Genomic DNA, 51,775 nt, shown 5'->3' with positions numbered 1-51,775 from the left:
CGGCACCCGCGCCCGCCGCGCGTCCCGCCCCGAGCGCTCCGCCGGCCCCCGCCCCGGCGCCGCGCGCCGCGACCCTGACGAGCGCGCCCGCGGCCCACGTGCACCTGCCGGTCCTCGCGAAGCCGCCCGTGCGCAAGCTCGCCAAGGACCTCGGCGTCGACCTGGCGAGCGTCGCGGGCACCGGCCCGGGTGGCATCGTCACGCGCGAGGACGTGCAGGCCCACCACGAGCGCGCGCAGGCGCAGCCGCTCGCGACGTACGCCGACGACGACCAGCCCTGGCTCGCGTCCGGCGCCGTCACCCCGGACGGTCGCCAGACGCGCGTGCCCGTGAAGTCGGTGCGCAAGCGCACGGCCGAGGCGATGGTCACGAGCGCGTTCACCGCCCCGCACGTGACGGTGTTCCACACGGTCGACGTCACGAGGACCATGCGGCTCGTGCACACCCTGCGCGACGACCGCGAGTTCGCCGACGTGCGCGTCACGCCCCTGCTCGTCACGGCGAAGGCGCTCCTGCTCGCGGTGCGACGGCACCCGGAGATCAACGCCAGCTGGGACGACGCGGCGCAGGAGATCGTCTACAAGCACTACGTGAACCTCGGCATCGCGGCCGCGACGCCGCGCGGCCTCGTGGTGCCGAACATCAAGGACGCGCACCGCCTCGACCTGCACGGGCTCGCGGGCGAGATCGCGGACCTCACCGCCACGGCGCGCGCGGGCCGGACGTCGCCCGCCGACATGTCCGACGGCACGATCACCATCACGAACGTCGGCGTGTTCGGCATCGACACGGGGACGCCCATCCTCAACCCGGGCGAGGCGGCGATACTCGCCTTCGGCGCGATCCGCGAGCAGCCGTGGGTCCACAAGGGGAAGATCAAGAAGCGCTGGGTCACGCAGCTCGCCCTCAGCTTCGACCACCGCCTCGTCGACGGCGAGCTCGGCGCGCGCGTGCTGGCCGACGTCGCCCGCGTCCTGGAGGACCCGGCGCGCGGCCTCGTCTGGGGCTGAGCGCCCGGGGGCCCTCCCGAGGACGGCCCGGCTTGCGGGCGCAGGCAGACGGGCGAGCATGAGCCTCAGGACCCGGTGGATGTCATCGGTTCCGTCCGAGGAGGTCACGTGCGCAGCGCTGGCAGGGCGGGCCGGTCGAAGACGCCGGGGGTGCGGCCCGCGCGACGTCGCGCGGCCCGGGTCCTCGTGCCCGCCGGTCTCGCGGTCCTGGCGGTCGCGGGGTGCGCCGGGCCCGGCCCGGACGACGCGCGGGACGTCGTCTCCGCGCTCGGCGACGCGGTCGTCGCGGGCGACGGCGCCGCCGCGTGCGCCCTCCTTCTCCCCGATGCCGCGGACGCGCTCGCGGAGGAGTCGGGCGAGCCGTGCGCGCAGGCCGTGACCGCGCCCGACGGGCCGCTCGCCGACCTCGTCGCGACCGGCCGTGTCGTCGTCGAGGACGTCCACGTCGCGGGGCGCCAGGCCCAGGTCGTCACGGCCGACGACACGCTGTTCCTCGCGGTCTCGGGTGACGGCTGGGTCGTCACCGCGGCCGGCTGCACGCCGCGCGAGGACCGGCCCTACGACTGCGAGGTCGAGGCATGAGGCTCCCGCGGCTGCTGTTCTGGGCGACGCTCGTGCTCGTCGCCGCGGGCCTCGCGCTGACCTTCGTGCTCGCGGCGGTGCACCGGTGAGCGCCGGCTCCGGGAAGGGGCCCGGCGGCGTGCTCGGGGGCCTGCGCGCGAGCTCGCTCAGCCTGTTCTTCGCGGTCGTCTTCCTCGCGTCCCTCGTCGCGCAGGCGGTGAGCGGGGTCGCCGTGTTCAACGCGGACCAGCGCTCCGCCGGCCTCGAGCCGCTGACGCTCGGCCAGTACGTGCTCTCCTCGGCGTTCTGGGTGGACGTCACGGAGAACTGGCAGTCCGAGTACCTGCAGTTCCTCCTCTTCATCACCGCGACCGTCTGGTTCGTGCAGCGCGGGTCGCCCGAGTCCAAGAAGCTCGACCAGGCGGGCCGCGAGTCGGACGAGGACCAGAAGGTGGGCGAGCACGCGACCGACGACTCGCCGGCCTGGGCGCGCACCCGGGGCTGGCGGCTCACGCTCTACTCGCGCTCGCTCTCGCTCGTCATGGGCGCGATCTTCGTCGGCTCGTGGGCCGCGCAGTCCGCCGCGGGCGCCGTCGCGTTCAGCGAGGAGCGGCTCCGCGACCTCGAGGACCCCGTGCCGTGGACCGAGTACCTGTCGATGCCCGACTTCTGGAGCCGGACGTTCCAGAACTGGCAGTCGGAGATGCTCGCGGTCCTGAGCATGGTCGTGCTCGCCATCTTCCTGCGCGAGCGCGGGTCGCCCGAGTCCAAGCCCGTCGGGTCGTCGCACGAGGCGACCGGCGTCGAGGGCTGACGACCCTCACGGCCCGGCGGTCCGGCCCGCGTCCCGGCCCCCGGTCGCGGGCCTCAGCGCGTCGCTCACAGCGGCACCGCCGCGCGTGTGCGGAAGACCTCACACGGGCTTAACGACGGTCGCGCGCGGGGGAAACACGGCGTTCCTAGCGTCTCGGTCACCGACCGGGACCTGCTGAAGGAGCCGCCATGTCCGCGCCCACGAGCCCCACCACCCACGAGGGTGAGCAGTCCGCACAGCACGCGACCGTCGTCGTCCCCGCGCCCGGCCCGACCGCACCGCGGCACCGGTCCGGTCGCTGGATCGACCGCTGGGACCCGGAAGACCCGACCTTCTGGCGCGACGGCGGCCGCACGGTCGCACGCCGCAACCTGTGGATCTCGGTCTTCGCCGAGTTCCTCGGCTTCGCCGTGTGGGCCCTGTGGTCGATCGTCGTGCCGCAGCTCCCCGCCGCCGGGTTCGCGCTCACCGTCGACCAGCAGTTCTGGCTCATCGCCGTGCCGAGCCTCGTCGGCGCGACGCTGCGCATCCCCTACACGTTCGCGGTGCCGGTCTTCGGCGGGCGCAACTGGACCGTCGCGTCCGCCCTCCTGCTGCTGCTCCCGACGGCGGCGCTCGCGGTCGTCGTGCAGGACCCGGGCACGCCGTTCGGGGTGATGCTCGCCGTCGCGGCGCTCGCCGGGTTCGGGGGCGGCAACTTCGCGTCGTCGATGGCCAACATCTCGTTCTTCTACCCCGAGCGCGAGAAGGGCAAGGCGCTGGGCCTCAACGCCGCGGGCGGGAACCTGGGGACGGCCGTCGTGCAGCTCGCGGTGCCGCTCGTCATCGTCGCCGGGGCGGGTGTCGCGCTCGAGCGCGCGGGCCTCATGATGATCCCGTTCGTGCTGCTCGCGGCGTTCCTCGCGTGGCGGTTCATGGACAACCTGTCCACCGCGAAGGCCGACCCGAGGTCGTTCGCCGCCGCGACGCGCAACCGGCACACGTGGATCATCTCGTTCCTCTACATCGGCACGTTCGGGTCGTTCATCGGCTACGCCGGCGCGTTCCCCATGCTCCTCAAGGGCCAGTTCCCCGAGGTGACGCTCTCGATCGCGTTCCTCGGCGCGCTCGTCGGCTCGGTCACGCGCCCGCTCGGCGGGCTCGTCGCGGACCGGGTGGGCGGGACGCGCGTGACGATCGCGTCGTACGGGGTCATGGCGCTCGGGGCGTTCGGCGCGATCCAGGCGCTGCAGTCGCACAGCTTCGGCCTGTTCTTCGCGTCGTTCCTCGTGCTGTTCGTCGCGACCGGGATCGGCAACGGCTCGACGTACCGCATGATCCCGGCCGTCTTCCAGGCGAGCGCCGTCCCCGGCGGCGCGCTCGACGGCGCGACGACCGTCGACCCCGAGGCGCTCGACGCCGCCCGGGCGCGCGCCCGCAAGGCCGCGGCGGGGTGCATCGGCATTGCCGGGGCGGTCGGCGCGTTCGGGGGGTTCCTCATCCCGCGCGGGTTCGCGGCCTCGACGAGCCTCGCCGGCTCGCTCGTGCCCGCGCTGTGGACCTTCATCGGGATGTACGCCGTCATGGCCGTCGTGGCGTGGGCCGTCTACCTGCGCAAGGGCTCGGCCCTCGCGTCGGCCGGGATCTGAGCGTGGACACGCACTGCCCCTACTGCGCGCTGCAGTGCGGCATGACCCTGACGCCGACGGCGGGACCGCTGCCCGTGACGGTGGCGCCGCGCGACTTCCCGACCAACCGCGGGGGGCTGTGCCAGAAGGGCTGGACGAGCGCGACCGTGCTGCGCGCGGCCGACCGGCTCACGACGCCGCTGCTGCGTGACGCCGACGGCGAGCTCCGCCCGGCCACGTGGGACGACGCGCTCGACGCCGTCGCGGCGGGGATCGAGCGTGTCCAGGCCGAGCACGGTCGGGACGCGGTCGCGGTGTTCGGCGGCGGCGGGCTGACCAACGAGAAGGCGTACGCGCTCGGGAAGTTCGCGCGCACCGTGCTGCGGACGGCGAACATCGACTACAACGGGCGCTTCTGCATGGCGTCGGCGGCCGCGGGGGCGAACCGCGCGTTCGGCGCGGACCGCGGCCTGCCGTTCCCGCTCGCCGACCTCGCCGGGGCCGACGCCGTGCTCCTGCTCGGCTCGAACCTCGCCGAGACCATGCCGCCGTCGGTCCAGCACCTCGCGGGCGTGCGCTCGCGCGGCGGCCTCGTGGTCGTGGACCCGCGGCGCAGCGCGACCGCCGCGCTCACGGGGGAGCCGGGGGACGCCGTCGGGCAGGGGGTGCCCGACGCCGGCCGGTCGCCCGGGCGCCCCGTCCCCGCCCCGGGAGCGGGCCCGGTGGGCGACCAGGGCGTGCACCTGCAGCCCGTGCCGGGCACGGACCTCGTGGTGCTGCTCGCGCTCCTGCACGTCGTCGTGGCGGAGGGGCTCGCCGACGCGGCGTACCTCGCCGAGCGCACGACCGGCGTCGAGGACGTGCGGCGGTCCGTCGCGGCGTGGTGGCCCGAGCGCGCGGAGACGGTGTGCGGCGTCCCGGCCGAGCGGCTGCGTCACGTGGCGCGGCTGCTCGCCGCCGCGTCGCCCGTCCACGGCGGAGCGGGCGCCTACGTGCTCACGGGGCGCGGCGTCGAGCAGTCGTCGCAGGGCACCGCGACCGTGACCGCGGCGATCAACCTCGCGCTCGCGCTCGGCCTGCCGGGCCGCGCCGGCTCCGGGTACGGCGCGGTCACGGGCCAGGGCAACGGGCAGGGCGGCCGCGAGCACGGGCAGAAGGCCGACCAGCTCCCGGGCTACCGGAAGATCGACGACCCGGCCGCCCGCGCGCACGTCGCCGCGGTGTGGGGCGTGGACCCGGCGACGATCCCGGGCCCGGGCAAGCCCGCCGTCGAGCTCCTGCGCTCGCTCGGCGCCCGGGGCACCGGTACGACGTTCGCCGACGACGGGCGCCCGCGCGCGCTGCTCGTGCACGGGTCGAACGTCGTGGTCAGCGCCCCGGACGCGGACCGGGTCGCGGCCAACCTGCGCGCGCTCGACCTGCTCGTCGTGTGCGACCTCGTGCCCTCGGAGACGGCGCTGCTCGCCGACGTCGTGCTGCCGGTCACGCAGTGGGCCGAGGAGGAGGGCACCATGACGTCGCTCGAGGGCCGGGTGATCCGGCGCCGCCGCGCCGTCGACGCCCCGGGCGAGGTGCGCTCGGAGCTGTGGATCCTCGCGGAGCTCGCTCGCCGCCTCGGGTCGCCGGTGGCGTTCCCGACCGACCCCGCCGTCGTGTTCGACGAGCTCGCGCGCGCGTCCGCGGGCGGCGTCGCGGACTACTCGGGGCTCAGCCACGCGCGCCTCGACGCGGACGAGGCCGCGGGCGGGCCGGGCCTGCACTGGCCCGTCCCCGCCGCGGACCACCCGGGCACGCCGCGCCTGTTCCTCGACCGGTTCGCGACGCCCGACGGCCGTGCGCGCCTCGTCCCGGTCGACCACGTGGGTCCGAGCGACGACGTGCGGCCCGACGCACCGCTCTACCTCGTGACCGGCCGCGTGCTCCAGCACTACCAGTCGGGCGCGCAGACGCGGCGCGTGCCCGAGCTCGACCGCGTCGTCCCCGAGGCGTTCGTCGAGCTGCACCCCGTCCTCGGGCTGCGGCTCGGGGTGGGCGACGGCGACCGCGCCCGCCTGACGACGCGCCGCGGCACGATCGAGGCCGTCGCGCGGTGGACCGACGCGGTCCGGCCCGACACCGTCTTCATGCCCTTCCACTGGAGCGGGGAGGGCAGCGTCAACCGCGTCACGACCGACGCGACCGACCCCGTCTCGGGCATGCCCGAGTTCAAGGTGTGCGCCGTGGACGTGCGGCGCGCGCCCGTGCTGCAGGAGGTCCCCGGATGACGAGGGTCGTCGTGGTCGGCAACGGCATGGTCGGGTCGCGGTTCGCGAGCGACCTCGCAGCGCGGTGGGACGACGCCGCGGGCCGGGACCCGGTCGAGGTCACGGTCCTCGGCGCCGAGGAGTACGAGCCGTACAACCGGGTGCTCCTCAGCGAGGTCGTCGCGGGGAAGGTCGACGTCGCGGCCATCGGGCTGCCCGGCGCCGACGACGCGCGCGTGCGGGTCCGCCGCGGCACCGAGGCCATCGCGATCGACCGCGCGGCGCGCCGCGTCGTCACCGGCGAGGGCGCGCACCCGTACGACGTCGTCGTGCTCGCCACGGGCGCGGCCGCCCGCGTGCCCGACGTGCCCGGCCTCACCGACCACCCGGGCGGCCTGCCCCGCGGCGTGCACGCGCTGCGCACGCTCGACGACGCGCGCGAGGTCGTCGCCGCGTCGGTCAACGCCCGGCACGCCGTCGTCGTCGGCGCGGGCGTGCTGGGGATCGAGGTCGCGTGCGGGCTCGCGCGGCGCGGCGTGCCGGTGAGCCTCGTGCACGGCGGCGAGAGCGTCATGGACCGTCAGCTCGACCGGGCCGCGGGCGCCGTCGTCGCGCGCGGGCTCGCGGGCCTCGGCGTGCGGACGTGGACGGGCGCCCGGACCGAGCGCGTGCTCGTCGTGGACGGGGCCGTCCGGGGCGTGACGCTCCGGGTCGCCGCCGTCGCGGACGCCGCCCCCGCGCCGGGAGACCCCGGCGGCCCGGGGCACGGAGGGCAGCGCGCGACGCGCGTCGTCGACCTCGGCGCCGACCTCGTCGTGCTCGCGTGCGGCACCGTGCCCGAGGCGGGTCTCGCGCGCGCGGCGGGGCTCGCCGTCGACCGGGGCGTCGTCGTGGGCCACGACCTTGCGAGCCCCGACGACCCGCGCGTCTTCGCGATCGGCGACTGCGCCCAGCCGCCGGACGGGGGCACGGGACTGGTCGCGCAGGGCTGGGACCAGGCGCGCCGCCTCGCGGAGCACCTCGCGGCACGGTCGGGGGCGGACCGCGCGCCGGGGCCGGGAGCCACCGTGGGCGCGGTGCCGGACGCGACGACCGGCACGGCACCGGGCCGCCCGCGCGTGCGCCTCGGCGACGCCGACCGGCCGAGCATGGCGTTGCGCCTCGCCATGAACGTCGTCGCGCGCCCGGTGGGGGAGCGGCGCGCCGCCGCGGTCGGAGCGCCCGGGGCGGCGGGCGGCGGAGGCCCGGCGCCCGCGGGGCCCGGTGCGCGCTCGACGACGGGGACCGACGTCGTGCGCGTCAAGGCGGCGGGGCTCGAGATCGTGACGATGGGCGTGTGCGGCGCGCGCCGGACGCACGACCCGGCGCACCGCTCGGTCACCCTGAGCGACCCGGTGGGCGGACGGCACGTCGAGGTCGTCGTCGCGGACGGGCTGCTCGTCGGCGCGACGTGCGTCGGCGCGCCCGACGTCGGCGCGGACCTCACGGCGACGTACACGCGCCGGTTCCCGGTGCCCGCCGACCCGGCCCACCTGCTGCTGCGCCCCGTCGCGCAGGCGCCCGCCCCGGCGTCGTCCCCGACCCACATGCCCGACCGCACGACCGTCTGCACGTGCAACGGCGTGACCAAGGGGGACGTCGTGGCGTGCTGGCACGACGGCGCGCGCAGCGTCGACGACGTCGCACGGGCCACGCGCGCCACGACCGGGTGCGGCGGGTGCAAGGACGTCGTGTGCGGCCTCGTCGACTGGCTCGCGACGGCGGACCCGGAGCAGCCGGCGGGCGCGGGCGCGCCGACCCCCGTCGAGCTCGGCGCGTGAGATCGGCGGTGCCACGCGGGATCGGCGATCACGACCGCCGATCTCGCGTGGAGCCGCCGACCTCGGCCCGAGCCGCCGACCTCACACGCGGACGACCCCCCGGGTGAGAACACCGTTACGGACGGGCAACGGACGGGGCACGGTCGCGAAACCGCGTCTCCGTAGCGTCGAGCACGCACCGTCCGGCACGGCTCGCCGCTCACCCGGCCGCCCGCCGCGCGGTGCACGACCCGCCCCGACGCCCCCGAGGAGCCCGCCGTGACCGGACCGCAGACCGATCCCGCCGCCCCGGCACCCGCCGCGCCGGACGCGCCCCGACACCTCGTGGTCGTCGGTGGCGGCATGGTGGCGCAGCGGCTCGTCGAGGCGCTGCGCGCCCGGGACACCGCCGGCACGTGGCGCGTCTCGCTGTTCGCCGAGGAGCCGCGCAAGCCCTACGACCGCGTCGCCCTCACGAGCTACTTCTCGGCCCGCGACGCCGAGGAGCTCACGCTCGGCGACCCGGCGCTGTGGGACGACCCGCTCGTGACGCTGCACCGCGACTGCGCGGTGACGTCGATCGACCGTGCGGCGCGCACCGTCACCGACCGGCTCGGGCGCGTGCACGCCTACGACGAGCTCGTCCTCGCCACGGGGTCGAGCGCCGCGATGCCGCCCATCCCGGGCAACGACCTCCCGGGCGTGTTCGTGTACCGCACGATCGACGACGTCGCGGCGCTGCGCGGCTGGGTCGAGGAGAAGCGCCGGACCGCGACGACCGACGGCGGCTGGGAGCGCCCCGTGCGAGGCGCGGTCATCGGCGGCGGCCTCCTCGGTCTCGAGGCGGCGGGCGCGCTCAAGGCGCTCGGCGCGCAGGCGACCGTGATCCAGTTCGGCACGCACCTCATGGACGCGCAGATCGACCTCGGCGGCGGCGAGGCGCTCAAGCGCCTCATCAACGGCATGGGCATCGCGGTCCGCTGCGACACCGGCACCCAGGCGATGAAGGTCTCGCGCCGCACCGGTCACGTGGGTCGCCTCGACTTCGCCGACGGCGGTCGGCTCGACGTGGACGTCGTCGTCGTCGCGACGGGCGTGCGGCCCCGCGACGAGCTCGCGCGTGCCGCGGGGCTCGCGGTCGGCGAGCGCGGCGGCGCCGTCGTCGACCTCGCGTGCCGCACCGAGGACGAGCACGTGTGGGCGGTCGGGGAGGTCGCGTGCATCGAGGGCCGCTGCATCGGGCTCGTCGCGCCGGGCTACGCGATGGCGGAGGTCGTCGCGGACCGCCTGCTCGGCGGCGAGGCGACGTTCCCGGGCGCGGACACCGCGACGAAGCTCAAGCTCCAGGGCGTCGACGTCGCGAGCTTCGGTGACGCGCACGGGCGCACCGAGGGCGCGATGGAGCTCGTGTGGGCGGACCCGGTCGCGGGCGTCTACAAGAAGCTCGTCCTGTCCGACGACGCGCGTACGCTCCTAGGCGGCGTGTTCGTCGGCGACGCCGCGCCGTACGCGTCGCTGCGGCCGATGCTCGGCACCGAGCTGCCCGGCGACCCGGGGCTGTTCCTGCTGCCCGAGGGCTCCGGGGCCGGCGCGCCGAGCCTCGAGCTGCCCGACGACGCGACGGTCTGCTCGTGCAACAACGTCAGCGCGGGGACGATCCGCGGCGCGGTCACCGAGCACGGCTGCACGGACGTCGCGGGCGTCAAGGCGTGCACGCGCGCCGGCACGAGCTGCGGGTCGTGCCTCCCGCTCGTCAAGAAGATCACGACGACCGAGCTCGCCCGTGCGGGCGTCGAGGTCTCGAACGCGCTGTGCGAGCACTTCGACCTCTCCCGCGCCCAGCTGTTCGACGCCGTGCGCGTCGCGGGGCTGCGCACGTTCAGCGAGATCATCGGGCGGTTCGGGCGGGTGCCGGAGCCGGTCACCGACACCGGGGGCGCCGTGCTGGTGCGAGACGCCGGGCGCGGCTGCGACATCTGCAAGCCGACGATCGCGTCGATCCTCGCGTCGCTCGGCTCGGGGCACATCCTCGACGGCGAGCAGGCCGCGCTCCAGGACACGAACGACCACGTCATGGCGAACATGCAGAAGGACGGCACGTACTCCGTGGTCCCGCGCATCCCGGGCGGCGAGATCACGCCGGACGGGCTGCTCGTCATCGGCCAGGTCGCCAAGGACTTCGGGCTGTACACGAAGATCACGGGCGGCCAGCGCATCGACATGTTCGGCGCGCGCATCGAGCAGCTCCCGCACATCTGGCGCCGGCTCGTGGAGCACGGGTTCGAGTCCGGGCACGCGTACGGCAAGTCGCTGCGCACCGTGAAGTCGTGCGTCGGGTCCACGTGGTGCCGGTTCGGCGTGCAGGACTCGGTGGGCATGGCCGTCGAGCTCGAGCTGCGGTACCGCGGCCTGCGCTCGCCGCACAAGCTCAAGCTCGGCGTCTCCGGGTGCGCGCGCGAGTGCGCGGAGGCGCGCGGCAAGGACGTCGGCGTCATCGCGACGGACAAGGGGTGGAACCTCTACGTCGGTGGCAACGGCGGGTTCACGCCCCGGCACGCGCAGCTCCTCGCCGAGGACCTGGACGACGAGGCGCTGATCCGCACGATCGACCGCTTCCTCATGTACTACGTCCGCACGGCCGACCGCCTGCAGCGCACGGCCGCGTGGGTCGAGGACCACGAGGGCGGGCTCGACGCGATCCGCGCCGTGATCCTCGAGGACTCGCTCGGCATCGCCGCCGACCTCGACGCCGCGATGGCCCGCCACGTCGGCGACTACGAGGACGAGTGGCGCGCGGTCCTGGAGGACCCGGAGAAGCTGCGCCGGTTCGGCTCGTTCGTCAACGCGCCCGCCGAGCCCGACCCCGACCTCGCGTACGTCACCGAGCGCGGCCAGATCCGGCCCGCGACGGAGGACGAGCGCGCCGCCCTGGAGGAGGCCCGTGCGGCGGGCCTCGCCACCGTCCCCGCCGGCCCCGTGGTGATCGCCGGCACGACCCTGGAGGTCCGTCGATGAGCGTCGCGTCAGCAGAGCAGGTCGGCCCCGGCACGGCGCACGACGACGGGTGGGAGCGCGTGTGCCTCCTGCGCGACCTCCTCGTCGAGCGGGGCGCCGCGGCCCTCGTCGGCGGGGTGCAGGTCGCGCTGTTCCGGCTCCCGGACGACACGGTGCGCGTCGTGCAGCAGCGCGACCCGTACTCGGGCGCGAACGTCATGTCGCGCGGCATCGTCGGCACGCGCGGCGGCGTGCCGACGGTCGCCGGGCCCATGTACAAGCAGGTCTTCGACCTGACGACGGGCCGCTGCCTCGAGTCCGCCGGGTACGCGCCCGTGCAGGGCCTCGCGCCCGACCTGGCGACGTGGCCCGCCGAGGTGCGCGACGGCGTCGTGCATGTGCGCACGCGCCCCGCACCCGCGGACGGTGCGTCGTGACGACGCTCCTCGGGATCGACCTCGCCGGGCGCACGGTCCTCGTCGCGGGCGGCGGCCCCGTCGCGGCCCGCCGCGCCCGGGCGATGGCCGACGACGGCGCGCACGTCCGCGTCGTGGCTCCCCAGGTCTGCGAGGACCTGCGCGACCTCGTCGCCGCGTCCCTGCACGCCCCGCTGCTGCACCCCGCGTCCGACGCCGCGGCGCACCCGGGCGGGCGCGTCACCTGGGCGCCGCGCGAGGTCCGCGAGTCCGACGTCGCGGACGCGTGGCTCGTGCTCGCCGCGACCGACGACTCGCGGACGAACCGGGACGTCGCCGCGTGGGCCGCCGCGCGCCGCGTCTGGTGCGTCAACGCGGGGGCCGCGCACGAGGGCACCGCGCGCACGCCCGCGGTCGCCCGGAGCGGCGACGTGCTCGTCGGGGTCGTGACCGACGCCGGCGACGGGCCCCCCGACCCGCGGCGCGCCCGCGCGGTGCGCGACGCGGTCGCCGAGCACCTGCGCTCGGGCGGCGCCGACCAGCGCCGCCGCCGGGCGGCGGGAGGGACGGGGCGCGTCACGCTCGTCGGCGGGGGACCGGGCGCCGTCGACCTGCTCACCGTGCGCGGCCGGCGGGCGCTCGCGGAGGCGGACGTCGTCGTCGCGGACCGGCTCGGGCCGGTCGACGTGCTCGACGAGCTCGCGCCCGGCGTCGAGGTGATCGACGTCGGCAAGACGCCCGGGAACCATCCCGTCCCGCAGCACGAGATCAACGCGATCCTCGTCGAGCAGGCGCAGCGGGGGCGGCACGTCGTGCGCCTCAAGGGCGGCGACCCGTTCGTGTACGGGCGCGGCGGCGAGGAGGTCGTCGCGTGCCGCGAGGCGGGCGTGCCGGTCGACGTCGTGCCCGGCGTCTCGAGCGCGCTCAGCGTGCCGGCGCTCGCGGACATCCCGCTCACGCACCGCGGCACCGTCGCGGCGTTCCACGTGACCAGCGGGCACGACGGTCTCGACGCCGGAGCCCTGGCCGGCGTGCGCGACCGCACGGCTACGCTGGTGGTCCTCATGGGTGTCTCGCAGCTCGCACGCATCACGGCCCAGGCGCTCGGCGCCGGGGCCGACCCGGCGCTGCCCGTCGCGATCGTGGAGAGCGGCTCGACGCCGCGCCAGCGCGTCACGCGGGCCACGCTCGGCGACGTCGTCGAGCGTGCGGCCCAGGTCGGGGTCCGGGCCCCGGCGATCATCGTGATGGGGGACGTCGCCGCGGAGGGACGGCTCCACCCGGCGCCGGTCGCGTGACCGCCGACAGCGCCGAGGTCCCGGCCGGCGGGGCGCGCCCCGCGCTCGGGCAGGCGATGGCGGGCTGCACCGTGCTCGTCACCGCGGACCGCCGCAAGAGCGAGCTCGCCGCGGCCCTGCGCCGCCGGGGCGCGGAGGTCCGCCACGCGCCCGCGCTGAGCATGATCCCGCACGCCGACGACGCCCAGCTCCTCGCCGGGACGCGCGACCTCGTGGAGCACCCGCCGGACGTCGTGGTCGTCACCACGGGCATCGGCTTCCGGTCCTGGATCGAGGCCGCGGACGTGCACGGCCTCGCCGACCGCCTGCTGGAGGTGCTCGCCGACGCCCGGATCGTCGCGCGCGGCCCCAAGGCGCGCGGCGCGATCCAGGCCGCCGGGCTCACGGCCGACTGGGTCGCGGAGTCCGAGACGTCCGCCGAGATCGCGGACGTGCTCCTCGGCGAGGGGGTCGCCGGGCTGCGCATCGCCCTCCAGCACCACGGTGCGGGCGCCGACGGGCTCGACGTCGTGTTCGCCGAGGCAGGCGCCGAGGTCACGAGCCTCGTCGTGTACCGCTGGGGCCCGCCGCCGGACCCCGAGGCGCTGCGCGCGTCCGTCGAGACCGCGGCGGTCGGGGAGATCGACGCCGTCGTGTTCACGTCCGCGCCCGGCGCCGAGGCATGGCTCAGCGCGGCCGAGGAGCACGGCGTCGGCAGGCTCGTGGTGCAGCGGTTCCAGGACGGGTCGATGGTCGCGGCCGCCGTCGGGCCCGTCACCGCGCGACCGCTCGAGCACCGCGGCGTCACCCCGCTGCAGCCCGAGCGCGGCAGGCTCGGCGCGCTCGTGCGCACGCTCGTGGCCCACTACGAGCACGCCGAGACGCTCGCGCTCGCGACCGTCGCCGGGACGCTGCAGATCCGCTCGCGCGTCGCGGTGCTCGACGGCGAGGTGCTGCCCCTGTCGCCCAGCAGCCTCGAGGTGCTGCGCCTGCTCGCCGCGCGGCGCGGCGACGTCGTCACGCGCGACGACGTGCTCGACGTGCTGCCCGGCGACTCGCGCGACCCGCACGCCGCCGAGGTCGCCGTCGCGCGCCTGCGCGAGGCGGCGGGCCGGCGCGACCTCGTCAAGACCGTCGTCAAGCGCGGATACCGATTGGAGCTCGCATGAGCGCGGAGATCCTGGCCTTCCCCTCCGGGGGGACGTCCGACCGGGCCGGGGGGACGTCCGACCGGCCCGACCGGTCGGGGGGCTCGCCCGGCGCCGAGGTGCCGGGCGGCCGACGCCGGGCCGGGGCGCCGGCGCCGGTGCTCGTCGGCTGCTCGCACGGCACCGACGACCCCGCGGGCCGCGAGGTGATCCGCGCGCTCCTCGACGACGTACGGGCGGCGCGCCCCGACCTCGACGTGCGCGAGGCGTTCGTCGACGTGCAGCAGCCCGAGGTCGCGGACGTCGTCACGGCGGTCGTCACGCCCGCGGCCGTCGCGCGCGGCCAGGAGGGGGTCGCGGACGCCGCGCGTCCTGGCGACACCGACCCAGGGGCGGGGGTCGGGCGCCCCGGCGACGCGGTCGTCGTGCCGCTGCTGCTGTCCGCCGGTTTCCACGTGGCCGTCGACGTCGCAGCCGCGGTCGAGGACCGCGGGCCCGGCACGGGCAGCGCCGCGGCGGCGACGCCGCTCGGGCCCGACCCGCGCCTCGTCGCGCTGCTCGCCGACCGGCTCGCGGAGGCCGGCGTGCGGCCGGACGACGCGGTGGTCGTCGCCGCCGCCGGGTCGAGCCGGCCGGGCGCGGCGCGCGACGTGGAGACGCTGGCCGCGGGCCTGCGCGAGCGGCACGCGGGCCCGGTCACGGTCGGGTACGGCGCGATGGCCGAGCCGACCGTGCCCGACGCGGTCGCCGCCGCGCGCGCGGCCCTCGCGCCCGGGGCCCGGGTCGTCGTCGCGGCGTACCTCCTGGCGCCCGGGTTCTTCTACGACCGCGTGCTCGCGGCGGGCGCCGACGTCGTCACCGCGCCGCTCGCACCGGACCCGCGCCTCACCGCGATCGTGCTCGACCGCTACGCCGAGGCCGCGGAGACCCTCGCCGCGCGCTAGCGCGCGCCGGTCTACCGCGCGAGTGCCGGGCGGGTGCGCGGCGCGAGGAGCGCGACGCCCGCGGCGAGGAGCACCGTCACGGCGAAGCAGACGACGTAGGCCGCGAGGCCCAGCGACGCGTGCAGGGCCCACAGGAGCGAGCCGGTGACGGCGAGCGCGGTCGCGGCGGCGACGGCGTCGGACACCTGGAGCGCCGAGGAGTTGGCGCCCTGCTCCGCGACCGGCGAGAGCTCGAGCGTGAGCACCGAGAGCGTCGGGTGGGTCATGCCCATGCCGAGGCCCGCGAGCGTCCACGCAACCATGCCGACGACCGGCGGGACGGCCGTCCACGCGAGCAGCGCCGCGCCGCCGATCCCGAGCGCGACGAGCGTCCCGCCCAGCCGGACGTACCCGGCGTGCTGGAGACCCCAGGTCGCGCGACCGCGCAGCCACGACCCCGTCGACCAGCCCACCGCGCCGAACGTCAGCACGGCACCCGCGAGCGACGGCGCGAGCCCGCGCTCGTGCGACAGGAGCAGCGGGAGCAGCACCTCCGCGCCCGTGAACGCCGCGGCGACGAGGCCGCGGATCGCGACGACGCTCGGCAGGCCGCGCGCGGCGCGGGTCGTGCCGGGGGGCAGCAGGCGCGGGACGGCGAGGGCGACGGCCGCGAGCGCCGCCACGAGCAGCACCGCGAGGGCGATCCCCCGGAGCTGGCCCGCGTAGTTGAGCGCGCCGATCCCGAGCGCCGCGACGACGGCCCAGGCGAGGGACGCCTGCCGCGCGGTCCGGTCGAGCGCCGGCTCCCCGGCGTCGGGCGATCCGGCGTCGTCGCCCGTGCTGCGGGCGGCGCGCATCCCGGGCCGCATGAGGACGAGCGCGGGCACGGCGAGGACGGGGACGGCGAGGAAGACCCAGCGCCAGCCGACGTGCTCGACGACGAGCCCCGCGATGGCGGGCCCGACGATCGACGGGACGACCCACGCCGCCGCGAACGCGGCGAAGACCTTCGGCCGGCGGTCCGCGGGGAAGACGCGCGCGACGAGCACGTAGAGCGCCACGATGTAGAGCCCCGTCCCCACGCCCTGGAGCACGCGGCCGGCGACGAGCACGAGCATGTCGGTCGCGAGACCCGCGACGAGGAGCCCGGCGAGGAAGAGGCCGATGCCGGTCCACAGGGGCGTCGTGGGCCCGGCGCGGTCGCTCCAGCGGCCGGACGCCACCATGCCGACGACGCTCGACGCGAGCGACGCGGCGAACGCGAGCGTGTACAGGGTGAGCCCGTCGAGGGCGACGGCCACGGTCGGCATCGCGGTCGCGACGGCGAGCGCCTCGAACGCGCCGAGGAACACGAACGCGACCATGCCGAACAGCACGGTGCGCTGGGTGCCGGGGGCCAGGGTCGCGACCTCGGCCGCGCCGTCGGTGGTCGCCGGGCTCGCGGCGGCGTCGGTGGTCGCCGGGGTCGCGGCGTCGGGTGCTCCGGTCGCTCCAGGCGTGTCGAGCGCGTCGGGCGCGTCGGGCGCCGACGCGCCGACGACCGCACGAGGGTTCGCCGTCATACGAGAACGACCTTTCCGGTGGTGGCGCGCGCTTCGAGCTCGCGGTGGGCGCGCGCGGCCTCCGCGAGGGGTACCTGGTGCGTGACGACGCGCCACGTCCCGTCCGCCGCGAGCGCGAGCGCGCGCTCCTGCAGCGCGTACAGGTCTCCCCAGGGGCGGGCCTGGGGGCCCACGGCCCACCGTACGTCGCGGGCCGCGGTCCCGGCCCCGGAATTCCCGACGCCGTGGCCGACGTCACCGGCGCGGGTGGGCTCGCCCGCGGACCAGCCGTGGAGCACGAGGCGGCCGTCGGGCGCGACGAGCGTGGCGGCGTCCGTGCCCGCGTCCCCGCCGACGCCGTCGAGCAGCACCGTGGCGCCGCCGGGAGCGTGCTGCACGACGGCGGCCCGCGCCTCGTCGAGCCAGCCGTCGGCGCGGTAGTCGACGGCCGCGAGCCGGTCGGCGTGCTCCGGGCGGGCGAGCGAGCGCACGAGCGCGACCTTCTCCGGACCGCCTGCGAGCGCGACGACGCGGGCCCCGGCCGCGAGCGCGCTCTGCACGAGGAGCGTGCCGAGCCCGCCGGCCGCGGCGGTGACGACAACGGTGTCCGCGGCGGTGATCTCCGCGAGGTCGAGGATCCCGACGGCGGTACGGCCCGTGCCGATCATGGCGATCGCCTCGGGTGCGGTGACGTGGTCGGGCACGCGGTGCAACGCCTCGACGGGGACGACGGCGAGCCGGGCGTACCCGCCGCCGTCGGGCGTCCCGCCGAGGTGGGCCGCGACGCGGCGTCCGCGCCACGCGGCGTCGACGCCGGGCCCGACGACGTCCACGACCCCGGCGACCTCGCGGCCGGGGATCGTCGGCAGGTCGGGCAGGGGGAGGGGGCCTCCCGTCGCCTCGCCGCGGCGCAGCGTCGTGTCGAGCAGGTGGACGCCGTGCGCGCGGACGGCGACGCGGACCTGCCCGGGGCCGGGCTGCGGGGAGGGGACGGAGTCGAGGACGAGATTCTCGGGCGGTCCGAACGCGTGCAGACGGATGGCGTCCACGGGTGCTCCTCGGGTGGTGGGTGGGACCGCCGTCGTCGACGGCGGGCTGCCCGGTCCGGGCGCGCCCTGCTAGTGTCGAACCTCAACTAATGTTGAGGTCAAGGGGTTCGTGCGACGCCGTCGTGCCGGCCCGGTGAGGAGCCCGCGTGCCCGACCCGTCCCCGAGCGACGAGCTCACCGTCGGCCAGCTCGCCGCGCGCAGCGGCGTCACCGTGTCCGCGCTGCACTTCTACGAGCGCGAGGGGCTCATCACGAGCCGCCGGACCCCCGGCAACCAGCGGCGCTTCGCGCGCGAGACGCTGCGCCGGGTCGCGTTCGTGCGCGCGTCCCAGCGCGTCGGCATCCCGCTCGCGCGCATCCGGGCCGCGCTCGCGACGCTGCCCGGCGACCGCACTCCCACCGCGAAGGACTGGCACCGGCTCTCGGCCGGCTGGCACGCGGACCTCGACGCGCGCATCGAGCAGCTCACGCGCCTGCGCGACCACCTCACCGACTGCATCGGGTGCGGGTGCCTGTCCCTGCGCAAGTGCGTCCTCGTCAACCCGCACGACGCCCTCGCCGACGAGGGCCCCGGCCCGCGCACGCTGCTCGTGGACGGGATCGAGGACTGAGCCGCGCCGTCCCGCGGCACCCGGCCTGGCCCACGGGCGACCCGACCTGGCCTACGCCCGACCGGACCCGCCTGCCAACGCCTGGCCCGGCCCCCGGGTGGCGTCCGGACCGGCCGACGTCGAGGCGGGCGGACAACGGGGCGGCGTCACCAGTTCTTGGTGCCGCCCCCGCTGCCGTCGCCCGGGTCGGTGCCGCTCCCGGGCTGGTCGCCGTACAGGTCGCGGTACTCCTGCTCGAGCCGCTCCTGCTCCTCGCGCGCCTCGGACCCCTGCTCCTGGAGCCGTTCCTGGCGCTGCTGCTCCTCGCGCTCGGCCTCGCTCTGCTGGTCCCCGCCCTCGGAGCCCTCGCCGGACGCCTCGGACTGCTCGTCGCCGTCCGAGCCCTCGCCCTCCTCCGTGTCGCCGCCGTCGTTCTCGGGCTGGGCGTCCCGCGCCTGCTGCTGCTTGTCCTGCAGGCGCTGCGTCGCGGCGGCGTCCTGCTCCTCCTTCTCGGGCGTCTGCTCGGACTCCCCGCAGTCCGGCCAGCCGCGGACCTGCTCGGCCGTCGCGTACTCCCGCTCCGCGTACTGGTACCAGTCCTGGACGTCCTGGCGCAGCTCCGCGGGGTCCGGCTCCTCGCTGCCGTCCCCGTACGGGTCGAGGACGCCCTCGTCGTACGGCCGGCCCGCGTCGCGCGCGGCGATCGCCTCCTCGACGAGGGCGAGCTCCGCGGCCAGCTCGTCGGCGTACGCCATGTCGACGTCGCCCTGGATCTCGTAGGTCAGCGACAGGTTGGTCTGGATCAGGCAGCGCTCCTCGGGAGACTCGTTCTCCGCGAGGTCGTACGCGCGGTCGAGCGACGTGATCGCGTCGTACAGGGCCCAGGTGTCCTCGGTGCTCGCGAGAGCCGTCCCGTGGTTGAAGTGCGCCTTCCACGGCTCCACGAGGTTGAAGGTCCGCTGGATCCCGAACGTGTCCGCCGCGCCGTCGCCGTCCCCCGCGGCGTAGCGGTCGGCGCCCGCCGCCGCGATCGGCGCGAGGAACGCGAGCTTGAACCCGAGGACGAGCAGCGCGACCACCACGGGCACCGCGCCGAGCAGCCACCACGTGCGGCGCCGCAGGCGTGCGGAGCGCAACGCGGCCGCGCCGGTGGACCGCGACGGCCGGGAGCCGGGCGGCGGGGTCGGGGGCGGGGCCCAGGTCATCGGCGCACCTCCACCCGGTCCGCGGCGGGAGCGCCCGACGGCGGGCGGCCGCCCGTGGAGGGAGCGTCGGTCGCCGCTGCGGGCCGCACGAGCGAACGGCTCGCGGAGCGGGCCCAGAACCACGCCTCGACGCCGAGCAGCGCGACGAGCGCGAGCGCGAACGGCCACACGACCGGCCGGTACGCCGTGACGTCGCGGCGTCCGTCGGCCGCGACCTGCTGCGGGTCGACGCCCGCGACGAGCGACGCCGTCTCGCCCGGCTCCTGCCGGTGCACGTACGGCACGCCGAGCTGCTCGGCGAGCGCGTTGAGCGTCTCCTCGTCGATGACCGAGAGCGCCTCGACGGGCTCGCCGTCCTCGCTCTGCTGCGACCAGTCGATGATGTACTCCGCGTCCTCGGGCGCCACGTCGGGGTCGTACTCCTTCATGCGACCGCCCTCGGACGTGCCGTAGCCGAGCACGGCGCCGCCGTCGACGAGCGGCGCGAGGTCGGCGAACGACCTCGGCTCGCCCTCCGCCGTCTGCTCCCCGTCGCTGAGGAAGAACACGAGCCGCACGTTCGCGGGGTGCTGCTCCGCCGAGCCCTGGAGCGCCGACCGCAGCTCGTCGAGGGGCCGATCCGTGAGCGAGCCCTGCGAGTAGCGCGTGATCTCGCGGTGGAACGTGTCGGCCCAGGAGGTGATCGCGCGCGCGTCCGTCGTCAGCGGGAGCTGGCGCGACGCCTGCGAGTCGAACGAGATGATCGAGTAGCGCGCCCCGGGGATCGCCTCGGTGAGGCTCGTGATGTCGTGCCGCACGCCGTCGAGCCGCTCCTGGCCGCCCTGCGGCCCGTAGTCCTCGGCCGCCATCGAGCCCGTGCGGTCGACGACGAAGAACATGTCGACGTTCGCGACCGACGTGTCCCGGTCGGTCGACGCGACCGACGGCCCGAGGCCGATGATCCCCAGCAGCACGACGGCCCCGGCGCGGCGCAGCCACGCCCCGCGGGGTGCGCCCGCGCGCGGGGCGCCGCCCGGTCCGGGGCGACCGGCGACGACGGCCTGCCACACCGCGAGGCCGAGCAGGGGCAGCACGAGGAGCGCGAGCGCCCACACGGGCACGAGCGGCTGCAGGGTCGTTCCGGCGAGAGTCATCGGAGTGTCACTCCTTCACCCGCCACGCGACGACGAGCAGCAGCGCGACGCCGAGGACGGCGACGAGGAACCAGCCCGCGGGCCGGTCCGTCACGATCACCTCGGGCGACGCGTCGAGCTCGACCGCCTGCTGCGCGACGACGTCGTCGACCATGCCCTGCACCGCGGCCGGGTCGTCCGCGAGGAAGTACAGCCCGCCCCCCGCCTCGACGGTGTCGCGGTACTCGCTCTCCTCGGGCGTGCCCTCGTAGCGCTTCGAGCCGCCGAAGATGCCGTGCAGCCGGATGTCGCGCGACGCGACGAGCTCCGCCGCCTGCGGGAGCGTGTAGATCGGCTCTCCCGAGACGTAGTTGTCGGTCGCGAGGATGATCGAGCGCGAACGCTCGGTGTCCTCCGCGTCGAACTGGAGCGCGCAGCTCGCGAGGCCGTCGCCGATGAGGCTCGCGCCCGCGAGGTTGGCCGTCGTCCCGGCGGTGAACTGCGCGTACTCGAGGATCTCCGCGTCGTCGGAGCCACCCGTGTAGTCGAACGTCGCCGGGTCCTTGTCGAGCGCGTCGATCCCGGCCTGGAGCTCCTCCTGGACGAGCGTGTAGTCGTCCGTCAGCGGGAACACCGTGCGCGACGTCGAGTTGAAGATGGACAGCGCGATCCGCTCGCCCTCGAAGTTGTCGACGAGCTCCTGGAACACCTTGAGCACCGCGCCGTCGTACTCGATCATCGAGCCCGACACGTCGAGGCACAGCACGATGTCGCGCGTGCCGAGCCGGTCGACGACGACGTCCGTCTCGACCGGCCGCGCGGCGACCGCCCCCGCGCCGACGACGGCGACGAGGAGCCCCGCCGCGGTCAGGCCCTGCAGCGCGCGGTAGCGGCGCACCCACGACGTGAACGCCGGGACGCGCGCGAGGTAGTCGGTGTTCGCGACCCACAGCACGTCGCCGTCCGCGTCGCGCGCCCGGCGACGCCGCGCGAGCCACCACGCGAGCGCCCCCGCCGCGGCCACGGCGACGACGAGCACGACCCACAGCCACGGCCACAGGATCGACGACCCCTGCGGCCCCGGGACGACGGCGGCGCTCGCCGCGAGCACGGGCGTCACCATCCGCGCACCACCGACCGGGCGCGGTCGATCGAGTCCTCGGCGTCCGTCGAGCGGGCCGCGGGGTCGTTGTCGTGGTCGGCGAACGACGGCCGGTAGTACCGCGCGATGAGCTGCGTGAGGCGCCCGGCCTCGGCGAGCTGCTGGATCTCCGAGAGCGTCATGGACGACGCGTCCTGGCCGAGCCGGCCCGTCGCGAAGCCGCGCATCTCGGCCGAGAGCGCGAGGTGCAAGGAGCGCTCGTCGAGCTCGCCGGCGCGGAACCGCTCGGCGAGGGCGTCGAGGCGGCCCTCGTACTCGGCGCGCAGCGGGGCGTACGGGTCGTACGGGCCGGTCGGCAGGAGCGGCGCGGGCGGCGGTGCGGCCTTCTCCGCCGCGCTCGCGCGCGTCAGCCAGAGGACGAGGAACACGACGGCCGCCGCCGCGAGGACCAGCACGATCCCCAGGACGGTCCACCACCCCGAGTAGCCCACGGGGTCGACGAGCTCATCGACGGGCACGCTTCTGCCTCCCCAGGAGCTCGACGAACCGCTGCACGACGTCGTGCGACCCCTCCACGAGCACGCCCTCCACCTGGAGCGCGCGCAGCCGGCCGGCGACCTCGGCGCGGCGTGCGGCGACCGCCCGGGAGGCCGACTCGGCGAGCGCGGCCCGCCCGCGCAGGAACGGCGGCAGGCGCAGCGTGCCGTCCACGTCCGCGACGTCCCCGGGCGGGCGCGGCCCGGCGGCCGCACCCACGGGCGACAGGTCGGCGACCTGGACGACCATGACCTCGTGCCGCACGCGCAACGACCGCAGGAGCTGCTCGTGCTCCGGTCCGGGCCGTGCCTCGTCGGTCACGACGACCACGAGCGAGCGGCGCCGGAACGCCGTCTGCGCGCGGTCGAGCGGACGCGACAGGTCGCTCGGCGGGGCGTCTGGCCGCCACAGGTCCTCGACCGTGCGCAGCAGCACCTCGAGGTCGCGCGTGCTCGCGCGGGGCGGGAGCTGGACGAGGCGCTCGGCGTCGCCCGCGACGAGCGCGACGCGGTCGCCGCGGTCGCGCGCGAGGTACGCGACGAGTGCGCAGCAGAAGCTCGCGACCTCCGCCTTCGTCTCGCCGCTCGGCGCGGTGGCGCCCATCGTGCGGCCCGTGTCCACGACGAGCACGAGGTTGAGGTTCGACTCGCGCACGAACCGGCGGATGATCGGCAGCCCGGCGCGCGCCGACGACTTCCAGTCGATGTCGCCGACGTCCTCGCCGGGCGCGTACAGGTGCAGGTCGTCGAAGTCCTGCCCGTGGCCCTTGAACACCGAGCGGTGCCGTCCCTCGAGCAGGCCGGACGCCCGGCGCGCGACCGGGAGGTCGAGCCGGGCCCGGACCTGGGCGAGACGGGAGACGTCGGGCACGTGGGCGCTTCCTGGTGGCGTGCTGGCGGGGGCGGGCGGGGCGCTCAGGGCGTGGGGACGGCGTCGAACACCGCGTCCACGAGCTGCTCCGGCGGGACGTTGTTCGCGAGCGCGTCGAACGTGCGCACGAGGCGGTGCCGCAGCACCGAGTAGCGCACGGCCTTGATGTCGTCCGGGATGACGAACGCGCGACCGGCGAGGATCGCGAGCGCCTGGCCCACGCGCATGAGCGCGATGCCGCCGCGCGGGGAGGCCCCGACGCGCACGTGCCGGTCGAGGCCCGGGACCGGGCGGGGGCCCGAGAAGCGCGTCGTGTTGATGATGTCGACGACGTACCGCTTGATCGAGTCGTCCACGTAGACGTCGTCGACGAGGCCGCGCAGGAAGCGGACGTCGTCGAGCGAGACCGGCTGCGCGGTGAGGGGTTGCGTCATCTGCCCGGTCGCGATCCGCTGGAGGATCTCGAGCTCCTGCGCGGGGGTCGGGTAGGTGAGCACCTCCTTCATGAGGAAGCGGTCCATCTGGGCCTCGGGCAGCACGTAGGTGCCCTCCTCCTCGATGGGGTTCTGCGTCGCGAGCACCATGAACGGGTCCGGCAGCGCGTAGTTCTCGCCGCCGATCGACGTCTGCTTCTCCTGCATCGCCTCGAGCATCGCGGACTGCGTCTTGGCCGACGAGCGGTTGATCTCGTCGAGCAGCACGACGTTCGCGTGCACCGGGCCGAGCTGCGTCGTGAACTCGCCCGTCGCGTAGTTGAAGATCTGCGTGCCGACGATGTCGTTCGGCATGAGGTCCGGCGTGCACTGGATGCGGTGGAACGAGCCGTCGATCGCCGCGGCGAGCGTCTGGGCGGCCGTCGTCTTGGCGAGGCCCGGGACCGACTCCAGGAGGATGTGCCCGCCCGCGAGGAGCGCGCTCACCAGCGCGGTGCGCAGCGCCTCCTGGCCGACGACCCGCTGGTCGAAGACCTGGCCGACGCGCTTGAGCAGGTGGCTCGCGCGGTCGAGGTCCTGCGTGGAGATGCTGCCGTGCCCTGCGGCCATCGAACGTCCCTCGTGTCGTGGGTGCGGTCCCTGCGCGGCCGAGGGCGGACGGAGCGTCGCGAGCCCCCGGCGAACCCGGCCCAGTATGCCAGCGGGTGCCCCGCCGGACGGGGCGCGATCCACAGGTCCGGGTGGGGAGAGGTCCCCACCCGACGCCCGCCGTGCACCCCCGGCGCCGCCCTCGGCGGCCTCCGCGGGGGCCGGCGAGCGGCCTCCGGGGCCGGTCCGGAGGGGCTCGCAACCTCGATACCCTGGACGGGTGACCACCACTGCCCTGCGCCGCGCGCCGTCGGACTCCCGACCCGCGAACCCGTGGTGGCTGGTCCTCGCCGGGCCGCTCGCCGTCGTCGTCGCGATCGTCGCCGTGCTCGCCGCCGGGGCGTTCTCCTCCGCGTTCACCGTGCCCGTCGGGTTCCCCGACCCCGGCGCCCTCGCGCGCCTCGGCACGCCCGTCGTCACGGTCCTCACCGAGCTCGCCGTCGCGGTGACCCTCGGCTCGCTCGTCCTCGCGGCGTGCGTGCTGCCCGCCGGCACGCCCGTGCGCAAGGCCCTCGGCGTCGCGGGCGCGGCGTCGGCCACGTGGGCCGTGCTCGCCGTCGTGCAGGTCGTGCTGCGCTACTCCTCGATCTCGGGCACACCCGTCACGGCGGCCACGTTCGGCGACCAGCTCGGCCTGTTCGTCTCGCAGGTCAGCCTCGGGCGCAACTACCTGGCGATCGTCGTCGTGGCGGCGCTGACGTCGGCCGCGGCGCTCGCCGTGCGCGGCGCGACCGGCGCGATGTGGACGGCCGCGCTCGCGCTCGTCGCCCTCGCGATGCAGGCCAACACGGGCCACGCCGCGGGCGCGGTGAGCCACGAGCTCGCGGTCTCCTCGATGTTCCTCCACCTCGGCGGCGCGGCGCTGTGGGTCGGCGGCCTCGGCACGCTCGCCGTCGTGCGGGTGCGCGGCGGCCTCGACCGGGCGGCGTTCGCGACGTCCGTCGCGCGCTACTCCGCGATCGCGCTGTGGTGCTACGTCGCCGTCGCCGTGTCGGGCGTCGCGAACGCGAGCATCCGCATCGACACGCTCGCCGGCCTGACCACCGACTACGGCGTGCTCCTGCTCACCAAGGTCGCGCTCCTGCTCGTCCTCGGGGCCGTCGGCTTCGCGCACCGCGAGCTCGTCGTGCGGCGTCTCGCCGGCCCGACGGCGGTCGGTCGCCCGGCCGGGGGACGCACCCCGGCGGCGGGCTCTGCCGGGGGCGGGTCGTCGTCCACGGGGACGAAGGGCACGGCCGCGGAGGGCACGCGCTGGCTGTTCTGGCGCCTCGTCGCCGTCGAGCTCGCGATCATGGGCGCGGTCTCCGGCGTCGCCGTCGCGCTCGGGTCCACCGCGCCGCCGGTGCCGCAGGAGGAGCCGCTCGACACGTCCGCCGCGTACCAGGTCACGGGGCACGCGCTGCCGCCCGAGCCGACGCTCGCGCGCTGGTTCACCGAGTGGCGCTGGGACCTGCTGCCCGCGTTCGCGTGCGTCGCAGCGCTCGTCGTCTACCTGCGCTGGGTGCGCCGCCTCGCGCGGCGCGGCGACTCGTGGTCCGTGGGGCGCACCGTGTCGTGGTGCGTCGGCGTCGTCGTCCTCTTCTGGGTGACGTCGGGCGGCCCGGCCATGTACGGGCACGTGCTGTTCAGCGCGCACATGGTCCAGCACATGATCCTCGCGATGGTGGTGCCGATCTTCCTCGTGCTCGCCGCGCCCGTGACGCTGCTCGTGCGGGCCGTCCCGCCGCGCAAGGACGGGTCGCGCGGGCCCCGCGAGTGGGTCCTCGCCGTCGTGACGTCGCGCGTCGGGCAGTTCTTCGCGAACCCGATCGTCGCCGCGGTGAACTTCGCCGGCTCGATGATCGTCTTCTACTACACGCCCGCGTTCGAGTACGCGCTCACGACGTACGCCGGGCACCTCGCGATGCTCCTGCACTTCACGCTCGCCGGGTACCTGTTCGCGAACGCGCTCGTCGGGATCGACCCCGGGCCGCACCGCCCGCCGTACCCGCAGCGGCTCCTCCTGCTGTTCGCGACGATGGCGTTCCACGCGTTCTTCGGCGTCGCCCTCACGTCGGGCGAGGTGCTGCTCGTGCCCGAGTGGTTCGGCCTCCTCGGCCGCGACTGGGGCCCGAGCGCGATCGCCGACCAGCAGCGCGGCGGCGGCGTCGCGTGGGGCATCGGCGAGCTCCCGACGCTGGTCCTCGCGATCGTCGTCGCGGTCATGTGGACCCGCTCCGACGAGCGCGAGGCCAAGCGTCGCGACCGTCAGGCCGACCGCGACGGCGACGCCGAGCTCGAGGAGTACAACGCGATGCTCGCGCGGATGTCCGAGCGCGACGACTGACCCCCTCCCCGCCGAGCACGGGGTTGATGTCGTCATCCCGCCGATCACGACATCAACCCCGTGCTCGAGACCGCGGAACCTCGGGTTCGGCCGAGGTGCCGACGCAGCGCCGTGGTCATGCGTCCCGGGCGGCTCGTGCCCGGGGTCGCGAGATCCCGACCCGTGAAGCGCAGGAGCTCCACGCCGCCGTGGCTCACGAGCGCGTTCTGGCGCGACCGGTCCCGCAGGAGCGCGTCCGGCGCCCCGTGCACGTCCACGCCGTCCATCTCGGCGATCAGCCACCGACCCTGCGGCAGCCGCCACCCCAGATCCCCGCGGCCGAGGAAGCGGCCGTCGTCGAACACCTCGACCTGGAGCTCGTCGGGCGCGAGACCTGCGTCCGCGCACTCGAGGCGGGCGAACGTCTCGAGCGGCGACTCGGCCCGCGCGTCGTGCTCGGACCACCACGCGTGCGTCCGCGCGACGCCCCGCCTCCCCCGCGCGAGGTCGTGGGCCCGGGCCAGGCCCTCGGCGTCGAGCAGCCCGAGGTGGCCCGCGCTGTCCATCGCCGCCACGGCACGACGACGGCCCGACTCGGGGACGGACTACGCGAGCGCCCAGTCAGGGGTCGCGACGAGCCGGCCCTCGACCCGCACGACCGTCATGCCGTCGTCGAACTGACGCAGGTGGATCCCGTCGCGCGACAGCGTGCCCCGCGCTCCGGGGAGCGTCGCCTGCGGGACGACGCGCGGGCTGACGCCCTGGACACCGAGCAGGACCAGGGCGCACGGACCGACCGCGATCGCGTCCGGCCCGTAGGCGAGGAGCGCGAGCCAGGCCGCGCGCCGCCGGCGACGGTCGTACGACCGCGGGTCCGACGGGTCGGGCGGACCCGGCGTCGTCTCGAAGACGCCGCGCGTCGGACGGCGCCACCGCCCCTGGTCGACGAGGCGCGACCGGCGGTGCGCGGTGACGCCGTGCTCGTCGCACTGCGCGGCGGAGACGAGACCGGCCTGGCGCTCGGCGACGGAGAGGAGCTCGGACGGGACGGCGGTGAGCGTGCGCACCCGGCGATCCGACCAGGAGCCGGGCTCGTCGTGCCGCCGCTGCGCGTCGGGCCGTGGACGGTCCGCAGGGTTCTGGGTCCTGTGGACGGCGGGACCGCGGCCGCCCGCGCCCACCGCCGTCGGCCGAGCACGAGGTTGCGCCACGTCGAGCACGGGGTTGCTGTCGTTATCGACGGGATAACGACAGCAACCCCGTGTTCGGCGGGTGGCGGGGGAGCCGGGGCGACGTGATAGGACGTACGGGTGAGTAACGACGCCGCCACGCCCGGAACCTCCGTCCCGCCGGACCCGCCCGGCACCGACCCGTCGTCCGGCAGCCCGACGCCGTTCCACGACCTCGACCGCTACCTCGCGATCCCGCGCGTCGGCGGGCTGGCGCTGTCGCCCGACGGGACGCGCCTCGTCACCACCGTCCAGACGCTCGACGCGCAGCGCACCGGGTACCGCACGGCGCTGTGGGAGGTCGACCCGGCGGGCCACGCCCCCGCGCGTCGGCTGACGCGCAGCACGAAGGGCGAGTCGAGCGCGACGTTCACGGCCGCGGGCGACGTGCTCTTCACCTCGGCGCGGCCCGACCCCGACGCCGGGTCCGACGACGACCCGACGTCCGCGCTGTGGCTCCTGCCCGCGTCGGGCGGCGAGGCGCGCGTGGTCGCGACGGCGCCCGCGGGCGTGAGCGGTCCGCTCGCCGCCGCGGACGCCCCGGTCGTGTCCGTCGCGGCGCCGGTGCTCCCGAGCGCGCGCGACCTCACGCACGACGGCGAGCTCCGGAAGGCGCGCAAGGACGCCAAGGTCGCGGCGATCCTCCACACCGCGTACCCCGTGCGGCAGTGGGACCACGACCGCGGCCCGGACGAGGCGCACCGGTTCGTCGGTGACCTCACGACCCTCGTCGACGAGCCCGCGCAGCCGCTCCCCGTGGCCGAGGGCGAGGACGCCCCCGCGGAGCACGACCCGCGGCTGCTCGACCTGCGCGACGTGAGCCGCGGCGCCGAGGGGAGCGCCGCCCCCGGCCGTGCGCTGCACGAGCACGCGGCGGACCTGTCCGCGGACGGCACGACTCTCGTCACCACGTGGCAGGTCGCCGGTCCGGGCCCGCAGGTGCGCAACACGCTCGTCGCGATCGACACCGCGACGGGGGCGCGCCGCACCCTCGTGGACGAGCCGCGCGCCGAGGCGCACTGGCCGCGCATCTCGCCCGACGGCGCGTGGGTCGCGTTCGTGCGCGAGACGATCTCGACGCCGCACCAGGCGCCGGAGGAGAGCCTCGCCGTCGTGCCGCTGCACGCGCCGGACGGCCCCGCGGGCGCGGCGGAGGGCCACGACGACTCGGCGACGACGCGCGCCGAGAACCACGCGACGCCCCGCACGCTCGTGCGGCACTGGGACCGCTGGCCCACGTCGCTGCGCTGGCTCCCCGACGGCTCCGGCCTGCTCGTCACGGCCGACGACGACGGTCGCGGGCCGGTCTTCCTCGTCGCCTTCGCGCCGGACGGGGCCACCGAGAACGGCACCGCCGAGCGGGTGACGAGCGACGACGCCGTGTTCACCGACCTCCAGGTCGCCGCCGACGGCCGCACCCTGTACGCGCTGCGCACGAGCTACCTCGAGCCGTCGCACCCCGTGCGGGTCGACCTCGGGGCGTTCCTCGACTCCGGCGCCGCGGGCGCGCGCACCCCCGTCCCGGCGACGCCGCTGCGCGGTCCCGTCGCGACCCCTGACCTGCCGGGCACGCTCGTCGACGTCGAGACGGCCGCGGCGGACGACGTCCGCGTGCGCGGGTGGCTCGCCCTCCCGCACGGGGCGTCGGCCGAGAACCCGGCGCCGCTGCTGCTGTGGATCCACGGCGGCCCTCTGGGGTCGTGGAACGCGTGGAGCTGGCGCTGGAACCCGTGGCTGATGGTCGCGCGCGGGTACGCGGTGCTGCTGCCGGACCCGGCGCTGTCGACCGGGTACGGGCAGGACTTCGTCCAGCGCGGGTGGGGCGCGTGGGGCAAGGCCCCGTACACGGACCTGCTCGCGATCACCGACGCGGTCGAGGCACGGACCGACGTCGACGCGACGCGCACCGCCGCGATGGGCGGGTCGTTCGGCGGGTACATGGCGAACTGGGTCGCGGGCCACACGGACCGCTTCCGCGCGATCGTCACGCACGCGAGCCTGTGGGCGCTCGACCAGTTCGGCCCCACGACCGACCACGCGTACTACTGGGCCCGCGAGATGACGGACGAGATGGCACTGGAGAACAGCCCGCACCGGTTCGTGGGCGACATCGTCACGCCGATGCTCGTCATCCACGGCGACAAGGACTACCGGGTCCCGATCGGGGAGGGGCTGCGGCTCTGGTACGAGCTGCTCGAGAGGTCCGGCCTGCCCGCCGGGCCCTCCGGGGAGAGCGTCCACCGGTTCCTCTACTACCCGGACGAGAACCACTGGGTCCTCCAGCCGCAGCACGCGAAGGTCTGGTACCAGGTGGTGCTCGCGTTCCTCGCGGAGCACGTCCTGGGAGCCGCGCCGGGCGAGGGAGACGCGGAGCTGCCGACGACGCTCGGCTGAGCGCGAGGTTGCTCGGCGCCGAACACGGGGTTGGTGTCGTTATCGGGCTGATAACGGCACCAACCCCGTGTTCGGCGCGGCGGGGCGCGGTTCGGCGGGGCGGGGCGCGGTGGTCAGGGGCGGCTGCGGGCGCGGAGCTGGGCGAGGCCGCGGCGCGCGTGGCTCTTGACCGTGCCGAGCGGCAGGCCCGTCTCGGCCGCGACCTGGGCGTGCGTGCGGTCGTGCGCGTAGACGAGGCGAACGACGCCCCGGCGGACCGGCGCGAGACGGCGCAGGGCTCGCTCGAGGTCGACGCGCGCGGCGACGTCGTCGGCGGCGTCCGGGACGGCGGTCGTGACGCGGTGGCGCCCCGCCGCCTCACGACGCCGGGCCTCGCGGGCCCGCGCCCGGCGCAGGTCGGCGCACACGTGGTCGGCGATGCCGATCAGCCAGACCGGGAGGTCGCCGCGGTCCGGGTCGAACCGGTCGCGCGAGCGCCACGCGGCGAGGAACACGAGCTGGGTCGCGTCGTCGGTGTCCGCGGGGTCGTCGAGCCGTCGCGCGACGACGGCGCGGACCAGCGCGACCCACCGGGGGTAGGCGGTGGTGAGGTCGAGCGCCCCGTCGCACGAGGCGGTGCCGGGCGCGGGCTCGTCCTGCCTCGCGCCCTGGGCGGTGCCGGGCGCGCGCTCGTCCCGCCTCGCGCCCTGGTCGGCGCGGGGCCCACGACCCGCGGTCCTCGCCATCGCGTCACCGGCCCTCGTCCTTCCTCCAGTGTCCGCCGCCGCAGCGCGGACGGCGAGGCCGACGGGTCGGGACGGGCGGCCGATGACGCGACGGCGCGTCCGGCGGGTCCCGTGCGTCAGCGGTGCACGGGGCGGCGCGGGTGGACGTGCCGGTCGTGCACGGCCTTGCCGAGCTCGTAGAACGCGCCCACGAGGATCGCGGTGATGACGAGCGCCCCGAAGATCAGGAACCACTGCGACATGCCGTTCCCGATCCCGGTGATGCCGATCGTCCCGCCGGAGCCGGCAGCGAGCGACGCGAACATGACGACCTCCTCCCGAAGGGCGGACGTGCCCTCTCGTCCGGGGTTCGTCCGCGGGCCCGCCCACGGATGCGCCCGGGCGCGGCGCGGACCCGTCCGCACGACCGCCGTCGGCCCGACGACCGCCGTCGGCCCGACGACCGCCGGCGGCTCGACGACCGCCGCGCCCGCCGTCGGGCGAGCGCCGGCCGCTCCGGTCAGGCGACGGTCGAGGGGACCGGTGCCGCCGCGGCGCGCCAGCGGCGCACGAGGCGGCGGTCGGCGGCACCCCGGGCCGCCGCCCACGCGCAGTGCTGCGTGGTCTCGCGGTGCTCGAGCAGGGCGTCGCGGTCGTGCTCGAGGGCCCACAGCAGGGCGGAGCGCACCTCGGTGCGGGAGGGGGCGGAAGGCAGGGTGTCGTGCATGGTCCGTCTCGTCGTCAATCGGGCTACTACGGTCTGATGACCGCTTCACCCGACAAGACGGCACAAGTCGCCGTTCGTGACGCGGGTTCGGTGACTTTTTCTCGAAGACGGCGTGACGACGGTCGCTCGGGCCCTCGGTCCGTCCCGGTCACGCGGGAGCGGGCGCCCGTCGGGGCACCGCGGTCGGTCAGGAGACGGCGTCGACGAGGACGGCGGCGAGGTCGCGGGGGCGCGAGAACATGGGCCAGTGGCCCGTCGGGAGGTCGACCCACGTGAGGTCGGCGAGGTCGCCGAGCTCGGTGTGCAGCGGCGGGCCGGGGTGGGCGAGCTCGGCGAGCGTCGCGGACGGGATCGAGCAGCAGACCGCCGTGGCGGGCACGCGCAGGCGCTCCGGGTTCGTGACGCGCACCGGTCCGCGCGAGACGGGACCCGGCGTGGGCACCGCACGGTCGCGGAACCGCGCGAGCGCGGCGTCGTCGAGGCCGTCGAGGCTCGACCCGTCGGCGCCGACCTCGTCCCAGCCGGGGAGCGGGAGCTCCGCCGCGTCGGCGGGCAGGTCGGGTGCGAGCGACGCGCCGTCGACGAGGGGGCCCGTGTCGACGTAGACGACGCGCTCGATGCGCCCGGGGTCACGGTCCGCGACCTGCTGCACGACCGGCCCGCCCCCGCTGTGCCCGACGAGCACGACCCGGCCGTCGAGGCCGTCGACGAGCCGTGCGACCGCGTCGACGTGGTCGTCGCGCGTCACGCGGGCGCGGTCCTCGGTGGTCGTGCCCGGCTCCAGGCCCGGGAGTGTCACCGCGTGCGGGACGAGGCCGGCTGCCTCGAGGTGGGGGACGACGTCGTCCCACGCCCAGGCGCCCAGCCAGAAGCCGGGCACGAGGACGACGTGGACGGCCTGCTCCGTGCTCTCGTTCGTGGTCATGCCCCCAGCCTTGCAGGGCATCGGTGACACCGGTCTGTCACCGATGTCAGGCGCGTTCCGACCGCACCTTCGTCCCTGTCGTCCCCTGCCGTCCCTGCCGGGGAGCCGAGCCGGGTCCGTACGCTGGTGCGGCGCACCGTGCCCGGGCGGCGGGCGACGAGCCCGTGGCCCGGCTCGCGACGAGGGGAGGGTCGTGAACAGGACGGAGCGGCTCTACGCCGTGGCCGAGGAGCTGCGCCGTGCGGGCCCGACGGGGACGACCGGCGCCCGGCTCGCCGCCGCGCTGGAGGTGAGCGAGCGCACGATCAAGCGCGACGTCGCGGCGCTCCAGCAGGCCGGGCTGACGGTCTGGGCCCAGCCCGGCCCGGGCGGCGGTTACGTGCTCGACCCGAGCGCGTCGCTCCCGCCGGTGAACTTCACGCCCGGGCAGGCGGTCGCCGTCGCGGTCGCGCTCGCGACGCTCCCGCCCGGCAGCCCGTTCGCCGTCGACGCGCGCGTCGCGCGCGGCAAGGTGTGGGACGCGCTCGCCGCGGGCGACCGGGCGCGGGCGGAGGCGCTCGCCGCGCGCGTCTGGGTCCGCCACGCCACCACGGACGACGCGACCACGGACGACGACGCCACGGACCACGGCGTCCCGGCGGGCGACGGCGCTGCGGGGCGAGGCAGTGCGGACGACGCCGCGGCCGGGCCGGGTCGTGCGGCCGGGGGCGACGTCGTCGGGCGCGCGCGCACGCACCTGGGTGTGCTGCGCGCGGTCGAGCAGTCGCTCGCCGACGCGCGCGTCCTGGACGTCCGGTACCGCGACGGCCGGGGCGACGTCACCGCGCGCCGCGTCGAGCCGGTGCTGCTCGCGCACACCGACGGCCGCTGGTACCTCGTGGCCTGGTGCCGCTCGCGCGAGGCGATCCGCTGGTTCCGGCTCTCGCGCGTCGAGCGTGCGGACCTCACGGCGGAGACCTACGCGCCCCGCCCGGTCGACGACGTGGGGGAGCCGCCGCCGAGCGCGGCGGCCGTGTACGTGCCCGGCTCGGGCTGAGCGTCGCCGCGCGCCGGCCGCACGAGGTCGAGCACCGCCTGCGCGAACGCCTCCGGCGCGTCGGCGGGGAGGTCGTGGCCGGCGTGCGGCACCTGGCGGTGCTCGCGCGGCCCGCCGAAGAACCGCGCCGTGGAGGACCCGTCCGTCGCGGGGAAGTTGCCGTCGGCGAGGCCGTCGAGCGTGACCGCCGGGACGTCGATCCGCGGCAGGTCGGCCAGGCGGCGCTCGACGTCGTCGTACGCCGGGTCGCCCGGCGCGAGCCCGAGCCGGTGGCGGTAGGAGTGGATGACGACGTCGACGTAGTCGGGGTTGTCGAACGCGGCGGCCGCGCGCACGAGCTCCGCGTCGGTGACCGTGCGCTCGGGCGAGTTCCGGGCCCGGATGACGCGCGCGACCTCGGCGCGGTTCTGCGTGAGCCCGCGGCGCCCGCGCTCGGTCGAGAAGTACCAGAAGTACCAGAAGCCGGCCTCGAGGTCGGGGGGCAGCGGGGTTCGCGAGGCGGCGACGTCCTGCACGAGGTAGCCGTTGACGCTCACGAGCCCGGTGACGCGCTCCGGCCAGAGCGCGGCCGCCACGCACGCGGCGCGACCGCCCCAGTCGTAGCCCGCGAGCACCGCGGCGTCGATGCCGAGCGCGTCGAGGAGCGCGACGACGTCGGCGCCGAGCGCGCCCTGCTGGCCCGAGCGCGGCGTGCGCCGGTCGCGGAACGTCGTGGGGCCGTGCCCGCGCAGGTACGGCACGACGACGCGCAGCCCCTGGGCGGCGAGCAGCGGTACCACGTCGACGTAGGAGTGCACGTCGTACGGGTACCCGTGCAGGAGCAGCACGGGCGGCCCGGCGGGGTCGCCCGCCTCGACGTAGCCGACGGTGAGCGGTCCGGCGTCGACCGTCCGGACCGGTCCGAGCGCGGTGGTGGTGATCATGGTCGTCCCCGTCCGTCCCGCGCCGTCACGCCGCGACCGCGCGCGACGACCCGAGCGCGTCGAGCACGGCGCGCGCGACCCGGTCCGGCGCCGAGACGGCGACGGCGTGCGACGCGCCCGGGACCTCGTCGACGCCGCGCGCCCCGGCGCGGCCCGCCATCCAGCGGTGGGCCGCCGCAGGGATGGTGCGGTCCTCGGACCCGAACACGAACCACGACGGCACCGTCTTCCACGCCGGTGTGCCGGCGAGCAGCACCTGGCTCAGCGCGACGTCCGTGACGGGCCGCTGGGTGCGCGCGGCCACGTACGCGGTCTGCTCGTCGACGTCGGCCGCGACCTGCGCGTGGTACGCGTCGGGGCGGACCCACAGGTCGTCGAGGTCGTCGACGAGCGACGTGCGCCCGAGGGCGGCGTCGAGCGTGCTGCCGGGGAACCGGCCGACGAGGTCGACCGCGCTCTCGCCGGTGTCCGGGGCGAGCCCCGCGACGTAGACGATGCCCCGCACGTCCCCGAGCCCCTCGGCGACGGCCTCCGTGGCGACGACGCCGCCGTACGCGTGCGCCGCGAGGACGAGCGGGCGGCCGGAGTCCCCGACCGCGTCGCGCACGTACTGCGCGTCCGTGACGACGCTGCGCAGCGGGTTCGCGAGGGCGAGGGCGTCGACGTCGTGCGCGCGCAGGCGCGCGATGACGCCCGACCAGTGCGCGGAGTCGGTGAACGCGCCGTGCAGGAGCACGACGAGCGGGTTCTCGGGCATGGCAGTCTCCTCGTCGGTCGCGAGGACGCGGCGCGTGCACCGGCGTCCCTGACGAGGGGTCGACCGCCCAGCGGTCCGGCGCGTGACAGCGCCGCGCGGTCAGTCCTCGCGCAGCACGCAGAACTCGTTCCCCTCGACGTCCGCCATGACGACGAACGTGTCCTGCGGGCTCTGCCCCACGTCGACGCGGCGCGCGCCGAGGCCCTCGAGCCGCGCGACGTCGTCCGCCTGCCCGGACGACGCGAAGTCGAGGTGCACGCGGTTCTTCACGGCCTTGCCCTCGGGGACGCGCTGGAAGACGAGGCTCGGCGGCCCGAGGACGGTCTCGCCGTCGCGCGGGAAGAGCACGGACTCGCCGTGCGGTCCGGTCTCGCGCCCGGACCAGCCGAGCGCGGCCTGCCAGAAGTCCGCCACGACGGCGGGGTCGGCGCAGTCGAACACGGCGCCGCTGAAGGTGAGAGTCATGCGGCCAGTGTGACCTGCGCCACTGACAGGGCGGCCGTCGTGGCGTCGGGCGGTCGCGACGTCGGGCGGCCGCGGTCAGGCGGCCGCGGGGTCCGGCTCGACGAGGCGGCCGACGAGCGCCGGGAGCCAGTCGGTCGACTGCGCCCGCAGCACCGCGTCCTCGCCCGCCGGGCCGAGGAACGCGTCGCGCGCGGCGCCCGTGTACGCGCTGATGAGGACGCGCGTCGCGGCGACGGGGTCGATCGCGAACCGCATGCCGACCTGGGTGAGCACGCGCGTGAGGAGGTCCGCGAGCTCGTCGCGGAACGACTCCTCCTGCTCGGCGAACCGCACGGCGACCTGGGGGTCGCGCAGCGCGAGGAGCTCGAGCTCGGCGTTCATGAGGCACCAGCGGCGCTCGTCGCGCGGGTCGGCCATGACGGCCGCGACGATGGCCGCGATCGTGTCGGGGGCGATCACCCCGTCCCGCACCGGGTCGTCCGGGAGGTGCTCGACGGCGACCTCGAGGCTGCGCATCCGGGTGCGGATCTCGCGCTCGGTGAGGGCGAGGAAGAGCTCGTCCTTGGAGTCGAAGTTCGAGTAGAACGCGCCACGCGTGAACCCGGCGGCCTCGCAGACCGCCTCGATCGAGGTGCCGTTGATGCCGTGCTCGGCGAACAGCCCGTAGGCGGCGTCGAGCAGGCGCTCGCGGGTGCGCTCGCGGCGCCGGGAGAGCGGGGGCTCGCTCTCGGTGCCGCGGTCCACGCGGGTCGGGTCGAGGTCCGTCGTCACGCCGGACATGCTCCCACTGTCGGCCGGTGCCGCCCGCACGGCGGCCTTGCGATACACCAGTGTATCCGATACGTTCGCGCATCGGATACAGCGGCGTATCCTAATTCTCGTCCAGCACTCTCCCAGGAGGCCGCCCGTGTCCTCAGCGCTGTACTCGCTCGGCAGGTGGGCGGTCGGGGCGCGCCGCCTGGTGCTCGCCGCCTGGATCGGCGTCCTCGTGCTCGCCGGGGCGCTCGCCGGGCTCGTGGGCCAGGGGCTCGACGACCAGGTCACCATCCCCGGCACGGAGTCCCAGGCCGCGCTCGACCGCCTGGCGACCACGTTCCCGCAGGTCAGCGGCGCGACCGCGCAGGTCGTCGTCGTGGCGCCCGACGGCTCGACCATCGAGGACGACGCCGTCCGCGGGCCCGTCGAGGACGCGGTCGACGCGCTCGGCGCCGTCGACGGCGTCGCCGCCGTCACCTCGCCCTACGACGACACCATGCCCGCGTCCGTCAGCGACGACGACGTCGCGACGCTCATGACGATCCAGCTCGACGAGGGCCAGAGCGAGGTCAGCGACGCCACGAAGGACGCGCTCGACGACGTCGTCGACGACCTCGCCGCCGCGCTGCCCGACGGCGCGCAGGCCTCGCTCGGGGGCCAGCTCTTCAGCACCGAGTTCCCCAGCCTCTCCGTCACCGAGGCGCTCGGCCTCGTCGTCGCGCTCGTCGTCCTCGTCCTCACGTTCGGCTCGTTCGTCGCCGCGGGCATGCCGCTCCTCAACGCCGTCACCGGCGTCGGCGTGACCATGGGCCTGCTGTTCGCCGCGACCGCCGTCGCCCAGATCAACTCGACGACCCCGATGCTCGCCGTCATGCTCGGCCTCGCCGTCGGCATCGACTACGCGCTGTTCATCGTGTCCCGGCACCGCGACGAGCTCGCGAGCGGCCTGCCCGTCCCCGAGGCCGCCGCGCGGTCCGTCGCGACCGCCGGGTCCGCCGTCATCTTCGCCGGCCTCACCGTGATGATCGCGCTCGTCGGCCTCGGCGTCGCCGGCATCCCGTTCCTCACCGTGATGGGCGTCGCCGCCGCCGTCGGCGTCGGGCTCGCCGTCCTCGTCTCGATCACGCTGCTGCCCGCGATGCTGGGGTTCGCGGGCGAGCGCCTCCGCCCGAAGGCTCCGCGTCGCCGTCGGGGGCGCCGCCGCTCGGGCGGCCGGTCGGGGACGACGGGGCGAGGCGCTCGCCGAGCGGCGGGGGCGGACCCGGAGGCGACCACGGCGCCCGACGCGACCACGGCGGCCGAGCCCGCTGCGGCTGAGCCGAGCGCGCCCGTGGAGCACCACAACCGGTTCTTCGCCGGGTGGGTGCGGACCGTGACGCGGGTGCCGCTGCTGACGATCGGGATCGTCGTCGCGGCGATCGTGCTGCTGACGCTGCCGGCGCGGGACCTCCAGCTCGCGCTGCCCGACGCGGGCACGCTGCCGGAGGACAACCAGGCGCGCGTCACGTACGACCTGGTGTCGGAGCACTTCGGGCCGGGGTTCAACGGTCCGCTCATCGTGACGGGCACGATCGTCACGTCGACGGACCCGCTCGGCCTGATGGACGACCTGGGCGACGAGATCGCGACGCTGCCCGGCGTCGCGGACGTGCCGCTCTCGACGCCCAACCCGACGGCGGACACGGGCATCGTGCAGGTCGTGCCCACGGGGGCGCCCGACTCCGAGGAGACGAAGGACCTCGTGAACGAGCTCCGGGCGCTGCACGACCACTTCCTCGACGAGTACGGCGTCGACCTGTCCGTCACGGGGTTCACGGCCGTCGGGATCGACGTGTCGGCGAAGCTGGGGGCGGCGCTGCTGCCGTTCGCGTTCGTCGTCGTGGGCCTGTCGCTCGTGCTCCTGACGATGGTGTTCCGGTCGATCGCGGTGCCGGTCAAGGCGACGCTCGGGTACCTGTTCTCGGTGGGCGCGGCGTTCGGCGTCGTGACGCTCGTGTTCGAGGACGGCGTGCTCGCCGACGCGCTCAACGTCACGCGGCTCGGCCCGGTGATCAGCTTCATGCCGATCGTGCTCATGGGCGTGCTGTTCGGCCTCGCGATGGACTACGAGGTGTTCCTCGTCGCGCGCATCCGCGAGGACTACGTGCACTCGGGCCGGGCGCGGCGCTCGATCTCGACGGGCTTCCAGGCGTCGGCGAAGGTCGTCACCGCGGCCGCGGTCATCATGTTCGCCGTGTTCGTGGCGTTCGTGCCCGAGGGCGACATGAGCCTCAAGCCGATCGCGCTCGGGCTGGCCGTCGGCGTGCTCGTCGACGCGTTCGTGGTGCGCATGACGCTCGTGCCGGCGGTGCTCGCGCTGCTCGGGGAGCGGGCGTGGTGGATGCCGCGCTGGCTCGACCGGGTGCTGCCGTCCTTCGACGTCGAGGGCGAGGGCCTGTCGAGGGAGATCGCGCTCGCCGACTGGCCGGAGCCGGGGAGCACGGACGCCGTCGTCGCGCACGGTCTCGTCGTCGCGGGGGCGCACGGCCCGCTCGCGGAGCCGGTCACGGTCCGCGTGCCCGACGGCGGTGCGCTCGTCGTGCACGGCACGTCGCCCGCGGCGGTGTCCGGGGTGGTGCTCGCGCTCGGGGGGCGGCTCAAGCCCGCCGGGGGCGCGCTCAAGGTGACGGGCCTCGTGCTGCCCGAGCGCGCGGGCAGCGTGCGGCGCCGGGTCGCGCTCGTCGACCTCGCGGCCGACGTCGCCGCGCTGCCGGGCGACGCGCCCGCGCCCGCGGCGCACCGCGTGCCCGCCGCGGCCGCGGTCGACGCTGTGCTGCGCGAGTCCCCGCGGCTCCTCGTCGTGGTCGGCACGGACGCGGTGACCGCGCCGGCGGAGCGCGGGGCGCTCGCGGCGTCGCTCGCGCGTGCCGTGGGGGGCGGGACGGCGGTCGTGCTCGGCGCCGTCGGCCCGGCCCCGACCGACCTGGCCCCACCGGGGACGCCGGTGCTGGACCTGCACGACCCCGACCCCGCCCACACGGTGCCCGCCGCGCCCGTCGTCGGCCCGCGCACCGAGGAGGTGCCCGCATGAGCGTCTTCCCGCCCGAGCCGGCGCAGGCCGAGCCCGCCGTCCCGGACGCACCCGCGGCGGGCGCGCGCCGCGTCGACGCGCGCCGCGCGTGGACCGTGGCCGCCGCCGTCGTCCTGCCGCTCGCCGTGCTCGGGCTGCTGCTGGGGGCGCTGTGGGACCCGCAGGAGCGCCTCGACACCGTGCAGGCCGCGGTCGTCAACCTCGACGAGCCCGTCGAGGTCGACGGCCAGACCGTGCCGCTCGGGCGCCAGCTCACCGCGGGGCTCGTCAGCGGCGGGGCGTCGTCCACGGACACCGGCCCGGTCGCGGTGCAGCCCGCGCCGGGGACGACCAACTACGACTGGGTCATCACCGACGCCGAGGACGCGGCGTCCGGCCTCGCCGACGGCACGTACGCGGCGGTCGTGACCATCCCGGAGGACTTCTCGGCCGCCGCGACGTCGTTCAGCGGCGACGCGGCGGACGCGACGCAGGCGACGCTCTCCGTCGAGACCGCGCCCGGTGGCCGCGTCGTGGACGAGGCCCTCGCGCGGATCGTCACGACGACCGCGACGACCGTGCTCGGCACGACCCTCACCGAGAACTACGTCGACGGCGTCCTCGTCGGCTTCACGACCCTCCACGACCAGCTCGGGGACGCCGCCGATGGCGCGGGCCAGCTCGCCGACGGTGCGTCCCGGGCGAGCTACGGCGCCACGCAGCTCGCGTCGGGCGCTGACGACCTCGCGACCGGCGCGGGCGAGCTCGCGTCGGGCGTGGGCGAGCTCGGGGACGGGGCCGACCGGCTCGCGTCCGGGGCGGGCGACCTCGCGACCGGGGCGCAGGGCGTCGCCTCCGGGTCGCGCCAGGTCGCGGACGGCGTCGCGCGGTCGGCGTCCGGGGCGGGCTCGCTCGCGACGGGAGCTCAGGGTCTGGCGGACGGCGTGGCGAGCCTGTCGACGGGCGCGGCCGGGCTCGCGAGCGGGCTCGGGACGCTCGACGCGTCGATCACCGCCGTCCCGCTGCCCGGCGGCGGCTCGACGTCGCTCCCCGCGTTCGCGACGCGGGTCTCGACGGGCGCGCGGGGCGTCGCCGACGGCCTCGCCCAGGTCGTCGCGGGGATCGAGCGGCAGCGGGTCGACGCCGGTTGCGTGACGGACCCGGCGACGCCCACGTGCGCCGCGCTCGACGAGCAGCTCGCCGCGCTGCGACCCCTCGCCGTCGGCGCGGCGGAGGTCGCGGTCGGCAGCGCCGCGCTCGCCGGGCAGCCGTCCGGCGCGGACGGGCCGAGCGGGCTCTACGCGCTCGCGGCCGGGGTCGACCAGGCGGCGCAGGGCGCGCAGGCGCTCGCGTCCGGGGCGGCGCAGGCGTCGACCGGCGCGACGGGCGTCGCGGGCGGCTCCGCCGACCTCGCGTCCGGGCTCGGGCAGCTCGCGACGGGCGCGGACCAGGTGGCCGACGGCGCCGCGCAGCTCGCGGGCGGTGCGGGCGAGCTCTCGTCGGGCGCGTCCGGCCTCGCGACCGGGGTCGGGGCGCTCGGCACGGGCGCGGCCGGCCTCGCGACCGGGACGGAGGAGCTCGCGACGGGCGCGGGCGACCTCGCGGGCGGCGTCGGGCAGCTCGCCGACGGCACGACCGAGCTCGCGCAGGGCCTGGGCGAGGCGGTCGAGCAGGTGCCGTCGTACACCGACGCGGAGCGCGAGAACCTCTCGACCGTCGTCGCGGACCCCGTGGCCGCGCCGGGCGTCGACGACCTGGGCACCGGCTCGACCGGCCCGCTGTTCGCCGTGCTCGCCCTGTGGCTCGGGGCGCTCGCGCTCTTCGTCGCGTTCCCGCCCGTGCCCGCCACGCTCCTCGGCTCCACGCGCAGCGCGGGCCGGCTCGCCCTCGCGGCGCTCGCGCTGCCCGCGGGTGTCGCGGCCGTCACGGGCCTCGTGGTCGGGGGCGTCCTCGCGGCGGTCGAGGGGGCGAGCCTCGGCGGGTGGCTCGCGCTGCTGGGCGTGGGGGCGCTCGCGTCGGTGGTGTTCGTGGCGCTCAACCAGGCGCTCGCGGCGCTCCTCGGGAACGTGGGGCGCGCGCTCTCGCTGCTCGTCGCGGTGCTGCTCGTCGCCACCGGGATCGTGGCGACCGTCCCCGCCGCGCTCACGAGCCTGCGCGACGCGCTGCCCGTGGGCTCGGCGCTGCGCGTCCTCACGGCGGTCGTCGACCCGGGCGCGGCGGGCGGGGCGGGCGACGTCGTGGCGCTCGTGCTGTGGGGCCTCGCGTCCGCCGCGGTGACGACGCTCGTCGTGGCGCGGCGGCGGTCGGTGCGGGTGGAGCAGCTCCTGCGCGCGTGAGGTCTCGGCGGCTTCTGTCGGTCCGGCGACACAACCTGGACGCCTGTCGACGAAAGCCCGGTCGCGACCGTAGTCTGCTGGGCGAGCCCGACGACGAGGTCGGGTCCGACGAAGGAGATGTCATGCCCGCACCCCCCGTCCGACGCCCGCTCGCCCTCGCCGTGACCGGAGCGCTGCTCCTGGCCGGCGCCACCACCGTCGCGCCCGCGCACGCGGCGGTGCCCGACCCCACGGTGACCGGCCCGGTCCCCGTGACCTCGCCGCTCGGCGACCCCGCGCACGGCTACCCGTTCCTCGCGACGGACTACGACCTGACGTCGCGCGGCTACGTCGAGGAGGAGTTCTTCGTCGAGGGCCAGGCGACGCGCTACCAGGCCGACGGCGTAACCGACGCGACGGTGCTCAGCACCGGTCACGACTACCGCACGCGCATCGTTGTGCGCCGACCCGTGGACCCCGCCGCGTTCAACGGGACCGTGATCGCCGAGTGGTACAACGTCTCGAACCAGTGGGACCAGGAGGTCGACTGGTTCCAGACGCACGAGCACCTCGTGCGCGGCGGCTACGCGTGGGTCGGCGTCTCGGCCCAGGTCGCCGGCGTCCACTCCGCGACGGGCCTGCGCGCGTGGAGCCCCGACCGCTACGGCACGCTCGACCTCACCGACGGCGGCGCCGTCACCGACGACACGCTGTCCTGGGACGTGTTCAGCCAGGCGGTCGCCGCGGTGCGCGACCCCGTGGGCGTCGCGCCGCTCGGCCCGCTCGACGCCGAGCGCGTCGTGGCCACCGGGCACTCGCAGTCCGCCGGCCGGCTGTGGTCGTACGTGAACTCGGTCGACCCGCTCGCCGGCGTGGTCGACGCGGTCGTGCTGCACGGCGGTGGCGGTCTGGTCCGCGACGACATCGACACCCCGGTCTTCAAGATCAACAGCGAGACCGACGTCGCGATCGACCTGCTCGGCGCCGCGCAGCGCCAGCCGGACTCGGAGCTCCTGCGGACCTGGGAGGTCGCGGGCGCGTCGCACGGCGACTGGAAGCTCATCACCGACTACGGGCGCCTGCGCCTGCGCGACGTCGGCAGCGCGCCGGGCGGCTACCCGGGCACGCCGCAGACGTGCGAGCAGCCGTCGGGGTCCCGCGTGCCGCAGCACATGGTCCAGGGGGCGGTCTACGACCACGTCGCCGCGTGGGTGGCGGACGGCACCGCGCCCCCGTCGGCCGCGCCGATCGAGCTCACCGACAACCCCCGCACGGTCGTGCGCGACGAGCGCGGCCTCGGCCAGGGCGGGATCCGGCTCGCCCAGCAGGACGTGCCGACGCGGATCAACTCCGGCGCCAACGCGGGCCCCGGCTTCTGCTTCCTCGACGGCGGGTCCACGCCGGTCGACGACGCGACGCTCGCCGCGTGGTACCCCGACGCCGAGGCGTACCGGGACGCGGTCGTCGCCGCGACGCGGGCCGCGGTCGAGGTCGGGCTCGTGATCCCCGAGCCCGCCGCCGACCCGTCGTGGTACACGGACGTCGCCGACCTGGTGGCCGAGCGCGTCGCCGCCGGGACCGTCGACGGCGCCGTCGGCGCGGAGATCCAGGACCTCGTGCTGCAGGCGCTCGAGGCCGCGGACCGCGGCGACTGGGCGACCGCGGACGCCCGGGTCGTGCAGGCGCAGGACCTCGGGCGGGAGCAGGTCGACGACGCGGGCGCGTCCGCCACCGTCGTCCGCGCCACCGAGGCCGTGCGCGGGATCATCGCGTACACCGCGGGCGGCGACGACGTCGACCTCGCCACGCAGGTCGTCGCGCGCTGCCTCGCCGGGACCGCCTACGTCGCGGTCCGGGCGACGAACGAGGACACGGTGCGGGTGGACGTCACGCTGAGCACGCCGTTCGGGGAGCGGACCGTCGAGGGCGTGCGGCCGGGTGCGTCCGCCTACCAGTCGTTCTCGTCGCGGTCGGCGACGCTCGACGCGGGCAGCGCCCGGGTGTCGGCGTCCGCAGGCGGGCGCACGGCCGCCGTCGACGTGGCGTACGAGACGGTGGACTGCTCCTGAGCCGACCGGCCCGCGCGCGGCGACGCCGCCGCGCGCGGGTCGTCGCGCGGGTCGCCGGGGAGTCGTACGACGCGCTCGGGCCCGGTCGCCGGAGGACGGCGCGTCGCGGTGCGCGTGTGGGCGGCTGCCGTCAGACTCGCTCGGCAGGACGCGGACGGCGGGCAGCCGTCCGTCGGGCGAGGGGACGGTGCACCGATGGACCAGCAGAAGGCGCGGGAGATCAAGTCGCAGCTCGCGGACTACGCGCGCGAGCTCGCGGAGCGCTCGGGCGTCGCGATCGAGGCGCACGACGTGCCCGACCTCGCCGAGGCGGTGCGCGCCCCGACGCTCGCGATCGGCCTCGCCCCGCGCGACGACGGCGGGTACGCGATCGCGGTCCGGTACCGGCTCGGGGTGCCGGCGGCCCGCAGCATCGCGCGCAAGGTCGCGTCGGAGGCGGGGGACACGGTCGACGTGCGCCGCACGGGCCGGATCCGGCCGCTCGCCGCGGACCCGGGGCCGGGGGGCGTGGGCACGGACCGGCCGGGGGTGCGCCCGCCGGTCGTCACCGCGTACGCCACCGGTGAGACGGGACGTGTGCGGCCGCTGCGGCCGGGAGTCTCGGTCGCGCACGTCGACGTCACGGCGGGGACGCTCGGGGCGTTCGTGCGCGTCGCGCAGCCCCCGGTCGCCGGCGCGGACGCGGCGTCGGTCTACGCGCTGTCCAACTGGCACGTGCTCGCCGGGTCGACGTCCGCCCGGGTGGGCGACGTCGTCGTGCAGCCCGGCCCCGCCGACGGCGGCGGCGCGCCCGACGACCGCGTCGGGACGCTCGCCGCGCTCGTGCCGCTGGAGGCGGGTGTCACGCAGACCGTGGACGCGGCCGTCGCGCTGCTCGACGACCCGGACGTGGACCTCGAGTACCCCGTCGGGCGCGTCACGCGCACGGCCGCGGCGCTGGGCGCCGAGGCGGTCGGCAAGTCCGGGCGCACCACGGGGGTCACGGCGGGCCGCGTGACGGCGATCGAGCTCGACGACGTCGTCGTCGGGTACGGCGGCGGCCTGGGCGCGCTGCGCTTCGACGACCAGATCGAGGTCGAGTCCACGGGGGACGGGCCGTTCTCGCGCGGCGGGGACTCGGGGTCGCTCGTGTACCGCGAGGACGGCGTCGCGATCGGCCTGCTGTTCGCGGGCTCGGAGACGGGCGGCGCGAACGGCACGGGGCTGACGTACTGCAACCCGGTCGGGACCGTGCTCGAGCGCCTCGGCGCGACCCTGCTCGACTGAGCTGCCGCGAGGGTCGGGACCCTCGGCCCTGCCGCATCGGGCGCGGCAGGCGCACAATGGGTGTCGGGAGGTGGTTGCCGTGGCGACCCTCGAACGAGCGCGTGAGGCCAAGGCCGCGCTCCGCGACGAGCTCGCGGGCCTCGACGGCGTGACCGGCGTCGGGATCGCGCGCGCCCACATGGCCGGTGCGCCCCAGCGCGGCGACCGGCCGCAGCGCACCGTCGACGACTGGCTCCTGCGCGTCAACGTGACGTCCGACGACGTCGAGGTCCCGGACACCGTCGACGGCGTCGACGTGGAGGTCCGCGTGGTCGGGGACATCACCGCGTCCCGCGTCTGAGCCCCCGCACCGGAGCTCGCACCCTCTCCTGACACATCCCTGCGCCCGCGCGTCGCGCGGCGTGCACGCTGCGACCTGCGCGCCGGCCCGCCTAAGCATCTGTTGTCAGATGTCTGATGTCTTGCTAGCGTCCGGCCTCAGCACATCCGTTCCCCGCACGACGTCGTGCCCGGCCGAGGAGCGGCACGTGCCGAGACCCGTCCGTGCGTGAAGGAGCGCAGATGCGTAGACGTCCCGTCCTGTCCCTCGCCGTCGGCCTGAGCCTGGTGGCGGCCGGAGCCCTCGTCCCCACCGCAGCCTCGGGCCTGCCCACCGCCCCGAGCGGTGTCGCGACCGCGGCGTTCGACCCCCAGCCCGCGCCCCGACAGCTGTACGGCTACTCCCTCCTCGGCGCCGACCGCGAGTTCGACGGCACCGCCGGCTACCCCCGCAACACCGACGTCGGCTACCTCGACGACGTCACGGAGGGTGCGCTGAGCGTGCGGTTCGCGACGTCGTCCCCGGCCGCGCAGACCCTGTTCTCCCTGAGCGACGCGACGACCGACGACACGTGGGCAGCGCTCGGCGTCGCCGACGGCGCCGTGACGTGGACGGTCGTCGTGGACGGGCAGGTGCGCGCCGACGTGCGGGCCCCGGTGCCCGCGACGGACGGCGTCCCGCACACCGTGTCCGTCGGCGTCTCCGCCGGGTTCACGCAGGTCTCGTTCGACGGCTTCCCGGCGCTGCTCACCACGTCCGACGCGTTCCTCGCGACCGTCCCCGACCCCACCGCGGTGACGTTCGGCGCCCGCGCCACGTCGGCGGGCACGACCGCCGCGCTCACGGGCACGATCGACCGCGTCACCGTGCACGACCGCGTGCTCGGCCTGACCGACCTCGCGAGCGCGTCGGTCATGCGCGTGCCCACCGTGCGCGCCGACGCGACGGACGTCCGCGCGCGCCTCGACGTCCCCGCGGCGCAGGCCCGCGAGACGTGGGTCTTCACGGGCGACTCCATCACGCACGGCGCTGCGCACACGCGCGGTTACCGCTCGTGGAGCCAGCAGGTCGAGGAGCGCGTGCGCTGGGAGCTGCGCCGCTTCGGCGACCAGACCGTCAACACCGCGATCTCGGGCGACACCGCCGCCGGGATCCTCGCCACGTGGGACGAGCGCGTCGCGACCCACGACCCGACGGTCGTCGTGACGATGGTCGGCATGAACGACGTCGTCCTGCTCGGCGGGGCGGCCGGGCTCGAGACCTTCCGCGCCCAGGTGACCGAGATCGTCGAGCGTACGCGCGCGCTCGGCGCCGTGCCCGTGCTCGCGACGTCGCAGCCCGTCCGGGGCGGCGGCGCCGGCACGAACCGCGCCACCTACCCGCAGTACGTCCAGGTGGTCCGCGAGGTCGCGGCCGCCCAGGACACCGTGCTCGTCGACAACTACGCGCGCTGGATGCTCGAGCACGACGGCAACCCGCCGAGCACCCTGTGGTCCGACGACATCCACCCCGGCCCGCAGGGGCACCTCGCGTTCGCGCAGACCTTCCTCGAGGACCTCGGGGCGTGGGACGGCTCGACGGGCGTCGGCGCGCTCCGGCTGCCCACGACCGGCCAGATCCAGCAGGCGACCACGCCGCTCGGCACCGCGACCCAGGCGTGGGGCTTCACGCACGTGCCGTCGTCGTTCGACGGGACGCGCGTCGTGGACCGCTCCGCCGACCTCGCGACCCTGCGCGGTCTCGACGAGGGCACGCTCCTCGTCCGGTTCGCGGCCCAGCCCGGCAACGGCGGCACGCTCCTGTCGATGTCCGACACCTCGGCCCCCGCGGCGAGCCCGACGGCGCTCACCGTCGCGCTGCGCGACGGCCGCCTCGAGTACGCCGTCACGCGCGGCGGCACCGACCTCGTGCGCACCAGGACGACCACGCGGTTCGACGACGGCCAGCAGCACGTCGTCGCGGTCGCCGTCGGGCAGGGGGTCGTCACGACGTACGTCGACGGCTCGCCCGTCGTCGTCGCGCCCGGCCGCGCATTCGTCGCGGACGTCGCGCCCGACGCGCTCACCGTCGCGGGGACGCGCACGGCCGCCGGCGTCTCCGACCGGTTCACCGGCACGATCACGCGGACCTGGGCCATGCGCGAGCGGCTCACCCCGCTGCGGCTCAACCTCGACCCGAACGCCGTCGTGCTGCCCGACTACGCCGCGGTGCGCGGCGTGCTCTCGCGCGGGGACCGCGACGCGTCGCGCCCGTGGCTGTTCGCGGGCGACTCGATCACGCACGGCGCCCTGCACACGAACGGGTGGCGCTCGTGGACGCAGCACGTGGAGGAGCGCGTGCGCTGGGAGCGCAACTACCGCCACGACTACCTCATCACCACGGCCACGTCCGGGGCGAAGGTCGCGGACCTCGTCGCCGACTACGAGGGCCGCATCGGCCGGCACGACGCCGCCGTCGTCACGATCATGATCGGGATGAACGACTCGCCGGCCGGGGCCGCCGGGCTCCCCGCGTTCCGGCAGAACCTCACGACGCTCGTGGAGCGGGTCCGCGCCGACGGCGGGGTCCCTGTCCTCGCGACGTCGCAGCCGGTGGTGTCGCGCGCGTGGTACCCCGAGTACGTCCAGGCGGTGCGCGACGTCGCGGCAGCCCAGCGGGTGTTCGTCGTGGACAACTACGCCGACTGGCTCGTCGAGGACCAGGGCGAGGTGCCGACGTCGCAGCTCAACGACGCGATCCACCCGAACGCCCAGGGGCACGTCGAGTTCGCGCGTACGTTCCTCGACGGGTTCGGCGTGTGGGACCCGGGCTCGGCGCTCGCGACGGTCTCGACCGTGCGGAACAGCACGCTCGGGCTCGCGGTCGCCGCGGGCGGCGAGGTCGCACCGGGCGGGACGGTCGCCGTGACCGCGACCGCGACCGTCGGGGCGGAGGCAGCGCGCGACGTCGTCCTCGCACTCGTGCCGCCCGCGGGCACGACCCTCGCCGCGGCACCCGTCGCGAGCACGGGCACGGTCCGGCTCGGGACGGACGGCGCCTACCGCGTCGTCCTGCCGGCCTCGACCCCCGCCGGGACGGTCGTCACCGTGACGGCGCAGGTCGCCGTGCCCGGCGACGTCGCCGCCGGGACGGCGCTGCGCACCCGCCTCGAGGGCGCGCTCACCAACACGGCCGCCCGCCCGACGACGGCCGTCGCCACGACCGTCGTCACCGCCCCGGCCGGTCCGGCCGTCACGGCGCGCGCCGAGGTGCGCTGCCTGGCGGGCAAGGCGTACGTCGCGGTCGCGGCGACCAACGACGACGACGCCCCCGTCGACGTCCGCGTCGTCACCCCGTTCGGCACGCGCGACTACACCGGCGTGCAGCCGGGCGGCTCGGCGTACCAGTCGTTCGCCGTCCGGTCCGCCAGCGTCGCGGCGGGCGAGGCGACGGTCGACGCCGCGCGCACGGGCACCGACGGCACCGGGACGGTCGTCGCCGCCTGGGACGACCGCACCTGCGGGTGACACGTGGGCGGGGGCACGCGCACCGCGTGCCCCCGCCCCCCGCCGGGGACCTCGCGGCCGGGGCCGCGCCGGGTCACCCGGCGAGGCGGAAGACCTGCTCCTCGACGTCGGCACCCACCCCGGGCGCGTAGGACGTCTCGCGGCCGACCTCGACGAACCCGGCCCGGCGCAGCACCGTGGCCGAGCCGACGTTGTGGGCGGCGACCCGCGCCACGAGCGGCCGCTCGCGTTCGACCTCGAGGAACGCCGTCAGCGCGGCCGAGGCGATCCCGCGCCCCCAGCGGTCGGGGTCGACCCAGTACGTCACCTCGCGCTCGCCGTCCATGGTGAAGCTCCCGACCGTCGCCACGAACGTCCCCGCGTGCTCGACGGCCAGGACGGTGCACGACGGGTCGCTGCGGATGCGCGCGTAGTGCTCGTCGAACGCCGCCCGGTCCGACGGGTCGGACCGCGTGAACGCCGCGAGCGCGACCGCGGCCGGGTCCTGCTCCCACGTGAAGAGGCGGTCCAGGTCGTCGTCGACGAGACCGCGGAGTCGGATATCCATGCGGCGGACGCTAGCGCCGGCGTCCCACACGCCGCCCGGGCTGCGGGCGTCTACGAGGCCGCGCGCTCGACGAGCCGGGCGAGCCGCTCCCAGGCGTCGTCGTCCAGGGCGGTGAGGGCGTACGCGGTCGGCCACAGCCCGGAGTCGTCGTCGAGGTGCGCGTCGGCGCTGAACCCGAACGTCGAGTAGCGCTCCTTGTCCATCCGGCCGCTGCGGAAGAAGCACACGACCTTCCCCTTGCGCGCCCACGCCGGCTGCCCGTAGTACAGCCTCGGCGCCAGGTCCGGCGCGACGCGCGCGACGAGCGCGCGGACCCGCTCCGCGAGCGCGCGGTCCTCCTCGGGCATCTCCGCGATCCTGGCCAGCACGTCCGCCTCGTCGGCGGCCGCCTTGTTCCCCCGCCCGGTCTTCGCCTGCTTCCTCAGCTCGCTCGCGCGCTCCTGCATCGCGGCGCGCTCCTGCTCGGAGAACCCCGCCCCGGCCGTGCTCCTGCGGTCGGACGTCGTCGCCATCGTGCTCGCCTCCCGTGGTCCTGTGGTTGCCTTCTCGACGGTAGCCAGACCGTCGCGCGCCGGCTTCTCGGATCCTGACCTCTCCCGGCGCGCGGGGCCGTCGGCGCCGACCGCTCCTCGACGCACGACCCTGGCGCCGTCCCGCAGAATGGGCCGGTGAGCACCTCCCGAACCCCGCGCGTCCGTGCGTCCGAGCTCGTCGGCCGTGGCTGGCTCAACACCGGCGGCCGCGACCTGACCCTCGCCGACCTGCGCGGCAAGGCCGTGATCCTCGACTTCTGGACCTTCTGCTGCGTCAACTGCCTGCACGTGCTCGACGAGATGCGCGAGCTCGAGGAGAGGTACCGCGACGTGCTCGTCGTCGTGGGCGTGCACTCGCCGAAGTTCGAGCACGAGGCGGACCCGGTGGCGCTCGCGGCGGCCGTCGAGCGGTACGAGGTGCACCACCCGGTGCTCGACGACCCGGAGCTCGTCACGTGGTCCGCGTACGCGGCGCGCGCGTGGCCGACGCTCGTCGTCATCGACCCCGAGGGCTACGTCGTGGCGCAGATGGCGGGGGAGGGGCACGCGTCCGCGATCGCCGCCCTCGTCGAGGAGCTCGTCGCGGAGCACGACGCGAAGGGCACGCTGCACCGGGGCGACGGCCCGTACGTGCCGCCCGCGCCGTCGTCGGGCATGCTGCGCTTCCCCGCGAAGGCGGTCGAGCTGCCCGGCGGCAACCTCCTCGTCGCGGACCCCGGGCACCACGCCCTCGCCGAGCTCGGGCCCGACGGCGAGACCCTCGTCCGGCGCATCGGGTCCGGCGAGCGCGGGCTCGCCGACGGCGGCCCCGAGGACGCGCGGTTCGCCGAGCCCAACGGGCTGTGCCTCGTCCCGGACGAGCTGCGGCCGTCGCTCGGCTACGACGTGCTCGTCGCCGACACGGCCAACCACGCGCTGCGCGGGGTGCGGCTCTCGGACGGGCACGTGACGACGGTCGCGGGCACGGGCGACCAGTTCATGGTCGGCGGGGTCGAGAACGTCGTGCTGCGGGACGTGAGGGACGGCGCGCTCGTCGTCACCGGCCACGACGCGGCCGCCCCGGGCGGGCGGTACCCGGCGCTCGACGTGCGGCTCTCGTCGCCGTGGGACGTCGCGTGGTCCCCGGACCTCGCGGCGTTCGTCGTCGCGATGGCGGGGAACCACACGCTGTGGGCGTTCGACGGCGAGCAGGGCTCGATGACCCACCTCGCGGGGACGATGAACGAGGGCCTGGAGGACGGGCCGGGGGAGTCGGCGTGGTTCGCGCAGCCCTCCGGCCTGGCCGTCGCGACCGACGGCGCGATCTGGGTCGCGGACGCCGAGACGTCGGCGCTGCGCCGCGTGACCCCGGTGGACGGTGCGGCCGTCGAGGTGCGGACCGCCGTCGGGCAGGGGCTGTTCGACTTCGGCCACCGCGACGGCCCGGCCGAGCAGGCGCTCATGCAGCACCCGCTCGGCGTCGCGACGCTCCCGGACGGGAGCGTCGTCGTCGCCGACACCTACGACGGCGCGCTCCGGCGGTTCGTGCCCGCTGACGGGGACGCCGGGAGCGTCGGGGACGACACCTCGGGGACGCGGATCGCCGGCGAGGTCACGACCCTGGCGACGGGCCTCGCCGAGCCGAGCGGCGTCGTCGTGCAGGCGGGGGAGGGGCCGGACGGCGAGCCGCAGGTCCACCTGCTCGTCGTGGAGTCCGCGGCGCACCGCCTCACGCGCGTCGCGCTGCCCGCGTCGCTCGCGGGCGAGGTGCTCGACGGCGGCGCGCACCGCACGCAGCGGCCCGTCACGGAGATCGGGGCCGGGCCGCTGTGGCTCGACGTCCCGTTCGTCCCGGCGCCGGGGCAGAAGCTCGACGACCGGTTCGGGCCCTCGACGGAGCTGCGCGTCAGCGCGACGCCGCCCGAGCTCCTCCTGTCCGGGGGCGGCGCGGGGGTCGAGCTCGGCCGTGACCTCGTCATCAACCCCGAGGTCCGCGAGGGCGTCCTGCACGTGACCGCGCGCGCGGCGTCGTGCGATGTCGTCCCGCTCGGCCCCGACGGCGAGCCCGACCCGGACGTGTTCCCCGCGTGC

General features: G+C 76.3%; 42 protein-coding genes (1 of these 42 only partly in view). 22 read left to right on the top strand and 20 right to left on the bottom strand.

Going from position 1 to position 51,775, the window contains the following annotated elements; genetic code table 11:
- The 11 genes from GJV82_RS06685 to GJV82_RS06635 form a co-directional block, all read left to right on the top strand.
- Positions 1 to 1,010, top strand: a 1,010-nt coding sequence (locus tag GJV82_RS06685; protein ID WP_155098675.1) for a dihydrolipoamide acetyltransferase family protein, incomplete at its 5' end; no start/stop codon positions are given.
- Between the two features lie 108 nt (positions 1,011 to 1,118).
- Positions 1,119 to 1,592, top strand: coding sequence for a hypothetical protein (locus GJV82_RS06680; RefSeq protein ID WP_318657370.1), 474 nt, complete (start codon positions 1,119 to 1,121; stop codon positions 1,590 to 1,592).
- Positions 1,593 to 1,677: 85 nt separating this feature from the next.
- Positions 1,678 to 2,385 carry a DUF6766 family protein gene (locus GJV82_RS06675; protein ID WP_024839867.1) on the top strand — a complete coding sequence of 236 codons (708 nt, stop codon included), beginning with the start codon at positions 1,678 to 1,680 and terminating at the stop codon, positions 2,383 to 2,385.
- Positions 2,386 to 2,573: 188 nt separating this feature from the next.
- Positions 2,574 to 4,013, top strand: coding sequence for an MFS transporter (locus GJV82_RS06670; RefSeq protein WP_024839866.1), 1,440 nt, complete (start codon positions 2,574 to 2,576; stop codon positions 4,011 to 4,013).
- 41 nt (positions 4,014 to 4,054) lie between these two features.
- On the top strand, positions 4,055 to 6,256 hold the full coding sequence (locus GJV82_RS06665; protein ID WP_404812939.1) for a molybdopterin oxidoreductase family protein: 2,202 nt from the start codon (positions 4,055 to 4,057) through the stop codon (positions 6,254 to 6,256).
- Positions 6,253 to 8,055, top strand: a complete 1,803-nt coding sequence (locus tag GJV82_RS06660; protein ID WP_155098674.1) for an FAD-dependent oxidoreductase — start codon at positions 6,253 to 6,255, stop codon at positions 8,053 to 8,055. The genes GJV82_RS06665 and GJV82_RS06660 overlap by 4 nt, the downstream gene beginning before the upstream one ends.
- A gap of 258 nt (positions 8,056 to 8,313) precedes the next feature.
- Positions 8,314 to 11,049 (top strand): nitrite reductase large subunit NirB, encoded by a 2,736-nt coding sequence (gene nirB, locus GJV82_RS06655; protein WP_318657368.1) that lies wholly within the window; start codon positions 8,314 to 8,316, stop codon positions 11,047 to 11,049.
- Positions 11,046 to 11,465 (top strand): nitrite reductase small subunit NirD, encoded by a 420-nt coding sequence (nirD, locus tag GJV82_RS06650; protein WP_115941718.1) that lies wholly within the window; start codon positions 11,046 to 11,048, stop codon positions 11,463 to 11,465. Before nirB ends, nirD begins: the two co-directional genes overlap by 4 nt.
- Positions 11,462 to 12,742 carry a uroporphyrinogen-III C-methyltransferase gene (cobA, locus tag GJV82_RS06645; protein ID WP_115941719.1) on the top strand — a complete coding sequence of 427 codons (1,281 nt, stop codon included), beginning with the start codon at positions 11,462 to 11,464 and terminating at the stop codon, positions 12,740 to 12,742. The genes nirD and cobA overlap by 4 nt, the downstream gene beginning before the upstream one ends.
- Before the next feature lie 56 nt (positions 12,743 to 12,798).
- On the top strand, positions 12,799 to 13,890 hold the full coding sequence (locus tag GJV82_RS06640) for a uroporphyrinogen-III synthase (protein WP_155098689.1): 1,092 nt from the start codon (positions 12,799 to 12,801) through the stop codon (positions 13,888 to 13,890).
- Positions 13,887 to 14,813 carry a sirohydrochlorin chelatase gene (locus tag GJV82_RS06635; RefSeq protein ID WP_155098673.1) on the top strand — a complete coding sequence of 309 codons (927 nt, stop codon included), beginning with the start codon at positions 13,887 to 13,889 and terminating at the stop codon, positions 14,811 to 14,813. The genes GJV82_RS06640 and GJV82_RS06635 overlap by 4 nt, the downstream gene beginning before the upstream one ends.
- An 11-nt stretch (positions 14,814 to 14,824) precedes the next feature.
- Here the strand turns inward: GJV82_RS06635 and GJV82_RS06630 are convergent, their stop codons facing one another.
- Positions 14,825 to 16,354, bottom strand: coding sequence for an MFS transporter (locus GJV82_RS06630; RefSeq protein ID WP_024839858.1), 1,530 nt, complete (start codon positions 16,352 to 16,354; stop codon positions 14,825 to 14,827).
- A complete protein-coding gene (locus GJV82_RS06625) occupies positions 16,351 to 17,382 on the bottom strand; it encodes an alcohol dehydrogenase catalytic domain-containing protein (protein ID WP_318657367.1) in 1,032 nt (343 codons plus the stop codon). Before GJV82_RS06625 ends, GJV82_RS06630 begins: the two co-directional genes overlap by 4 nt.
- 146 nt (positions 17,383 to 17,528) lie before the next feature.
- Between GJV82_RS06625 and soxR the strand changes: the two genes are divergently transcribed.
- Positions 17,529 to 17,993: a redox-sensitive transcriptional activator SoxR gene (soxR, locus tag GJV82_RS06620; RefSeq protein WP_024839856.1), complete on the top strand. Its 465-nt coding sequence runs from the start codon at positions 17,529 to 17,531 to the stop codon at positions 17,991 to 17,993.
- Positions 17,994 to 18,139: 146 nt separating this feature from the next.
- On the opposite strand, the gene GJV82_RS06615 is transcribed toward soxR, so the two are convergent.
- The 6 genes from GJV82_RS06615 to GJV82_RS06590 are packed head-to-tail and all read right to left on the bottom strand — an operon-like array spanning position 18,140 to position 23,841.
- The gene (locus tag GJV82_RS06615; RefSeq protein ID WP_155098672.1) at positions 18,140 to 19,177 is read right to left on the bottom strand and encodes a hypothetical protein; all 1,038 of its coding nucleotides are present in this window, start codon (positions 19,175 to 19,177) and stop codon (positions 18,140 to 18,142) included.
- A complete protein-coding gene (locus tag GJV82_RS06610) occupies positions 19,174 to 20,310 on the bottom strand; it encodes a vWA domain-containing protein (protein WP_155098671.1) in 1,137 nt (378 codons plus the stop codon). The genes GJV82_RS06615 and GJV82_RS06610 overlap by 4 nt, the downstream gene beginning before the upstream one ends.
- A 7-nt stretch (positions 20,311 to 20,317) precedes the next feature.
- Positions 20,318 to 21,412: a vWA domain-containing protein gene (locus tag GJV82_RS06605; protein WP_155098670.1), complete on the bottom strand. Its 1,095-nt coding sequence runs from the start codon at positions 21,410 to 21,412 to the stop codon at positions 20,318 to 20,320.
- The gene (locus GJV82_RS06600; protein ID WP_024839852.1) at positions 21,406 to 21,909 is read right to left on the bottom strand and encodes a hypothetical protein; all 504 of its coding nucleotides are present in this window, start codon (positions 21,907 to 21,909) and stop codon (positions 21,406 to 21,408) included. The genes GJV82_RS06605 and GJV82_RS06600 overlap by 7 nt, the downstream gene beginning before the upstream one ends.
- Positions 21,896 to 22,798, bottom strand: coding sequence for a DUF58 domain-containing protein (locus GJV82_RS06595; RefSeq protein ID WP_115941726.1), 903 nt, complete (start codon positions 22,796 to 22,798; stop codon positions 21,896 to 21,898). The genes GJV82_RS06600 and GJV82_RS06595 overlap by 14 nt, the downstream gene beginning before the upstream one ends.
- Positions 22,799 to 22,842: 44 nt before the next feature.
- Complete coding sequence (locus GJV82_RS06590; protein ID WP_024839850.1) at positions 22,843 to 23,841, bottom strand: AAA family ATPase; 999 nt, start codon at positions 23,839 to 23,841, stop codon at positions 22,843 to 22,845.
- A 259-nt stretch (positions 23,842 to 24,100) separates the two neighbouring features.
- On the opposite strand from GJV82_RS06590, the gene GJV82_RS06585 reads away from it, so the two are divergent.
- Positions 24,101 to 26,206, top strand: a complete 2,106-nt coding sequence (locus GJV82_RS06585) for a bifunctional copper resistance protein CopD/cytochrome c oxidase assembly protein (protein ID WP_024839849.1) — start codon at positions 24,101 to 24,103, stop codon at positions 26,204 to 26,206.
- Between the two features lie 44 nt (positions 26,207 to 26,250).
- On the opposite strand, the gene GJV82_RS06580 is transcribed toward GJV82_RS06585, so the two are convergent.
- A complete protein-coding gene (locus GJV82_RS06580; protein WP_155098669.1) occupies positions 26,251 to 26,751 on the bottom strand; it encodes a hypothetical protein in 501 nt (166 codons plus the stop codon).
- A gap of 39 nt (positions 26,752 to 26,790) precedes the next feature.
- The gene (locus GJV82_RS06575) at positions 26,791 to 27,252 is read right to left on the bottom strand and encodes a type IV toxin-antitoxin system AbiEi family antitoxin domain-containing protein (RefSeq protein ID WP_155098668.1); all 462 of its coding nucleotides are present in this window, start codon (positions 27,250 to 27,252) and stop codon (positions 26,791 to 26,793) included.
- A 243-nt stretch (positions 27,253 to 27,495) separates the two neighbouring features.
- Between GJV82_RS06575 and GJV82_RS06570 the strand changes: the two genes are divergently transcribed.
- Positions 27,496 to 29,808, top strand: a complete 2,313-nt coding sequence (locus tag GJV82_RS06570; protein WP_318657366.1) for a prolyl oligopeptidase family serine peptidase — start codon at positions 27,496 to 27,498, stop codon at positions 29,806 to 29,808.
- A gap of 113 nt (positions 29,809 to 29,921) precedes the next feature.
- Here the strand turns inward: GJV82_RS06570 and GJV82_RS06565 are convergent, their stop codons facing one another.
- The 4 genes from GJV82_RS06565 to GJV82_RS06550 all read right to left on the bottom strand — a co-directional run bounded on the left by GJV82_RS06565 (position 29,922) and on the right by GJV82_RS06550 (position 32,164).
- Positions 29,922 to 30,533 (bottom strand): RNA polymerase sigma factor, encoded by a 612-nt coding sequence (locus GJV82_RS06565; protein ID WP_155098667.1) that lies wholly within the window; start codon positions 30,531 to 30,533, stop codon positions 29,922 to 29,924.
- Positions 30,534 to 30,649: 116 nt separating this feature from the next.
- Entirely contained in the window at positions 30,650 to 30,838 is a 189-nt protein-coding gene (locus tag GJV82_RS06560; protein WP_155098666.1) for a hypothetical protein, read from the bottom strand.
- A gap of 194 nt (positions 30,839 to 31,032) precedes the next feature.
- Positions 31,033 to 31,239 (bottom strand): hypothetical protein, encoded by a 207-nt coding sequence (locus GJV82_RS06555; protein WP_024839844.1) that lies wholly within the window; start codon positions 31,237 to 31,239, stop codon positions 31,033 to 31,035.
- 187 nt (positions 31,240 to 31,426) lie between these two features.
- Positions 31,427 to 32,164, bottom strand: a complete 738-nt coding sequence (locus GJV82_RS06550) for an alpha/beta fold hydrolase (RefSeq protein ID WP_024839843.1) — start codon at positions 32,162 to 32,164, stop codon at positions 31,427 to 31,429.
- A 193-nt stretch (positions 32,165 to 32,357) separates the two neighbouring features.
- Here GJV82_RS06550 and GJV82_RS06545 point away from each other — a divergent pair, with 193 nt between their 5' ends.
- On the top strand, positions 32,358 to 33,200 hold the full coding sequence (locus tag GJV82_RS06545; RefSeq protein WP_318657365.1) for a helix-turn-helix transcriptional regulator: 843 nt from the start codon (positions 32,358 to 32,360) through the stop codon (positions 33,198 to 33,200).
- Here GJV82_RS06545 and GJV82_RS06540 read toward each other — a convergent pair.
- The 4 genes from GJV82_RS06540 to GJV82_RS06525 all read right to left on the bottom strand — a co-directional run bounded on the left by GJV82_RS06540 (position 33,122) and on the right by GJV82_RS06525 (position 36,125).
- Positions 33,122 to 34,123: an alpha/beta fold hydrolase gene (locus GJV82_RS06540; protein WP_024839841.1), complete on the bottom strand. Its 1,002-nt coding sequence runs from the start codon at positions 34,121 to 34,123 to the stop codon at positions 33,122 to 33,124. The genes GJV82_RS06545 and GJV82_RS06540 overlap by 79 nt on opposite strands.
- A 25-nt stretch (positions 34,124 to 34,148) precedes the next feature.
- On the bottom strand, positions 34,149 to 34,880 hold the full coding sequence (locus GJV82_RS06535; RefSeq protein WP_024839840.1) for an alpha/beta fold hydrolase: 732 nt from the start codon (positions 34,878 to 34,880) through the stop codon (positions 34,149 to 34,151).
- 99 nt (positions 34,881 to 34,979) lie between these two features.
- Entirely contained in the window at positions 34,980 to 35,345 is a 366-nt protein-coding gene (locus GJV82_RS06530; RefSeq protein WP_024839839.1) for a VOC family protein, read from the bottom strand.
- A 75-nt stretch (positions 35,346 to 35,420) separates the two neighbouring features.
- Positions 35,421 to 36,125 carry a TetR/AcrR family transcriptional regulator gene (locus tag GJV82_RS06525; RefSeq protein ID WP_155098664.1) on the bottom strand — a complete coding sequence of 235 codons (705 nt, stop codon included), beginning with the start codon at positions 36,123 to 36,125 and terminating at the stop codon, positions 35,421 to 35,423.
- A 127-nt stretch (positions 36,126 to 36,252) separates the two neighbouring features.
- Between GJV82_RS06525 and GJV82_RS06520 the strand changes: the two genes are divergently transcribed.
- The 6 genes from GJV82_RS06520 (at position 36,253) to GJV82_RS06495 (ending at position 48,625) form a co-directional block, all read left to right on the top strand.
- Entirely contained in the window at positions 36,253 to 39,171 is a 2,919-nt protein-coding gene (locus GJV82_RS06520) for an MMPL family transporter (RefSeq protein WP_318657364.1), read from the top strand.
- Entirely contained in the window at positions 39,168 to 41,486 is a 2,319-nt protein-coding gene (locus GJV82_RS06515; protein WP_155098662.1) for a YhgE/Pip family protein, read from the top strand. The genes GJV82_RS06520 and GJV82_RS06515 overlap by 4 nt, the downstream gene beginning before the upstream one ends.
- 122 nt (positions 41,487 to 41,608) lie before the next feature.
- Positions 41,609 to 43,534 carry an alpha/beta hydrolase domain-containing protein gene (locus GJV82_RS06510; protein ID WP_155098661.1) on the top strand — a complete coding sequence of 642 codons (1,926 nt, stop codon included), beginning with the start codon at positions 41,609 to 41,611 and terminating at the stop codon, positions 43,532 to 43,534.
- A gap of 195 nt (positions 43,535 to 43,729) precedes the next feature.
- Positions 43,730 to 44,800, top strand: coding sequence for a chymotrypsin family serine protease (locus GJV82_RS06505; protein WP_155098660.1), 1,071 nt, complete (start codon positions 43,730 to 43,732; stop codon positions 44,798 to 44,800).
- A gap of 79 nt (positions 44,801 to 44,879) precedes the next feature.
- Entirely contained in the window at positions 44,880 to 45,140 is a 261-nt protein-coding gene (locus tag GJV82_RS06500; RefSeq protein ID WP_024839833.1) for a hypothetical protein, read from the top strand.
- 221 nt (positions 45,141 to 45,361) lie between these two features.
- On the top strand, positions 45,362 to 48,625 hold the full coding sequence (locus GJV82_RS06495) for a GDSL-type esterase/lipase family protein (RefSeq protein ID WP_155098659.1): 3,264 nt from the start codon (positions 45,362 to 45,364) through the stop codon (positions 48,623 to 48,625).
- A 73-nt stretch (positions 48,626 to 48,698) separates the two neighbouring features.
- On the opposite strand, the gene GJV82_RS06490 is transcribed toward GJV82_RS06495, so the two are convergent.
- A complete protein-coding gene (locus GJV82_RS06490) occupies positions 48,699 to 49,172 on the bottom strand; it encodes a GNAT family N-acetyltransferase (protein ID WP_024839831.1) in 474 nt (157 codons plus the stop codon).
- A 50-nt stretch (positions 49,173 to 49,222) separates the two neighbouring features.
- Positions 49,223 to 49,684 carry a DUF1801 domain-containing protein gene (locus GJV82_RS06485; protein ID WP_024839830.1) on the bottom strand — a complete coding sequence of 154 codons (462 nt, stop codon included), beginning with the start codon at positions 49,682 to 49,684 and terminating at the stop codon, positions 49,223 to 49,225.
- Between the two features lie 156 nt (positions 49,685 to 49,840).
- On the opposite strand from GJV82_RS06485, the gene GJV82_RS06480 reads away from it, so the two are divergent.
- On the top strand, positions 49,841 to 51,775 hold the 5' portion of the coding sequence (locus GJV82_RS06480; protein WP_318657363.1) for an NHL domain-containing thioredoxin family protein. The gene runs 96 nt beyond the window's last position; 1,935 of the gene's 2,031 nt are visible here — the first part of the coding sequence; it begins with the start codon at positions 49,841 to 49,843; its stop codon lies beyond the right edge, outside the window.

Origin of the sequence: Cellulosimicrobium composti, assembly GCF_009711085.1 — a bacterium.
GTDB classification, from domain to species: Bacteria; Actinomycetota; Actinomycetes; order Actinomycetales; family Cellulomonadaceae; genus Cellulosimicrobium; species Cellulosimicrobium composti.
The sequence above is the reverse complement of the archived record's forward strand: the minus strand, read 5'-3'. Positions and strand labels throughout refer to the sequence as shown.

Excerpts from the sequence above, each read along its gene's own strand:
- GJV82_RS06670 (WP_024839866.1), top strand. The coding sequence starts at position 2,574 with ATGTCCGCGCCCACGAGCCCCACCACCCACGAGGGTGAGCAGTCCGCA.
- GJV82_RS06665 (WP_404812939.1), top strand. The coding sequence starts at position 4,055 with ATGACCCTGACGCCGACGGCGGGACCGCTGCCCGTGACGGTGGCGCCG.
- GJV82_RS06660 (WP_155098674.1), top strand. The coding sequence starts at position 6,253 with ATGACGAGGGTCGTCGTGGTCGGCAACGGCATGGTCGGGTCGCGGTTC.
- nirD (WP_115941718.1), top strand. The coding sequence starts at position 11,046 with ATGAGCGTCGCGTCAGCAGAGCAGGTCGGCCCCGGCACGGCGCACGAC.
- GJV82_RS06640 (WP_155098689.1), top strand. The coding sequence starts at position 12,799 with ATGGCGGGCTGCACCGTGCTCGTCACCGCGGACCGCCGCAAGAGCGAG.
- GJV82_RS06635 (WP_155098673.1), top strand. The coding sequence starts at position 13,887 with ATGAGCGCGGAGATCCTGGCCTTCCCCTCCGGGGGGACGTCCGACCGG.
- GJV82_RS06630 (WP_024839858.1), bottom strand. The coding sequence starts at position 16,354 with ATGACGGCGAACCCTCGTGCGGTCGTCGGCGCGTCGGCGCCCGACGCG.
- GJV82_RS06615 (WP_155098672.1), bottom strand. The coding sequence starts at position 19,177 with ATGACCTGGGCCCCGCCCCCGACCCCGCCGCCCGGCTCCCGGCCGTCG.
- GJV82_RS06610 (WP_155098671.1), bottom strand. The coding sequence starts at position 20,310 with ATGACTCTCGCCGGAACGACCCTGCAGCCGCTCGTGCCCGTGTGGGCG.
- GJV82_RS06605 (WP_155098670.1), bottom strand. The coding sequence starts at position 21,412 with ATGGTGACGCCCGTGCTCGCGGCGAGCGCCGCCGTCGTCCCGGGGCCG.
- GJV82_RS06590 (WP_024839850.1), bottom strand. The coding sequence starts at position 23,841 with ATGGCCGCAGGGCACGGCAGCATCTCCACGCAGGACCTCGACCGCGCG.
- GJV82_RS06580 (WP_155098669.1), bottom strand. The coding sequence starts at position 26,751 with ATGGACAGCGCGGGCCACCTCGGGCTGCTCGACGCCGAGGGCCTGGCC.
- GJV82_RS06565 (WP_155098667.1), bottom strand. The coding sequence starts at position 30,533 with ATGGCGAGGACCGCGGGTCGTGGGCCCCGCGCCGACCAGGGCGCGAGG.
- GJV82_RS06560 (WP_155098666.1), bottom strand. The coding sequence starts at position 30,838 with ATGTTCGCGTCGCTCGCTGCCGGCTCCGGCGGGACGATCGGCATCACC.
- GJV82_RS06555 (WP_024839844.1), bottom strand. The coding sequence starts at position 31,239 with ATGCACGACACCCTGCCTTCCGCCCCCTCCCGCACCGAGGTGCGCTCC.
- GJV82_RS06550 (WP_024839843.1), bottom strand. The coding sequence starts at position 32,164 with ATGACCACGAACGAGAGCACGGAGCAGGCCGTCCACGTCGTCCTCGTG.
- GJV82_RS06540 (WP_024839841.1), bottom strand. The coding sequence starts at position 34,123 with ATGATCACCACCACCGCGCTCGGACCGGTCCGGACGGTCGACGCCGGA.
- GJV82_RS06535 (WP_024839840.1), bottom strand. The coding sequence starts at position 34,880 with ATGCCCGAGAACCCGCTCGTCGTGCTCCTGCACGGCGCGTTCACCGAC.
- GJV82_RS06530 (WP_024839839.1), bottom strand. The coding sequence starts at position 35,345 with ATGACTCTCACCTTCAGCGGCGCCGTGTTCGACTGCGCCGACCCCGCC.
- GJV82_RS06525 (WP_155098664.1), bottom strand. The coding sequence starts at position 36,125 with ATGTCCGGCGTGACGACGGACCTCGACCCGACCCGCGTGGACCGCGGC.
- GJV82_RS06515 (WP_155098662.1), top strand. The coding sequence starts at position 39,168 with ATGAGCGTCTTCCCGCCCGAGCCGGCGCAGGCCGAGCCCGCCGTCCCG.
- GJV82_RS06510 (WP_155098661.1), top strand. The coding sequence starts at position 41,609 with ATGCCCGCACCCCCCGTCCGACGCCCGCTCGCCCTCGCCGTGACCGGA.
- GJV82_RS06505 (WP_155098660.1), top strand. The coding sequence starts at position 43,730 with ATGGACCAGCAGAAGGCGCGGGAGATCAAGTCGCAGCTCGCGGACTAC.
- GJV82_RS06495 (WP_155098659.1), top strand. The coding sequence starts at position 45,362 with ATGCGTAGACGTCCCGTCCTGTCCCTCGCCGTCGGCCTGAGCCTGGTG.
- GJV82_RS06490 (WP_024839831.1), bottom strand. The coding sequence starts at position 49,172 with ATGGATATCCGACTCCGCGGTCTCGTCGACGACGACCTGGACCGCCTC.
- GJV82_RS06485 (WP_024839830.1), bottom strand. The coding sequence starts at position 49,684 with ATGGCGACGACGTCCGACCGCAGGAGCACGGCCGGGGCGGGGTTCTCC.